This is a genomic window from Mycobacterium sp. NGS66 (assembly GCF_059812225.1).
Genome location: NZ_JCALCG010000001.1, coordinates 1 through 56757, shown reverse-complemented (window position 1 = coordinate 56757; position 56757 = coordinate 1). Strand labels below are relative to the sequence as shown.

Below are 56757 nucleotides of genomic sequence, written 5' to 3'. Positions count from 1 at the left end.
GGTGGACCCGTCGGTCACCCGCAACTTCACCGCGGAGGTGTAGTTCCCCCGCGAGCAGACGCAAAATCCCCAATTTCCTCGGCGTGTCGGGGGATTTTGCGTCTGTTCGCCAAGCTTTGGCTACCCGCCGCACTCGGCGATGCGCCGCCGTAGGAAGTCGCGGCCTGGGTCAGATCCGTTGCACTGCAACGCCGCTCGATACCAGGTAAGCGCTTCGGCCCGGCGCCCAGCCCGTCGCAGCAAGTCGGCGCGCACCGACGCGACCAGATTGGAACGGGCCAGCCGGGGATCGTGCGCCACCTTGTCCAAAGCGGCCAGCCCGGCGTCGGGCCCGTCGCGCAAACCCACCGCCAGCGCGCGATTGGCCAGCACCACCGGCGAGTCGGTCAACTGCAACAGCCGGTCGTAGGCGGCGCAGATCGCGATCCAGTCCGTCTGCTCCCACGACGGCGCGGTGGCGTGCAAAGCGGCGATCACCGCCTGAGGCAGATACGGCCCGGTCGATCCCTGGGCGCGCCGCAGCCGGTCCAGGCCGCGGCTGATCCGACCGCCGTCCCACCGCCGACGGTCCTGTTCCTCGAGCGGGACCAGCGCGCCCTCGTCGTCCACCCGGGTGGCGCGCCGTGAATCATGCAGCAGCACAAGGGCCGCCAGGGCCTGTGCCTCGGGCTCCTGCGGCATCAGCGCGCACAGCTCCCCAGCCAGCCGCACACCCTCGTCGCACAATTCGTCTCGAATGGCCGACGGTCCCGCCGTCGACCAATAGCCCTCGGTGAAAACCGAGTAGATGCAGCTGAGCACGTGCGGTGTGCGCTCGGGCAGCAGTTCGGCGGGCGGCACCCGCAGCGGGATGTTGGCATGCCGAATCTTGTTCTTGGCCCGTGTGATTCGCTGACCGACGGCGCTTTCGGCCTGCAGTAGCGCGCGAGCGATCTCGGCCACGGTCAACCCGGACACCAACCGCAGCGTCAGGGCCAGTTGCGAAGGCCGGTCCAGCGCCGGGTGGGCGCAGGTGAACATCATCCGTAGTTCGTCGTCGCGTACCGGATGCGGCTCACTGTGGTCGGTACGAGCCCGGATATCGTCCAACACGGCTGCCAATTCCTTTCCCGGACGGGCAGATTCGCGGCGTAGCCGATCCCGTGCGCGATTTCGCGCGACGGTTACCAGCCATCCGCCGGGGTTGTCCGGCACGCCGTCGCGCGGCCAGGTACGAAGCGCTTCGGCGCAGGCTTCCTGGACGGCGTCTTCGGCGACGGTGAGGTCGCCCGACCAGCGGGCCAGGGCGGCCACGGCGGGACCCCACTCGCGCCGAAAGACGCCGTCCAGGTTGGTCATCCCGGTCCTACAGGTGGGAGACTCCCGCCAACTGGCGCAGCTGCACGGCCGAGGCGGGAATCATCGCGGCCAGCTTGACCGCTTCGTCACGATCGGTGGCGGTGAGCAGATAGAAGCCGGTGGCGATCTCGGCTCCTTCTACGAAGGGCCCGTCGGTCAGCAGCACCTGGCCGTCGCGGACGCGTACCGTCGTCGCGGTCGCCGGCTCGTGCAATGCGGCGCCGCCCACAATGTGATCGCCTGCGGCAGTGGCGAATTCGCCGTGCCGCGCCGCCTCCGCCTGCCACTCTGCAGTGCCCGGGGTGCGTACGGATGCGGGTGGTTCCTGTAGCAGCGCCAGCCACTGGGCACTGCCGGCGTTCGCCCATTCGGGATCGAAGACATGGTAGGTGGGCCGAACTTCGATCGTGCCGTAGCTGGCGACTGGGATATCGCGCGCCAACGCCAGCGCCTCGTCGAGGTTCTCCGCTTCGAACACGTAGTAGCCGCAGGCCACTTCGGCGGATTCGGCGAACGGGCCGTCGGTGACGAGCGGCGCCTCCGGGCCGCCCGTGATGCGCACCGCGGCCGCCGCGGGCGTCAAGGCGTCACCGGCGCGGATGGCCGATCCGGCCTTGGCATGAAAGCTGTCGAATGCCGCCATCAGGGAGTCACGCTCGTCGGGTGCGAGTTCCGGCTCCCGACTGATCAACAGGGCGAAGTACTGCATTTGTGGTCACCTCCGATAGCGAGCGGAACCCCGTGTTCCACTCTCTACCTATCCGACGAACGGCGTGCCCACAATCCGACAGGTCTCGCGAAACGACCGTCAGGCCGCAGCGGCCCCCGGCTTCAGGTACGTCACCAGGCTGCAGTCCAGCATCTCGTCGGTGAAGTAGTGCTCGCAGCCGCGCAGGTATTTCATGTACCGGTTGTAGACCTCTTCAGAGGTGACCTCGATGGCCTTCTCCCGGTTGGACTCCAGCGTGTCGCCCCAGATGCGCAACGTCTTGATGTAGTGCGGCCGCAGCGAAAGTGCTTCCGGCACAATGAAACCGGCCTTTTCGCCGTGCTCCACCATCATCTCGGTGGACGGCAGCCGGCCGCCGGGGAAGATCTCGGTGATGATGAACTTGATGAATCGCGCCGTCTCGAAACTCAGCTTTTTGCCGCGCGCGGCCATCTCGAACGGGTGATAGCTGACGCTGCTCTGGACGGTCATCCGGCCGTCCTCGGGCATGATGTTGAAGCACCGCTTGAAGAAGTCGTCATAGTTCTCGTGCCCGAAGTGCTCGAAGGCCTCGATCGACACGATCCGGTCGACCGGTTCGCCGAAGTCTTCCCAGCCCTGCAACCGCACCTCGCGGGAGCGGTTGGTGTCGATGCTGTCCAGTACCTGCTGACAGCGGGCGTGCTGGTTCTTCGACAGGGTCAGGCCGATGACGTTGACGTCGTACTTCTCGACGGCCCGTTTCATGGTGGTGCCCCAACCGCAGCCGATGTCCAGCAGCGTCATGCCCGGTTTGAGGTCCAGCTTGCTCAGGTTGAGGTCGATCTTGGCGTACTGGGCCTGTTCGAGCGAGATGTCCGGGGGCTCGAAGTAGGCGCAGCTGTAGGTCCGCGTCGGGTCCTGGAACAGCGCGAAGAAGTCGTCAGAGACGTCGTAGTGCGCCTGGATGTCTTCGGAGCGGGTCCGGATCTTCGTCGGGCCAGCCTGGTTGTCAGCCATTGTCGTTCTGTTCTCCTGAATGAATTAGCCATCTAGACGCACGCACGACGTGCAACCATACCCAACCGCGTGACTACTTCACCAAGGTGAACTGGTTGCAGTCGACATATCCCATGCGGAAGGCTTTGGCGCAGCCGGTCAGGTACTTCATGTAACGCTCGTACATCTCCTCGGACTGTAGCGCGATCGCCTCGTCCTTGCGTGCCTGCAGCGCCTCGGCCCAGAAGTCGAGCGTCTTGGGGAAGTCCGTCTGCAGCGACTGGATTTCGGTCACCGTGAAACCGACCTTCTCGCAGTGCTCCTGGACGGTCTCGATCATCGGCAGCCGGCCGCCCGGGAAGATGTCGGTGACGATGAACCGGATGAACTTGGCCATCTCCATCGTCAACGGAATGCCGCGCTCCATCACCTGCTTGACGTGCAAGCCGGTGATCGAGTGCAGCAGCATCCTGCCGTCCGCGGGCAGGGCTTCGTACACGAACTTGAAGAAGTCGTCGTAGCGGTCGTAGCCGAAGTGCTCCAGCGCCTCGATCGTGACGATGCGGTCCACCGGCTCGGTGAACTCGCACCAGTCGTTCAGCAGCACCCGGTGCGAGCGATTGGTGTCGACTCCGTCGAGCACTTGCCGGCAGTAGGCGTGCTGGTTTTTCGACACGGTCAGGCCGACGACGTTGACGTCGTACTTCTCCAGGGCCCGTTTCATGACGGAGCCCCAGCCGCAGCCGACGTCGAGCAGGGTCATTCCCGGCTCCAGCGCCAGCTTGTCCAAAGTCAGGTCGATCTTGGCGAGCTGCGCCTCTTCCAGGGTCATGCCCTCGCGCGGAAAATACGCGCAGCTGTAGGTCCGAGTCGGATCCACGAACAGCGCGAAGAATTCGTCGGAAAGGTCGTAGTGTGCCTGGACATTTTCGTCGTTCGGCCGGGTATTCATAGAGGTATTGACAGAGCCCCTTGGGTTCTCAGGCATAAGTGCTCCCTAGTGCTCCCACTATTGACGGGCACCTTCGCGAGGTAGCCATCCCCGCGACCCTACACGCGACGGGTCCCCGAGCCGGCATTTGAGGTCGCGTGACCCCGGTTTTCTCGATCGAGGTCGCTCAGATGTCCGCCCGACTGGCGCAATCACTATTTCTCCAAGGTGAATTGGTTGACGTCGATGTAGCCCACCCGGAATCCATCTGCGCAACCGGTCAGGTACTTCATGTACCGCTCGTACACCTCTTCGGACTGGATCTCGATGGCCTCGTCCTTATGCGCCTCGAGTGCCGCTGCCCACAGATCGAGCGTCCTGGCGTAATGCGGCTGCAGCGACTGGCGACGAGTCAGCTTGAATCCCGCTTTCGACGAGTGCTCCTCGACCATCTCGATCGACGGCAACCGGCCGCCCGGGAAGATCTCGGTGACGATGAACTTGATGAAGCGCGCCATTTCGAAGGTCAGCGGGATGCCACGTTCAATGCACTGCGGGCCGGTCAAACCGGTGATGGTGTGCAGCAGCATCACGCCGTCTTCGGGCAGCACGCGAGAGGCCATCGCGAAGAAGTCGTCGTAGCGGTCGTGACCGAAGTGCTCGAACGCGCCGATCGACACGATGCGGTCGACGGGCTCGTCGAACTGTTCCCAGCCGTTTAGCAGGACTCGCTTGCTGCGCGGACTGTCCATTTCCTCGAACGACTTCTGCACGTGCGCAGCCTGGTTCTTGGACAACGTCAGCCCGATGACGTTGACGTCGTACTTCTCGATGGCCCGCCGCATCGTGGCACCCCAGCCGCAGCCGACGTCGAGCAGGGTCATTCCCGGCCGCAGGCCCAATTTGCCCAGTGCCAGGTCGATTTTGGCGAGTTGCGCTTCCTCCAGCGTCATGTCATCGCGCTCGAAATAGGCGCAGCTGTAGGTCTGGGTGGGGTCGAGGAACAGCCGGAAGAAGTCGTCGGACAGGTCGTAATGCGCCTGCACATCGGCGAAGTGCGGCGTCAGCTTCTGGGCCATGATTTATATGCCTTCCTGAAGCACACCGATCCCCGGCGCTACTGCTGGCGAAATGTTATCCGACTTGGGGCTGCAGCACGAAACCGGGCGCGCGTTTCCCCAGCTCAGACGGTGTGCCGCTATTTCGTAAGGGTGAACTGGGCGACGTTGATGAGTCGCCTGCGGAAGCGGTCTGCGCAGCCGGTCAGATAGTGCATGAAGTTGTTGTACGTCTCTTCCGATTGCAGCTCGATGGCCCGTTCCCGGTTGGCTTCCAGGTTGGCCGCCCACATGTCCAGCGTCCGCGCATAATGTTGCTGCATCAGTTGGGTGTCTTCCAAGAAAAACCCTGCGGCCTTGGCATTTTCGACGATGTCGTCTTCCGACGGCAGTTCGCCGCCCGGAAATATCGACTCCCGCAAGAACTTCAGGAAACGAAGGTCTTTCATCAGCAGCGGAATGCCCTGCTCGTGCAGCCACCTGCGGTCGTAGGTGAACAAGCTGTGCAACAACATTCGGCCGTCGTCGGGAAGGATCTCATAGGCGCGCTCGAAAAACGCCGGATAGCGCTCCTTCTTGAAGGCGTCGAAGGCCTCGATGGTGATGATGCGGTCGACCTTCTCGTCGAATTCCTCCCACCCCTGCAAACGCGCCTCGGCGTGGCGCTGCGTGGGGATCGCGGCGAGCCTGGCTTTGCTGCGCTCACAGTGGTTGCGGCTCAACGTGATTCCGATGACATTCACGTCGTACTTCTCCACCGCACGGACCAGCGCTCCACCCCACCCGCATCCGACGTCGAGCAATGTCATCCCCGGCTCGAGGTTCAGCTTGTCCAGTGCCAGGTCCAGCTTGGCCAGCTGCGCTTCTTCCAGGGTCATGTCGTCACGCTCGAAGTAAGCGCAGGTGTACACCCAGGTGGGGTCGAGGAATAGCGCGAAGAAGTCGTCAGAAATGTCGTACGCCGACTGCGACTCTTCGTAATAAGGTGTCAATTTGGACATCTTGCGACAACCTCCCGCCTGATAACCGTACAGCCCTGCGAGGCACGTCTGTCGTACCCACGAGGAGAAGTGTTAAGCATGCTGCTCCGCTTCAGCCGGCCGCGGCGAAGTTACTCCGCAGCTCGCTGATGACCTGATCCCACAGCTGCTGCGGCAAATCATGGCCCATTCCGTCGAATAACACCAATCGTGCTCCTTTGATAGCGCGCGCAACCGCACGGCCTCCCAGTGGCCGCATCAGCTTGTCTGCCCGGCCATGGATCACCACGGTCGGTGCGGCGATGCGCCGGTCGTAACGCAGCAGGCTGCCGCTGCCGAGGACCGCGCTGAAGTGTCGCGCAACCCCCCAGGGATAGTAGCTGCGGTCGTAGCTCTCGGCGGCCTCGGCTCGGACCTGTTCCACCGGCGCGCGGTAGGCCGGACTGCCGATGATCTCGGTGACCCGCACCGCATTCTCGACGATGACATCGCGGGGCGAGTCCGGCGGCGGCCCTTTGAGCAGCGCCAGCAGCGCCCGCGGGGCGGGTGGTGGCAGGAATCGCCGATTGTTGCTGGAAAAGATCACCGCCAGGCTCTTGGTTCGTTCGGCGAAACGGGCGGCGAAGATCTGCGCGATCATGCCGCCCATCGAGGCGCCGACGATGTGGGCCCGTTCGATGCCGAGGTGGTCCAGGATGGCCGCGGCGTCGTCGGCCATGTCCTCCAGGGTGTACGCGGAGCGCGCGGGCAGGCCGACCCAGAAGCGCAACATCCGGGCCGGCAGCGATTGACCGCTGCGGTGTCGTTCGGTCTTGTCCGAAAGGCCGACGTCGCGGTTGTCGTATCGGATGACCCGCAGCCCGTTGCCGACGAGTTGCTCGCAAAAGGCGGTGCGCCACAGCAGCAGCTGAGCGCCCAGGCCCATGATCAGCAGCACCGGCGGATGGTCGATGTCGCCCATGTCCTCGTAGTAGAGCTTCAGCTCGCCGTCCGGGCCGGCCGCTGCGCTCGAACTCGCATAGCCGCTGCGAATCTCCACTCGTGCCGCCTCCTCAGGCTTCGACGTCGGGTTGATGCTCACGGCTGACCTCGACCATGAAGTTGGCGAAGTATCCGGTCAGTTGGGGGTCCGACATCATCTGCCATTTCGGCGCCAGCAGCTTCATGTACCGCTCGACGTACAGGAACTGCTTGCCGATCAGCACCAGCTCGCGCGGCAGCTTGACGTCGTACGCGTCAGCAAGCGCCGACAGCTGCCGCCCGATGTCGGCGTAGGACATCTCGCCCAGCGTCGTCATGGTCAGTGGGGTGGCGAAGCTGGCCAGGTCCTTGGCGGCCTGCTCTTCGGGCTTCATGGTGCCCACGGCGCCCATCAGCACGACGATCTTGCCGGCGGCGGCGTGGTCCTTCTTCACCAGCAGCGCGTACACCAGTTCGCGCAGCAGCCAGCGAGTCCGGGGATCGATGCGGCCCATGATCCCGAAGTCGAAGAACACGATGCGGCCCTGCTCATCGACGTAGAGGTTGCCGGCGTGCAGGTCGCCGTGGAACAGGCCGTGCCGCAGACCGCCCTCGAACACCGAGAACAGCAACGCCTTGACCAGCTCGGTGCCGTCGAACCCGGCCTTGCGGATGGCGGCGACGTTGTCGATGCGGATGCCGTGCACGCGCTCCATGGTCAGCACCCGTTCGCTGGTGAACTCCCAGTGCACTTTCGGCACCCGGATGTTCTTGCCCAACGGTGACGCGTGCAGGTGGGACACCCAGGCCTCCATGGACTGCGCCTCGAGGCGAAAGTCCAGCTCTTCGGCCAGGTTGTCGGAGAAGTCGGCGACGACGTCCTGCGCGGACAGCCGTCGCCCCAGCTTGGCCAGCTCGACGGCCTGGGCGAACCGCTTGAGGATCTGCAGGTCGGCGGCGACGCGCCGGCGAATTCCCGGCCGCTGAATCTTGACGACTACCTCTTCGCCGGTTTTGAGCGTCGCGTAGTGCACCTGAGCGATCGACGCCGAGGCAAACGGCTCTTCTTCGAAGCTGGCGAACAATTCCGCCGGGTCGCCGCCGAGCTCCTCGGCTAACAGCTTGTGCACCTCTTGGGTGTCGGCCGGTGGTACCCGATCAAGCAGTCCGCGGAACTCGCGGGACAGCGTCTCGCCGAAAGCCCCCGGGCTGGAGGCGATGATCTGCCCGAACTTCACATAGGTCGGCCCCAAGTCGGCGAAGGTGTGTGGGATCTCCCTGATCACCTTCTGCTGCCACGGCCCCTTGGCCGGCAGCTTGGTGACGACCCGGGCGGCGGCCCGGGTGACCTGCCAACCGGTGGCAGCGACCCGGGCAGCTTCAACCGGCAACGGCACCCGGTCGAGCTGGACCACCTCGCGGTGTTTAGTGGAGCTCATTTCAGCAGTGTGCCAAATTCCGGTAGTCAACTCCCAATTTGCGTGAGCCCGCTCACGTGCCCGGTTATGGCCGCCGAACGTGTTATGAGTGCGAAAATCCGGCCGTCTTTTCGCAGTGATTACACGCTCGGCGAAAATATCCGTCAGCCGCGAGACCACGGCTTGACCCAGCCTTCGATCTCCCAGCCCTCGCGAGCGGCGATCAACTCGTACATGGTGGCGCCGTCGATGCTTTCCCGGATGATGTCCGCATGCCCGGCGTGCCGGGCCAGCTCGTTGATCACATGCAGGATCACCCAGCGCACCGACCAGGCCTGCAGGTTCTTCGGGAACCAGGGGATGTCGCGCGGAACCGGCACCGCGGCGTCCAGGTCAGCGGTTTCGGCCAGCAGTAACGACTGCTCGTTCTGCGCTTCGAACGCTCGCAGCAGCCCGTCCAGCGTCTCGTCGGGGCGCATCACATGCTGGTCGCCGAATTCCTTGGCGATCACGTCGAAGGGCCTGGTGTCTTTGGGTGGCAACTCCGGGGCCGCGGCCACGCGTGCCATCCAGGTGCGCTGCATGCCGGTTGCGTGCTTGACGAGTCCGCCGATCGACAGCGCGCTCACCGACGGTGTGGAGCGGGCCTGTTCGTCGGTCAGCCCGTAGGACACCGCAAAGTAGGCGCTTTGGTGGTAGGCCAGGTACTCACGCAGGGCGCTGCGTTCGTCGGACACGGCTGGGGCGAGGGCGGGCATTCTCAATCCTTTCCGGCGGTTGGGTCAGGCGGGTAAAGCGCTCGGCGACAACCGATTTCGGTTAGTGGTTGAATCGCTTGCCGATAGACGTCCAGGAACTCGTCGGCCGGTAGCTCGGTCAGGTCCGCCATGACGGCGAGCATTCCATGACAGGGTGACAAGTATGGCCGTATCGTGCGGTCATGCAGGTGGTTTCGGCGGAGACGACCGAACTGTTCGTCGGGCCGCCGGATGCGCCGCTGCAGCTAGCGCGGGTCGCCATCAGCGGGTGCGCCGAGCCGACGCCCATCCGAATCGACGGCGACGGGCTGAGGGGCGACGCGATCGCCGCGCCCGGCGACGAGGCCGTCGAGGTTCCGGTCCAGGTCGAGCATCCGATGGTCGGTCAACGCCGGGCCGCGCGGGTGGAAGCCGGCGGGTCTAGCCGAGCCTTCGAGTTCACGATCGCCGAGCCCGGCTGGACCATGTACATGGTCAGCCACTTCCACTACGACCCGGTGTGGTGGAACACCCAGGGCGGCTACACCAGCCAGTGGTGCGAAGACCCGCCCGGCCGGGCACGTCAGGCCAACGGCTTCGAACTGGTACACGCGCACCTCGAAATGGCTCGCCGCGAGCCGGAGTACAAGTTCGTGCTGGCCGAGGTGGACTACCTCAAGCCGTACTGGGACACCCACCCCGAGGATCGTGCCGACCTGCGCCGCTTCCTCGCCGAAGGCCGCGTCGAGGTGATGGGCGGCACCTACAACGAACCCAACACCAACCTCACCAGCCCCGAGACGACCATCCGAAACCTGGTGCACGGCATCGGTTTTCAACGCGACGTGCTGGGCGCCGACCCGGCCACCGCCTGGCAGCTGGACGTATTCGGCCACGACCCGCAATTCCCCGGCATGGCCGCCGACGCCGGGCTGACGTCCAGTTCGTGGGCCCGCGGGCCACATCACCAATGGGGTCCCGCCCAAGGTGGTGACGTGGACCGCATGCAGTTCTGCAGCGAGTTCGAGTGGATTTCGCCGTCCGGCCGGGGCCTGCTCACCCACTACATGCCGGCGCACTATTCGGCGGGCTGGTGGATGGACTCGTCGACCTCGCTGGCCGAGGCCGAGGACGCCACCTACGCGCTGTTCGACCAGCTCAAAAAGGTGGCGCTGACCCGCAACGTGCTGCTGCCGGTCGGCACCGACTACACCCCACCGAACAAGTGGGTCACCGCCATCCACCGCGACTGGGCCGCTCGCTACACCTGGCCGCGATTCGTGTGCGGCCTGCCGCGGGAGTTCTTTGCTGCCGTGCGCGCCGAGCTGGCGGACCGCGGGCAGGTGCCGTCGCCGCAGACCCGGGACATGAACCCGATCTACACCGGCAAGGACGTGTCCTACATCGACACCAAGCAAGCCAACCGGGCCGCGGAGAATGCCGTCCTGGACGGCGAACGGTTCGCGGTGTTCGCCGGGCTGCTCGGCGGAGCCGAGTATCCCCAGGCGGCGCTGGCCAAGGCGTGGGTGCAGCTGGCCTACGGTGCCCACCACGACGCGATCACCGGCTCGGAATCCGACCAGGTCTACCTGGATCTGCTGACCGGCTGGCGCGACGCATGGGAGCTGGGCCGCGCGGTCCGGGACAACTCGTTGGCGTTGTTGTCCGGCGCGGTGGATGTCCCCGACAACACCCTGCTGGTCTGGAACCCGCTGACCCACGCGCGCACCGACGTGGTGACCGCCCGCCTCGACGCGCCACTGCACTCGGGGGTGCGGGTGCTCGACGCCGACGGCCGCGAGGTGCCCGTCCACGTCGAGCACGGCGGATGCTCGGTCAGTTGGCTGGCGCGCGACGTCCCGTCACTGGGGTGGCGCGCCTATCGGCTGGTCCCCGGCCGCAGCACGCAAGGCTGGCAGCCGGTATCGGGTAACGAAATAGCCAACGAGCACTACCGGCTGGCGGTCGACCCGGCGCGGGGCGGGGCGGTCTGGTCGCTTGTTCACCTATCCGGAAAAGGGCGCCAACTCATCGCCGACGGCAAGGTCGGCAACGAGCTGGCGGTGTACGAGGAGTACTCCTCCCACCCGACCCAGGGGGAGGGCCCCTGGCACCTGCTGCCCAAGGGGCCGGTGGTCGGCTCGTCGGAATCGGCCGCCGAGGTGCGGGCATACCACGGCCCGCTGGGTCAGCGGATCGTCGTGCACGGCCGGATCGGCACGCTACTGCGCTACACCCAGACGCTGACCTTGTGGTGGGAGGTGGCGCGGGTGGACTGCCGCACCACCATCGACGAGTTCACCGGAGTCGACCGCCTACTCCGGCTGCGCTGGCCATGCCCGGTGCCGGGGGCCATGCCGGTCAGTGAGGTCGGCGACGCGGTCGTCGGGCGTGGCTTCGCGCTGCTGCATGACGGGCCGCAATCGGTGGACACCGCGCAGCAGCTGTGGACGCTGGACAACCCCGCCTACGGCTGGTTCGGGCTCTCGTCGGCGATACGCATCCGTCTAGGTCGCGACGCGGTGCGGGCCGTCTCGGTGGCCGAGGTGGTGACGCCCTCGGAGACGACGTCGGGGCCGCTGGCGCGCGAGCTGATGGTCGCCCTGGTCCGCGCCGGCGTGACGGCCACCTGCAGCGGCGCCGACAAACCGCGCTACGGCCATCTCGACGTCGACTCCAACCTCCCGGACACCCGCATCGCCCTGGGCGGCCCCAACCGCAACGCGTTCACCAAAGTGTTACTGGCCGAAGCCGATCCGGCCTATACGGCCGAACTCGAGCGGCAACTGGCCGAGTCCGGGCGCGCCCGGGTGTGGGTGCCGGCCGCGACCCCCCTGGCCGCGGTGTGGGTGCCCGGCGCCGACCTGCGCGCGCCGCGCACCCTGCCGGTGCTGGTGATCGACGGCCGCGACGACAAGAGCCTGCGCGCGGCCATCGCCACGCTGACCGAAGACCTCGCCGACGCCGAGATTCTGGTGACCCAGCAGGCCCCGTCGGTAGCCGAGCCGTTCGAAGACCGCACCGTCGCGCTGCTCAACCGCGGCGTGCCCAGCTTCGCCGTCGACTCCGACGGCACCCTGCATACCGCGTTGCTGCGGTCCTGTACCGGCTGGCCATCGGGCGTGTGGATCGACGAGCCGCGCCGCACCGCGCCGGACGGCTCCAATTTCCAGCTCCAGCACTGGACGCACGATTTCGACTACGCGCTGGTTTGCGACGACGGTGACTGGCGACGCGCCGGAATCCCCGCCCGCAGCGCACAGTTCTCGCATCCGCTGCGGGCGGTCATCCCGCACAAGCGGGGCGGGAGGTTGGCGCCGGCCGGCTCGCTGCTGCGCGTCGACTCGCCGGGCAAGGTGCACTTGGGTGCCCTCAAAGCCGCCGGCAACCCGCTGGCGGGGGGCAGTGCCCAGTCCGTCGATCCGGGCGTGGTGGCCCTGCGGCTGGTGGAGACCACCGGTACCGGTGCCCGGGTCGGCATCGACTCGCCGCTGGGCAAGGTGCGCGCCCTGCGACTGGCCGACCTGCTGGAAAACCCGCAGCGCCGGAAACGGTCGATCGACCTGCACGGCTATCAGGTCGCCACCGTGCTGGCCCGCATCGACGTGCCCAAGGTGCTTGCCGGTACCAGCGAGCTCGCTCCGCACGCGGAGGCGGCCCAGCCGCTGTTCGCGCGTTACTGGCTGCACAACCGCGGCCCGGCACCGGTCGGCGGGTTGCCGGCCGTCGCTCACCTGCACCCGGCGTCGGTGACCGCCGCGCCGGGAGACGAGCTGGTGTTGCGTCTGACCGCGGCCAGCGACAGCAGCGATTTGACCCTGAGCGGTGAGGTGGAAGTGGTGTGCCCAGGCTTGTCGGTTGTACCCGCGTTGCTGCCGTTGACGTTGTGCGCCGGCGCGCACCTGGAGGCCGACGTTGCGCTGACGATTCCGGCCCACACCGAGCCGGGGCTATACCCGGTCCGTGCTCAGTTGTGTCTCACCGGCGAGCAGGTCCCGGCCGCGTGGCGACAAGTGGTCGAGGACGTGTGCGTGGTAACCGTGGGCGCTCCCGAACACTCCGAGCTGGTCTTCTTGGTCGACGGTCCGGCCGGGATCGAGCTGAAGGCCGGCGACTCGGGCCGCTTGGTCGTCACGGTCGGCAGTCACGCCCGCGCCGAGCTGGCGCTGGAGGCGCATCTGATCAGCCCCTGGGGCACCTGGGAGTGGATCGGCCCGGCCGCGCTCGGCGCGACCTTGCCGGCCGAGGGAACGGCCGAGCTCGGTTTCGACGTCATGCCGCCGGCCTGGCAGCAGCCCGGCCAGTGGTGGGCCCTGGTCCGGGTTGGCTGCGCGGGCCGGCTGCTGTACTCGCCGGCGGTCCAGGTGACGGTGACATGAGCGACGGCCGTGTTGCCCTGGTGGCCGGCACTCCGGTTTTCGTCGACGAGGTCGACGAGCGGGAGACGCGACTGCGTAGCGGTCCGAGCGCGGCCGCGCTGCCGTCGAGCGGCACCAGCGAGGGCCGGCAACTGCGGCGGTGGTTGACCCAGCTGATCGTGACCGAGCGGCTGGTCGCGGCCGAGGCGGCCGCGCGCGGGCTGGACGTGCGCGGCGCCCCCGCCGAGGCCGAGCTGCTGCCCGACGCGACGGCCCGCCTGGAAATCGGCAGTGTGGCGGCGGCGGCCTTGGCCGACCCGCGCGCCCGGGCGTTGTTCGCCGACGTCACCGCGGACATCGAGGTGGCCGACGCCGACGTCGTCGACTACCACGCTCGCAACCCGCTGCGGTTCGCGTCGCCGCGCCCCGCCGGACACGGCTGGCGCACCCCGTCGGACATCGCCCCGCCGCTGCACGAGGTGCGGCCGGCGATCATCGAGCAGCTACGCGGCGCCGCCCGCCGGCGTGCCTTTCGGACGTGGCTGGACGCGCGCCGAGCCGCCCTAGTCCAGTTGGCCCCCGGCTACGAGCATCCCGGCGACCCGCGCCAGCCCGACAACACCCACCGGCATTGATGCTCACTCTGTGCCTGGACATCGGCGGCACCAAGATCGCCGCGGGGCTGGCCGAGCCGACCGGTGCGCTGGTGTACACCGCTACCCGGTTGACGCCGGTCGATGCCGGCGCCGACGCGGTTTGGGCCACGGTCGCTGCGATGATCACCGATGCGTTGCATGCGGCCGGGGGGACGGTAAACGGCGTCGGTATCGCATCGGCGGGACCCGTCGACCTGGACCGCGGAACCGTAAGCCCGATCAACATCGCCTGTTGGCAAGGCTTCCCGCTCCGCGAACGGGTGGCGTCGGTTGTCCCCGGTGTCCCGGTGCGGCTGGGCGGCGACGGCGTGTGCATGGCGCTGGGCGAGCACTGGCTGGGGGCCGGTCGGCGGGCGCGGTTCATGCTGGGCATGGTGGTGTCGACCGGGGTGGGCGGTGGATTGGTGCTCGACGGCGCCCCGTACCACGGCCGCACCGGGAACGCCGGTCACGTCGGCCACGTGGTGATCGAACCGGACGGCCGGCCATGCGCATGCGGTGGCCGCGGCTGTGTCGAGACCGTCGCTTCTGGCCCGTCGATGGCGCGCTGGGCCCGTGCCCACGGCTGGTCCGCGCCGCCGGGCGCGGGCGCCAAGGAGCTTGCCGACGCCGCGGTGCGCGGAGATGCGTTGGCACTGGCGGCTTTTCGCCGAGCCGCCACCGGGCTGGCGGCGATGATCGCCTCGGTGGCGGCGGTATGCGACCTGGACCTCGTCGTCATCGGTGGCGGCGTGGCCAAATCCGGCGAGCTGCTCTTCGGCCCGTTGCGGGCGGCGTTGCCCGCCTACGCCGGGCTGAGCTTCGTCTCCCCGGTCCGGGTGGTGCCGGCCGAGCTGGGCGGTGAGGCCGGGCTGGTCGGCGCCGCGCGGCTGGCGACCATTCCGCGAGTGTGAATCCCGCGACTCGACACGCCGTGTGGGCGTCGTCGGATTCACACTCGGCGACCGGCGGCAACCGTTTTGAACTGATCGCATCGGCCGCGCTATTGTGGTTGCCGATCCACCGAAGACCGTCGGTCACCGAGAAATCGGTTGAAGGTCCGGGAGCATCCCGGCGGCCCACGCAGGAGGACGAGGCAGTATCGCCGGCGCGCGCCGGCGCATCTCAACGCCCCGGCCACTTCTGCGCTGGGGCGTACTTCGTTTCCCGGCATTTCCCGGCGTTCTCTGGTGGTTACCGACGACAGAGCGTTAGGAGGCATGCATGGCCAGGGCTGACAAGGCCACCGCCGTCGCGGAGATCGCAGAGCAGTTCAGGGCCTCGAGCGCCAGCCTGATCACCGAATACCGCGGTCTGACGGTGGCGAACCTCGCCGAGCTGCGCAGGTCGCTGGGCGAATCGGCCACCTACGCCGTCGCCAAGAACACGCTGATCAAACGCGCGGCGTCGGAGGCCGGCATCGACGGCCTCGATGAGCTGTTCGCCGGTCCCACCGCCATCGCCTTCGTCACCGGTGAAGCGGTTGACGCGGCCAAGGCCATCAAGACCTTCGCCAAGGAGCACAAGGCGCTGGTCATCAAGGGCGGCTACATGGACGGCCACCCGCTGACCGTCGCCGAAGTCGAGCGCATCGCCGATCTGGAGTCGCGCGAGGTGCTGCTGGCCAAACTCGCCGGCGCGATGAAGGGCAACCTCGCCAAGGCGGCCGGCCTGTTCAACGCGCCGGCGTCGCAGATGGCTCGGCTGCTGGCCGCACTGCAGGAAAAGAAGCCTGCCGATGCTCCGGCCTCGCCGGCCGCCGCCGAGGCACCGGCTGAAACTCCCGCCCCCGAACCAGCTGCGGCGGAATAACCCCCAAACCCCCATCAGGAAGGACCGGCATCATGGCAAAGCTCTCCAGCGACGAACTGCTCGACGCTTTCAAGGAAATGACCCTGTTGGAGCTCTCGGACTTCGTCAAGAAGTTCGAGGAGACCTTCGAGGTCACCGCGGCCGCTCCGGTCGCCGTGGCCGCGGCGGGCTCCGCAGCGGGCGGTGCCCCGGCCGAGGCCGCCGAGGAGCAGTCCGAGTTCGACGTCATCCTCGAGGCCGCCGGCGACAAGAAGATCGGCGTCATCAAGGTCGTCCGCGAGATTGTCTCCGGGTTGGGCCTCAAGGAGGCCAAGGACCTGGTCGACGGCGCGCCCAAGCCGCTGTTGGAGAAGGTCGCCAAGGAAGCCGCCGACGAGGCCAAGGCCAAGCTCGAGGCGGCCGGCGCCAGCGTCACCGTCAAGTAGTCCGCTGGGCTCACCCGGCCATGGCGGACTGCGCGGACCGTCGCACCAGCTCCGGCGAATCCCCCAGCGCCACCAGCAGATTCATGGTCATCGAGCCGAGCACCCGCGCGACGGCCGCGCCGTCGTCGCCGTAATACCCGGCCAGCTCGAGCAGCACGAATCCGTGTATCAATGCCCAGAATTGGGCGGCTGTGGCGACCACGTCGGCGGGATCGATGCTGATCCGGCCCGCCGTCATCGCACGGTGCACCACGCGCACCACGTGCGCGAAGCTGGGATGAAGCTGCTCGGCTTCGGCCACCGACAGTGACAGCACGTTGCCCGCCGGGGCGTTGATGCCGTGCGCGCTGGTGCTGCCGAACATCAACCGATACATGTGCGGCCGTTCAATGGCGTAGCGCCGGTATGCGGCGCCGATGAGCAGCAAGTCGGCGACCGGGTCCGCGGTCTGCGGCACGCTCAGCGCGGCGTCGAATTGTCGCAGGCCCTCCTCGGCGACCGCGGCGATCAGCCCGCGCATCCCGCCGAAGTGGGTATACACCGCCATCGTCGAGGTCCCGGCGGCACTGGCGACCTTGCGGGTCTGCAGCGCATCGGGTCCGTGGTCGTTCAGCAGGCCGACGGCCGCACGCAGCATGTCGTCGCGAACACTGCGAACACCGGACTGGCTCTCCGAAGTCATCCTTGTCATCTTCGCACCAGGGGCGTACGGTTCCGATAACGCTGAAATAACAATGTTATACGGACGCAGCAGGGGAGCGAGACGATGACGACCGTGCAAACCGCCGAATCCCGCAACCGTTATCTCGAAGGCTTCCTCGCGCCGGTTTCCGAGGAAGTCACCGCGACCGACCTGCCGGTGACCGGTCACATCCCCGAACACCTCGACGGGCGCTATCTGCGCAACGGCCCGAATCCGGTGGCTGAGGTGGACCCCGCCATCTACCACTGGTTCACCGGCGACGGCATGGTGCACGGCGTCAAACTGAAGGACGGCAAGGCTTGCTGGTACCGCAACCGCTGGGTGCGCAGCCCGGCGGTGCGCGCCGCGCTGGGAGAGCCACCCGCGAATGTCCGCAACCCGCGTGCCGGACTGCAGTCGCTGGGGGCCAACACCAGCGTCCTCAGCCACGCCGGACGCACGCTGGCGCTGGTCGAAGGCGGCGTCGCCAACTACGAACTCACCGAGGAACTCGACACAGTCGGCCCCTGCGACTTCGACGGCACCCTGGCCGGCGGCTACACCGCCCACCCGCATCGCGACCCGCGCACCGGCGAGCTGCACGCGGTGTCTTATTCGTTCGCCCGCGGCCGGACCGTGCAATATTCGGTGATCGACACCAACGGCAGGGCCCGTCGCACCGTCGACATCGAGGTCTCGGGATCGCCGATGATGCATGACTTTTCGCTCACGGACAAGTATGTGGTGATCTACGACCTGCCGGTGACCTTCGACCCGGTGCAGGTGTTGCCGATGACCATGCCGCGCTGGCTGCAATTGCCCGCCCGGCTGGTGCTGCAGTCGGTGATCGGGCGCGTCCGGATACCGGGGCCCATCACCGCGATGGCCAACCGCGACGAGCGTCCGTCCAACCGGCTCCCATACGCCTGGAACCCGAACTACCCGGCGCGCATCGGGGTCATGCCCCGCCAAGGGACCAATCGTGACGTGCGCTGGTTCGACATCGAACCCTGCTACGTCTACCACCCGCTCAACGCCTATTCAGAGATGCGCGACGAGGCCGAGGTCCTCGTACTGGACGTGGTGCGGTACTCGCGAATGTTCGACCGCGACCGGCGCGGCCCCTTCGAGAACACGCCCATGCTGGACCGCTGGACCATCAACCTGACGACGGGTGCGGTGACCACCGAACGCCGGGACGACCGGGCCCAGGAGTTTCCCCGGATCAACGACACTTTGCTGGGCGGGCGGCACCGGTTCGGCTACACCGTCGGCGTCCAGGGCGAGTTCGGCGACTCGAGCCGGGGAAACCCGCTGGAAACCGCGCTGTACAAGCACGACTACGCGACCGGGTCGAGTTCGGTAGCGCCCCTCGACCCGGACCTATGGATCGGCGAGATGGCCTTCGTCCCGAATCCGGCTCAGAAAGCCGAAGACGACGGCATCCTGATGGGTTACGGCTATCACCGCGGCCGCGACGAGGGCCAACTGCTGTTGGTCGACGCCCAAACCTTGGATTCGGTCGCCACCGTGCACCTGCCGCAGCGGGTGCCTGCGGGTTTCCACGGAAACTGGGCGCCCACCGCTTGACGCGCGCCGTCCATCGGTAACGGCCATAATGGATGTCACGAACGATCTGGTGGAGATTGTTATCCGGCAACTATCAATGCAACCCTGATGTGCTGCTGCGGGGGTACGCTACAGTGACTCAAGCCACACAAAGGGGCAGGTGGGGCCACGCGCGTCGACGGAAGGATTCCCCATGGGCGTCAGCATCGAGGTCAACGGCCTGACGAAGTCGTTCGGTTCCTCGAGGATTTGGGAAGACGTTACGCTTACCATCCCCGCGGGGGAGGTCAGTGTGTTGCTGGGCCCGTCGGGTACCGGCAAGTCCGTCTTCCTGAAGTCACTCATCGGTCTGCTGCGACCGGAACGCGGCTCGATCATCATCGACGGCACCGACATCATCGAGTGCTCGGCCAAGGAGCTCTACGAGATCCGCACCCTGTTCGGCGTGCTGTTCCAGGACGGCGCGCTGTTCGGCTCGATGAACCTCTACGACAACACCGCGTTCCCGTTGCGCGAGCACACCAAGAAAAAAGAAAGCGAGATCCGTGACATCGTCATGGAGAAGCTGCAGTTGGTCGGCCTCGGTGGGGACGAGAAGAAGTTCCCCGGCGAGATCTCCGGTGGTATGCGCAAGCGTGCCGGCCTGGCTCGGGCGCTGGTGCTGGACCCGCAGATCATCCTCTGCGACGAGCCGGACTCCGGTTTGGACCCCGTCCGTACCGCCTACCTGAGCCAGCTGATCATGGACATCAACGCCCAGATCGACGCGACCATCCTGATCGTGACGCACAACATCAACATCGCCCGAACGGTGCCGGACAACATGGGCATGCTGTTCCGTAAGCACCTGGTCATGTTCGGCCCGCGCGAAGTGTTGCTGACCAGCGACGAGCCCGTGGTGCGGCAGTTCCTCAACGGCCGTCGGATCGGGCCGATCGGCATGTCGGAGGAGAAGGACGAGGCCACCATGGCCGAAGAGCAGGCCATGGTCGACGCCGGCCAGCACGCCGGTGGTGTGGAGGACATCGAGGGAGTGCCGCCGCAGATCCAAGCGACGCCCGGCATGCCGGAGCGCAAGGCGGTGGCTCGCCGCCAGGCCCGGGTGCGCGAGATGCTGCACACCCTGCCCAAGAGCGCCCAGGCGGCCATCCTCGACGACCTCGAGGGCACCCACAAGTTCCACGCGAGCCAGTTCGGCGGCTGACATCCAACGAAAGCCACGGCCGGGGATCACCACGTCCCCGGCCGTGGCTTTTGACTCAGCGTGGCCATATTGCTGCAGCCGCGCGCCGCGGCTGTGGGTAGCCGTTCACCGGCGACTTCACGCCAAGTTGGCGCAACTTGCCGCCCCCGCCCCCTTGACGACGGAGCCTAAACGGGTCAATCTGTTGGGCAGCATGTGTCACGGGATTCGAGATGCCAGCCAGCGCTAGATGCCCCGGGGCCTTTTGACGTGGGTAGTTGAGGAATGCGCGGTCCTGCGCTATTGTTGGACGTTGCGCTGGCTACCTCCTGCCCACCTCACCCGCCACTTGGCCGCGAAAGACACTGTGGTCCTAGCTTGAGCCCCCTTCTGGCCCAGCTAGTTAGTTGCGCGCGTGAGATCCGGACAGTTCGTTCGCCAGCCTGATTAACACAATTGTCGCGGCGAACAGGCCCGGTGGGCATCCGCTCTCTGGGGATCTCGTGAGTCGCACGAGGTGCTGGAAGGATGCATCTTGGCAGATTTCCGCCAGAGCAAGACAGACCAGAGTTCTCACAGCGGAAGTTCCTCAAACAGCTCCGTGCCCGGAGCGCCCGACCGGATTTCCTTCGCCAAGCTCCGCGAACCGCTTGAAGTTCCGGGGCTTCTCGACGTTCAGACCGACTCGTTCGAGTGGCTGATCGGCTCAGAGCGTTGGCGCGAATCCGCCGCAGCCCGCGGTGAGGTCAACGCGATGGGCGGCCTGGAAGAGGTGCTCTACGAGCTGTCGCCGATCGAGGACTTCTCCGGTTCGATGTCGCTGTCGTTCTCCGATCCCCGGTTCGACGAAGTCAAGGCACCGGTCGACGAGTGCAAGGACAAGGACATCACCTACGCGGCTCCGCTGTTCGTGACGGCCGAGTTCATCAACAACAACACCGGCGAGATCAAGAGCCAGACGGTGTTCATGGGTGACTTCCCGATGATGACCGAGAAGGGCACCTTCATCATCAACGGCACCGAGCGGGTCGTCGTCAGCCAGCTGGTGCGCTCGCCCGGCGTGTACTTCGACGAGACCATCGACAAGTCCACCGAGAAGACGCTGCACAGCGTCAAGGTGATCCCCAGCCGCGGCGCCTGGCTGGAGTTCGACGTCGACAAGCGCGACACCGTCGGTGTGCGCATCGACCGCAAGCGCCGCCAGCCGGTCACCGTGCTGCTCAAGGCGCTGGGCTGGACCAACGAGCAGATCCACGAGCGGTTCGGCTTCTCCGAGATCATGATGTCGACGCTGGAGAAGGACAACACCGTCGGCACCGACGAGGCGCTGCTGGACATCTACCGCAAGCTGCGCCCGGGCGAGCCGCCGACCAAGGAGTCGGCGCAGACCCTGCTGGAGAACCTCTTCTTCAAGGAGAAGCGCTACGACCTGGCCCGGGTGGGCCGCTACAAGGTCAACAAGAAGCTCGGGCTGCACGCCGGTGAGCCGATCACCAGCTCGACGCTGACCGAAGAGGACGTCGTCGCCACCATCGAGTACCTGGTCCGCCTGCACGAGGGGCAGACCACCATGACCGTCCCGGGCGGTGTGGAGGTGCCGGTCGAGACCGACGACATCGACCACTTCGGCAACCGCCGGCTGCGTACCGTCGGCGAGCTGATCCAGAACCAGATCCGGGTCGGCATGTCGCGGATGGAGCGGGTGGTCCGGGAGCGGATGACCACGCAGGACGTCGAGGCGATCACGCCGCAGACGCTGATCAACATCCGCCCGGTGGTCGCCGCGATCAAGGAGTTCTTCGGCACCAGCCAGCTGTCGCAGTTCATGGACCAGAACAACCCGCTGTCGGGTCTCACCCACAAGCGCCGGCTTTCGGCGCTGGGCCCGGGCGGTCTGTCCCGTGAGCGCGCCGGCCTGGAGGTCCGCGACGTGCACCCGTCGCACTACGGCCGGATGTGCCCGATCGAGACCCCGGAGGGTCCCAACATCGGTCTGATCGGCTCGCTGTCGGTGTACGCGCGGGTCAACCCGTTCGGCTTCATCGAGACGCCTTATCGGAAGGTGGTCGACGGTGTGGTTTCGGACGAGATCCACTACCTGACCGCCGACGAGGAGGACCGCCACGTCGTGGCGCAGGCCAACTCGCCGATCGACGCCCAGGGCCGGTTCCTCGAGCCGCGCGTGCTGGTGCGACGCAAGGCCGGCGAGGTGGAGTACGTGCCGTCCTCCGAGGTGGACTACATGGACGTCTCGCCGCGCCAGATGGTGTCGGTCGCGACGGCGATGATCCCGTTCCTTGAGCACGACGACGCCAACCGGGCCCTGATGGGCGCCAACATGCAGCGCCAGGCGGTTCCGCTGGTGCGCAGCGAGGCGCCGCTGGTGGGTACCGGCATGGAGTTGCGTGCGGCGATCGACGCCGGCGACGTCGTCGTCGCCGAGGAGAGCGGCGTCATCGAGGAGGTGTCGGCCGACTACATCACGGTCATGCACGACAACGGCACCCGGCGCACCTACCGGATGCGCAAGTTCGCCCGCTCCAACCACGGCACGTGCGCCAACCAGTGCCCGATCGTGGACGCCGGTGACCGGGTCGAGGCCGGTCAGGTCATCGCCGACGGTCCCTGCACCGACAACGGCGAGATGGCGCTGGGCAAGAACCTGCTGGTGGCGATCATGCCGTGGGAGGGTCACAACTACGAGGACGCGATCATCCTCTCCAACCGCCTGGTCGAAGAGGACGTGCTCACCTCGATCCACATCGAAGAGCACGAAATCGATGCCCGTGACACGAAATTGGGCGCCGAGGAGATCACCCGGGACATCCCCAACGTCTCCGACGAGGTGCTGGCCGACCTGGACGAGCGCGGCATCGTGCGCATCGGCGCCGAGGTCCGCGACGGCGACATCCTGGTCGGCAAGGTCACCCCGAAGGGGGAGACGGAGCTGACCCCGGAGGAGCGGCTGCTGCGGGCGATCTTCGGCGAGAAGGCGCGCGAGGTCCGCGACACCTCACTGAAGGTGCCGCACGGTGAGTCCGGCAAGGTGATCGGCATCCGGGTGTTCTCGCGGGAGGACGACGACGAACTGTCGGCCGGTGTCAACGAGCTCGTCCGGGTGTATGTGGCCCAGAAGCGCAAGATCTCCGACGGCGACAAGCTGGCCGGACGGCACGGCAACAAGGGCGTCATCGGCAAGATCCTGCCGGTCGAGGACATGCCGTTCCTCCCGGACGGCACCCCGGTGGACATCATCCTGAACACCCACGGTGTGCCGCGACGGATGAACATCGGCCAGATCCTGGAAACCCACCTGGGTTGGTGCGCGCACAGCGGCTGGAACGTCGATGTTGCCGAAGGCGTGCCGTCTTGGGCCGCCAGCCTGCCCGAGGAGCTGCTGAGCGCCGAGCCGAACCAGATCGTGTCGACTCCGGTGTTCGACGGCGCCAAGGAGGAGGAGCTGCAGGGCCTGCTGTCGGCCACGCTGCCCAACCGCGACGGCGATGTGCTGGTGGACGGCGACGGCAAGGCCGTGCTGTTCGACGGGCGCAGCGGCGAGCCGTTCCCGTACCCGGTGACGGTTGGCTACATGTACATCATGAAGCTGCACCACTTGGTGGATGACAAGATCCACGCCCGCTCCACCGGCCCGTACTCGATGATCACCCAGCAGCCGCTGGGTGGTAAGGCGCAGTTCGGTGGCCAGCGGTTCGGTGAGATGGAGTGCTGGGCCATGCAGGCCTACGGTGCGGCGTACACGCTGCAGGAACTGCTGACCATCAAGTCCGACGACACCGTCGGCCGGGTCAAGGTCTACGAGGCGATCGTCAAGGGCGAGAACATTCCGGAGCCCGGTATCCCCGAGTCGTTCAAGGTGTTGCTCAAGGAGCTGCAGTCGCTGTGCCTCAACGTCGAGGTGCTGTCGAGCGACGGTGCGGCCATCGAGCTGCGCGAGGGTGAGGACGAGGATCTGGAGCGTGCTGCGGCCAACCTCGGAATCAACTTGTCGCGCAACGAATCTGCGTCAGTCGAAGACCTGGCTTAAATCGCGGCACAGCCGCGCTGCTTAACGGTTACTAACCCGCAAGGGGAAAGGGAGTTACGTGTTAGACGTCAACTTCTTCGATGAACTCCGCATTGGCCTGGCCACCGCGGAGGACATCCGGCAATGGTCTTATGGCGAGGTCAAGAAGCCCGAGACCATCAACTACCGCACGCTGAAGCCGGAGAAGGACGGCCTGTTCTGCGAGAAGATCTTCGGACCGACTCGCGACTGGGAGTGCTACTGCGGCAAGTACAAGCGCGTCCGGTTCAAGGGCATCATCTGTGAGCGCTGCGGCGTCGAGGTCACCCGCGCCAAGGTGCGCCGCGAGCGGATGGGCCACATCGAGCTGGCCGCGCCCGTCACGCACATCTGGTATTTCAAGGGTGTGCCCTCGCGGCTGGGCTACCTGCTGGACCTGGCGCCGAAGGATCTCGAGAAGATCATCTACTTCGCCGCCTACGTCATCACCTCGGTCGACGAGGAGATGCGGCACAACGAGCTCTCGACGCTCGAGGCCGAAATGGTGGTGGAGCGCAAGGCCGTTGAGGATCAGCGCGACGCCGAGCTGGAGGCGCGTGCGCAGAAGCTGGAGGCCGACCTGGCCGAGCTGGAGGCCGAAGGCGCCAAGGCCGACGCCAAGCGCAAGGTTCGCGACAGCGGCGAGCGCGAGATGCGCCAGCTGCGCGACCGCGCCCAGCGTGAGCTGGACCGGCTGGAGGACATCTGGAACACCTTCACCAAGCTGGCTCCCAAGCAGCTGATCGTCGACGAGAACTTGTACCGCGAGCTGGTCGACCGCTACGGCGAGTACTTCACCGGCGCCATGGGCGCGGAGTCGATCCAGAAGCTGATCGAGAACTTCGACATCGACGCCGAGGCCGATGCGCTGCGTGAGGTGATCCGAAACGGTAAGGGGCAGAAGAAGCTTCGTGCACTCAAGCGGCTGAAGGTGGTTGCCGCCTTCCAGCAGTCCGGCAACTCGCCGATGGGCATGGTGCTCGACGCCGTCCCGGTGATCCCGCCGGAGTTGCGTCCGATGGTGCAGCTCGACGGTGGCCGGTTCGCCACCAGCGACCTCAACGACCTGTACCGCCGGGTGATCAACCGCAATAACCGCCTCAAGAGGCTGATCGACCTCGGCGCGCCCGAGATCATCGTCAACAACGAGAAGCGGATGCTGCAGGAATCCGTGGATGCGTTGTTCGACAACGGCCGTCGCGGCCGGCCCGTCACCGGGCCGGGCAACCGCCCGCTGAAGTCGCTCTCCGATCTGCTCAAGGGCAAGCAGGGCCGGTTCCGTCAGAACCTGCTCGGTAAGCGTGTCGACTACTCGGGCCGTTCGGTCATCGTGGTCGGCCCGCAGCTCAAGCTGCACCAGTGCGGTCTGCCCAAGCTGATGGCGCTCGAGCTGTTCAAGCCGTTCGTGATGAAGCGGCTGGTGGATCTCAACCATGCGCAGAACATCAAGAGCGCCAAGCGAATGGTGGAGCGCCAGCGCCCGCAGGTGTGGGACGTGCTCGAAGAGGTCATCGCCGAGCATCCGGTGCTGCTGAACCGGGCACCCACCCTGCACCGGTTGGGCATCCAGGCCTTCGAGCCAATGCTGGTGGAGGGCAAGGCGATTCAGCTGCACCCGCTGGTCTGTGAGGCATTCAACGCCGACTTCGACGGTGACCAGATGGCGGTGCACTTGCCTTTGAGCGCCGAGGCGCAGGCCGAGGCGCGCATCCTGATGCTGTCCAGTAACAACATCCTGTCGCCGGCGTCGGGCCGCCCGCTGGCCATGCCCCGGCTGGACATGGTCACCGGCCTGTACTACCTGACCACCGAGGTCGAAGGTGACAAGGGTGAGTACCGGCCCGCCGGGAAGGACACGCCCGAGTCGGGGGTGTACTCCTCGCCGGCCGAGGCGATCATGGCGGCCGACCGCGGAGTGCTGTCGGTGCGCGCCAAGATCAAGGTGCGGCTGACCCAGCTGCGTCCGCCGGCCGAGCTGGAGGCCGAGCTGTTCGGCCAGAACGGCTGGCAGCCGGGCGACGCGTGGACGGCCGAGACCACGCTGGGCCGGGTGATGTTCAACGAGCTGCTGCCGCTGGGGTATCCGTTCGTGAACAAGCAGATGCACAAGAAGGTGCAGGCTGCCATCATCAACGACCTGGCCGAGCGCTACCCGATGATCGTGGTGGCGCAGACCGTCGACAAGCTCAAGGACGCCGGTTTCTACTGGGCGACCCGAAGCGGCGTGACGGTTTCCATGGCCGACGTGTTGGTCCCGCCGCGCAAGAAGGAGATCCTCGACCACTACGAGGAGCGGGCCGACAAGGTCGAAAAGCAGTTCCAGCGTGGGGCTTTGAACCACGACGAGCGCAACGAGGCGCTGGTGGAGATCTGGAAGGAAGCCACCGACGAGGTCGGTCAGGCGCTGCGCGACCACTACCCGGTGGACAATCCGATCATCACCATCGTCGACTCCGGGGCCACGGGTAACTTCACCCAGACCCGGACGCTGGCCGGCATGAAGGGGCTGGTGACCAACCCGAAGGGTGAGTTCATCCCGCGTCCGGTCAAGTCCTCGTTCCGTGAGGGCCTGACGGTGCTGGAGTACTTCATCAACACCCACGGCGCCCGAAAGGGCTTGGCGGACACCGCATTGCGTACCGCGGACTCGGGGTATCTGACCCGTCGTCTGGTGGACGTGTCGCAGGACGTCATCGTGCGCGAGCACGACTGCGAGACCGAGCGCGGCATCGTCGTCGAGCTGGCCGAGCGTCAGCCGGACGGTACCCTCATCCGTGATCCGTACATCGAAACCTCGGCGTACGCAAGGACTTTGGGCACCGACGCGGTCGACGAGGCCGGTAACGTCGTCGTCCCGCGCGGCGAGGACCTGGGTGACCCGGAGATCGACGCCCTGCTGGCCGCGGGCATCACGTCGGTCAAGGTGCGTTCGGTGCTGACCTGCACCACCGGCACCGGCGTCTGCGCGACCTGTTACGGGCGGTCCATGGCGACCGGCAAGCTGGTCGACATTGGCGAGGCCGTGGGTATTGTTGCGGCGCAATCGATTGGTGAGCCCGGCACACAGCTGACCATGCGTACGTTCCACCAGGGTGGTGTCGGTGAGGACATCACCGGCGGTCTCCCACGGGTGCAGGAGCTGTTCGAGGCCCGGGTGCCGCGCGGTAAGGCGCCGATCGCCGACGTCACCGGTCGCGTCCGTCTCGAGGACGGTGAGCGCTTCTACAAGATCACCATCGTTCCCGACGACGGCGGCGAGGAAGTCGTCTACGACAAGCTGTCCAAGCGGCAGCGGCTGCGCGTGTTCAAGCACGAGGACGGTTCCGAGCGGGTGCTCTCCGACGGTGACCACGTTGAGGTGGGTCAGCAGCTGATGGAAGGTTCGGCCGACCCGCACGAGGTGCTGCGCGTGCAGGGCCCGCGGGAGGTGCAGATCCACTTGGTCCGCGAGGTCCAGGAGGTCTACCGGGCTCAGGGTGTGTCGATCCACGACAAGCACATCGAGGTGATCGTGCGCCAGATGCTGCGCCGGGTCACCATCATCGACTCGGGCTCGACGGAGTTCCTGCCCGGTTCGCTGATCGACCGCGCGGAGTTCGAGGCGGAGAACCGCCGGGTGGTGGCCGAGGGCGGCGAGCCCGCCGCCGGCCGTCCGGTGCTGATGGGTATCACCAAGGCGTCGCTGGCCACCGACTCGTGGTTGAGTGCGGCGTCGTTCCAGGAGACCACGCGAGTGCTGACCGACGCGGCGATCAACTGCCGCAGCGACAAGCTCAACGGTCTGAAGGAGAACGTGATCATCGGAAAGCTGATCCCGGCCGGTACCGGTATCAACCGCTACCGCAACATCCAGGTGCAGCCGACCGAGGAGGCCCGGGCCGCCGCGTACACGATCCCGTCGTACGAGGACCAGTACTACAGCCCGGACTTCGGTCAGGCCACTGGTGCCGCGGTTCCGCTGGACGACTACGGGTATTCCGACTACCGCTAGTACCGCGAGCAGACGTAAAATCCCCCGAAAACCGTTGTTTTCGGGGGATTTTACGTCTGCTCGCGCAAGCCCTGGCCGTATATTCTCAGCCGGTGGGTCGCGATCAAATCCATGCCGATATCGCGCAGGAGCGTCGTCGCATCGCGGACCTGATCGACGATCTTGACGAGGCGCAGTTAGCGACGCCCAGTCTGTGTGCGGGCTGGGACGTGAAGACCGTCGGCGCTCACCTGGTGAGCTACTGCAGGCAGGAACCGCCAGGGTTTCCTGGCTCGGCGCACGCCGGGGCGGCATGGATCGGGCGATCGACGAGTTGGCCCGCCGGAGCGCGCAGTCGCCGGCTGCTGAAATTGCGGCACAATTGCGCGAGCTCGCCGATGGCCGATATTGGCGACCCCCGCCCCAAGCACCGGGTCTGCTGGCCGAGGTCCTGGCCCACAGCGGCGACATCAGAATCCCGCTTGGACTGCCCTTCGAACCTGACCCGCAACTGACACTGACGGCGCTAAACTTCTTGGCCGGCCCGCTGCCCATCGGTCTGGTGCCGCTGCGATGGCTGCGCGGAATTCGCTTGCATGCCAACGATATTGATCGAGCTTGGGGTAACGGACAGGAAATCCGCGGACGGGCGGCCGATCTGCTGATGGCTGCGGTCGGGCGCACCGCCGTGCTAGAGGCGCTAGACGGGCCAGGATTGGCGTTGCTGCGCCAGTGCACATCTGAATGACGGCCACCGGTCCTGCGCCCGGCTGGTGTATTCAGAGCCACGCATTCGTCCACAAGACGCCTTGCCAGGCCTACTTTCGTCGCCAGCCACGCAGCATCATGGCCACGGTGGATATCGAAAGGGCTCTGCTGGCCAATGGCGGACTGGCGACCACTGGCGAGCTGCTGACCATCCTGAGCCGCAAACGCCTGGCCGGACTTGTTACGGCAGGCAGGCTAATTCGTGTCTGCCACGGCGTCTACGCGTCGAGCCAACCGGACTTGCTGGTCAAGCTGGCCGCACTGGATCGCCTTGCCGCGCAACCGATCGTCGCCTGCATGGGCACTGCCGCGGCGTTGTACGGCTTCGACACCGAAAACACGTCACGCCTGCACATCCTGGATCCCGGCGTGCGTATGCGACCGTCAACGAATCTGATGGTGCATCAACGAATTGGCGCTCCGCTGCGACGCGTCGAGGGCCGGCTGGCGACGGCACCGTCCTGGACGGCGGTCGAGGTCGCGCGAATGTTGCGACGGCCACGCGCGCTCGCGACTCTGGATGCGGCATTGCGTATAAGCGCCTGCACGACAGGCGAATTGCACGCTGCGATCCGTGAGCAGAAGGGTCGTCGCGGCATCGTCAAGGTCCGCGAGTTGATCAGTCACGCCGACGGTCGTGCCGAGTCGCCGATGGAGAGCGAAGCGCGGCTGGTGTTCATCGACCACCGGCTGCCGATGCCGGAACTGCAGTACGAAATCGTGGACCACTACGGCAAACTCTGGCGCGTCGACTTCGCGTGGCCGGACGCGATGCTCGTCGCCGAATACGACAGCGTCGAGTGGCACGTCGGCCCAGATGCCCTGCTGCACGACCGTCAAAAAATCGCCCGGCTGCAGGATTGCGGTTGGGCGATCATCCCGATGACCGTCGACGACATTCGACATGATCCCGTCGGCCTGGTGGACCGCATCAACGCCCAGCTGGCGAGCAGACGCAAAGTCCCCCAAGATCGGCCTCAATTGGGGGATTTTGCGTCTGCTCGCCATGGGTAGACTGGCCGACGTGCTTATCGGTTCGCATGTGCACCAAGACGATCCGCTGGCCGCAGCGCAGGCAGACGGCGCCGATGCGGTGCAGTTTTTCCTCGGCAACCCGCAGAGCTGGAAGAAGCCAAAGCCGCGTGACGACGCCGACAAGCTGAAAGCGTCCAGCATTCCGCTGTACGTCCACGCGCCGTATCTGATCAACGTCGCGTCGGCCAACAACCGGATCCGGATCCCGTCGCGCAAGATCCTGCAGGACACCTGCGATGCGGCCGCGGAAATCAACGCGACGGCGGTGATTGTGCACGGCGGCCACGCCGACGACAACGACATGGAAGCCGGCTTCGAGCGGTGGGTCAAGGCGCTCAAATACCTCGAGACCGATGTGCAGATTTATCTGGAAAACACCGCCGGCGGAGACCATGCGATGGCCCGCCATTTCGACACAATCGGGCGGCTGTGGGAACAGATCGGCGACAGCGGCATCGGCTTCTGCCTGGACACCTGCCACGCCTGGGCCGCGGGGGAGAAGCTCATCGACGCTGTCGACCGGATCAAGGCGCTGACCGGCCGCATCGACCTCGTCCATTGCAACGACTCGCGCGACGCGGCCGGCTCGGGCGCGGACCGGCATGCCAACTTCGGCACCGGTCAGATCGACCCTGACCTGCTGGTTGCCGTCGTGCAGGCGGCCGATGCGCCGGTGATCTGCGAAACCGCCGACGAGGGCCGCAAGGACGACATCGCATTCCTGCGCGAGCACGTTGTGGGCTGACCCGCGGGCCGATTGTGCCCGGCGAGCGTTACACCTCTTGTGCGGTTGTCCAGAAAATGTAATATCGACACCATGCCAGACACCCATGTCGTCACCAACCAGGTTCCGCCCCTGGAGAACCACAACTCCGCTTCTTCGCCGGTCCTCATCGAAGCCCTGATCCGGGAGGGCGGCCAGTGGGGCCTCGACGAGGTCAACGAGCTCGGGGCGATCAACGGCACTCGGCAAGCCCAGCGGTGGGGCGAACTCGCGGACCGCAATCGGCCCATCCTGCACACCCACGACCAATACGGCCACCGGGTCGACGAGGTGGAGTACGACCCCGCGTACCACGAGCTGATGCGCGTCGCGATCAGCCACGGTCTGCATGCCGCGCCGTGGGCCGACGAGCGGCCGGGTTCGCATGTGGTGCGGGCCGCCAAGACCTCGGTCTGGACGGTAGAACCGGGGCACATCTGTCCGATCTCCATGACGTATGCCGTGGTGCCTGCGCTGCGCTACAACCTGGAGCTGGCAGCCGTCTACGAGCCGTTGTTGACCAGCCGCGAATACGACCCCGAGCTGAGGCCGCCCACCACCAAACCTGGGATCACCGCCGGCATGTCGATGACCGAGAAACAGGGCGGCTCGGACGTGCGGGCCGGCACCACCCAGGCGACGCAGAACAGCGACGGCACCTACCGCCTCACCGGACACAAGTGGTTTACCTCGGCGCCGATGTGCGACATCTTCCTGGTGCTCGCGCAAACTCCAAAAGGGTTGTCGTGCTTCATGTTGCCGCGGATCCTGCCCGACGGCACCCGCAACCGGATGTTCCTGCAGCGGCTCAAGGACAAGCTCGGCAACCACGCCAACGCGTCCAGCGAAGTCGAATACGACGGCGCCACCGCATGGTTGGTGGGCGAGGAGGGCCGCGGCGTCCCGACCATCATCGAGATGGTCAACCTCACCCGGCTGGACTGCACCCTGGGCAGCGCCACCAGCATGCGCACCGGCCTGACCCGCGCGATTCACCACGCCCAGCACCGAAAGGCGTTCGGCGCGTATCTGATTGACCAGCCGCTGATGCGAAATGTGCTGGCCGACTTGGCCGTCGAGGCCGAGGCCGCCACCATCGTGGCGATGCGGATGGCTGGCGCCACCGACAAGGCGGTGCGCGGCGACCAACGAGAAGCACTGCTGCGTCGTATTGGCTTGGCGGCCAGCAAGTACTGGGTATGTAAGCGCTCCACGCCGCACGCCGCCGAAGCGCTGGAATGCCTGGGTGGCAACGGCTACGTCGAGGACTCCGGCATGCCGCGGCTGTACCGTGAGGCGCCGCTGATGGGCATCTGGGAGGGCTCGGGAAACGTCAGCGCGCTGGATACCTTGCGCGCCATGGCAACTCGACCCGAATGCATCGAGGTGCTGTTCGACGAACTGGCCACCAGCGCGGGCCAGGACGCCCGGCTGGACAGCCACGTCGAAAAGCTGCGCCCGCAATTGGACGATGTGGAGACCATCCAATACCGCGCCCGCAAGGTCGCCGAAGACATCTGCCTGGCGTTGCAGGGGTCCCTGCTGGTGCGCCACGGGCATCCCGCCGTCGCCGAGGCGTTCCTGGCCACCCGGCTCGGTGGCCAGTGGGGCGGAGCGTTCGGCACCATGCCGGCCGGCCTGGATCTCGCGCCGATCCTCGAGCGCGCGATGGTCAAAGGCTAAGCCGCACAATGACGCACGCGATCAGGCCGGTCGACTTCGACAATCTGAAAACGATGACCTACGAGGTCACCGATCGGGTTGCGCGGATCACCTTCAACCGGCCGGAGAAGGGCAACGCGATCATTGCCGATACTCCGCTGGAGCTGTCGGCGTTGGTGGAGCGCGCCGACCTGGACCCCAACGTGCACGTCATCCTGGTGTCCGGACGGGGCGAGGGGTTCTGCGCCGGCTTCGACCTGAGCGCATACGCCGACGGCACCGGATCGGCCGGCGGCACCGGGGCGTACCAGGGCACAGTGCTCGACGGAAAGACGCAGGCCGTCAACCACCTGCCGGATCAGCCCTGGGACCCGATGATCGACTACCAGATGATGAGCCGCTTCGTGCGTGGGTTCTCCAGCCTGATGCATGCCGACAAGCCGACGGTGGTCAAGATTCACGGCTACTGCGTGGCCGGCGGTACCGACATCGCGCTGCACGCCGACCAGGTGATCGCCGCCGCCGATGCCAAGATCGGCTACCCCCCGACGCGAGTCTGGGGGGTTCCCGCGGCCGGTCTGTGGGCACACCGGCTGGGCGACCAGCGGGCCAAGCGCCTGCTGCTCACCGGTGATTGCATCACCGGCGCCCAGGCCGCCGAGTGGGGCCTGGCCGTCGAGGCGCCCGCCCCCGAAGACCTCGACGAGCGCACCGAGCGGCTGGTGCAGCGCATCGCGGCGGTGCCCGTCAACCAGCTGATCATGGTCAAACTCGCGCTCAATACCGCACTGCTGCAACAAGGTATCGCCACCAGCAGAATGGTCAGCACGGTGTTCGACGGCGTCGCCCGGCACACGCCCGAGGGCCACGCCTTCGTCGCCGACGCGGTCGAACACGGCTTCCGGGAAGCGGTGAAACACCGGGACGAGCCGTTCGGCGACTACGGTCGCAGAGCATCCCAGGTCTAAGCCGATGCCCGCCATGACAGCCCGCTCGGTAGTGCTCAGCGTGCTGCTCGGCGCCCATCCCGCGCGTGCCAGCGCCGGCGAATTGATCAGGCTCACAGCCGATTTCGGTATCAAGGAAACGACATTGCGGGTCGCGCTGACGCGCATGGTGAGCGCCGGCGACCTGATCCGGTCCGCCGACGGCTACCAACTCTCGGATCGGCTGCTGGCCCGCCAGCGCCGCCAGGACGAAGCCATGCGCCCGCAGGTGCGGCCGTGGCACGGCGACTGGGTCATGGTGATCGTCACCAGCGTGGGCACCGATGCCCGCGCCCGTGCTGTACTCCGAAACACCATGTACCACAAGCGCTTCGGTGAACTTCGCGAAGGCGTGTGGCTGCGACCCGACAACCTCGAATGCGAGTTGGACGCCGACGTGCGGTGCAGGGTACGGGTGCTGAAAGCGCGCGACGACAGTCCCGGTCAGCTGGCCGGGAAACTGTGGGACCTGTCCGGGTGGGCGAAGACCGGCGACCGGCTGCTGTCCGAGATGGACCAGGCCGCAGACGTTCCCGGACGGTTCGTGGTGGCCGCGGCAATGGTGCGCCACCTGCTCACCGACCCGATGCTGCCCGAGGAATTGCTGCCCCCGCAATGGCCCGGCGACCGACTGCGCGCTGCCTATCATGACTTCGCCACCGAACTGGCGGCGCGGCGCGATGTAGAAAAACAACTCGTGGAGGTGACATGACCGATCCCGTGCGAGTAGAGCGCAACGGCCCGGTGACCACGGTGATCATCAACCGGCCGGAAGCACGCAACGCCGTCAACGGCCCGACGGCCGCGGCGTTGTACGCAGCGTTCGACGAATTCGACCGTGACGACAGCGCATCGGTCGCGGTGTTGTGGGGTGAGGGTGGAACCTTTTGCGCCGGAGCCGATTTGAAGGCATTCGGGACACCGGAAGCCAACGCGGTGCATCGGGAGGGGCCCGGCCCGATGGGGCCGTCGCGGATGGTGCTGTCCAAGCCGGTGATCGCCGCTGTCAGCGGCTACGCCGTCGCGGGGGGTCTGGAACTGGCGGTGTGGTGCGATCTGCGGGTCGCCGAGGAAGACGCCGTGTTCGGGGTGTTCTGCCGACGCTGGGGCGTGCCGCTGATCGACGGCGGCACGGTGCGGTTACCGCGGCTGATCGGCCAGAGCCGCGCGATGGACATGATCCTCACCGGTCGCGGGGTGCAGGCCGACGAGGCGCTGGCGATGGGGTTGGCCAACCGGGTGGTGCCCAAGGGACAGGCGCGGCAGGCGGCCGAGGAGCTGGCGGCCCAACTGGCCGCGCTGCCGCAGCAGTGCATGCGCTCGGATCGGCTCTCGGCACTGCAACAGTGGGGATTGCCGGAACGCCAAGCGCTCGACGCCGAATTCGCCAGCATCGCTCGCGTCGGCGCCGAGGCAATGGCCGGGGCCGGACGGTTCGCCGCGGGCGCCGGCCGTCACGGCGCCCCGGCGAGCTAGCTGGGTCCGTTGATGGTGTTGCTCGAGCCGAGCTTGTCCACCTTAGGCTTGCCGTCTTTGTAGGTGATCGTGTTGTTCGTCCCGATCACCCGTAGCTTGTTGTCGATCTTGTCGAGGGTGATGTTGTTGCCCGTGCCGCCGATCGTCACCTCCGCACAATGGCCGGTGACGGTCAGAGTGTTGTTGCTGCCGGCGACGTTCAGGTTCTTGCCGTCTTTGCAGTCGATGCTGGCGGTGGTCCCCATCGATCCGTAGTTGATCGTGTTGCCCGTCTCGAAGGTCACGGTCGTCGTTGCGCTGCCGGACGAGGTCGTCGACTCCGAGGTTCCGCTGCTTGCCGTCGTCGTCCCGGACGCGGAGGTCGTGCTCGCGCCGCTTGTCCCGGAGGTGGCTGCGGGGGGATTGGCCGTCTTACCGCAGCCGGCCAGACCGACGGCAGCCACGACGGCCGCCGATGCGGCGATCAGCCCGGCGAACCTGAGTGTGTCAGCAGTTCCATGGACGCGCATAGTGCCTCGATTCCTCGGTAGGGGGTTGGGTTCTTACGAGGTATTGACGACTGGATTGCGTTCCGTCAGGGGCCCACCCGTTGCAGCCGGTTGACCATCCCTAGTTCGCGGCCGCGGTCCCAGAGGATCGGGTCGCCGCCGTGGAAGAACACGGTTTCGTCGTAGCCGTAGACGGTGATGTCGTGCGTGACGCTGTCCGCGATGACGGTGTTGGACGAGCCCATGACGGTCACCGCCCAGCAGTTTCCCTTCGCCGTGACGTTGTTGAACGAGCCATTGACGATCAGCGTCGCGTCACCGCAGTCCACGACCTGCTCGAGGCCTTCGCCGACCACATGTGTATCGCCGTTCTTGGCGTGAGCCGCAGGTGGCGGAGCAGCCGCCGCCGCGGCAATCGCGAGGGCACAGGCGCCCACCGGCCCGACGAGGGTTGTCCACTTCATCGGCCGGCCTCCTTTGCCTGCGCGCGTTCCGCTCGACTGAGCCTAGTTGCATTTGTCTGCTCGACAACACACTTCAGTCCATTTACTGGGTCACCTATCAAATGACTAGCGGCGAGCGTCCGCATATGTACAGCGAAACGGCCCTTTGGGCGGCATTTTGCGGACCCTCGGCAGGGTGACTCAACACTGGTCTGTGTTGCTCGCTGACTGAAGCGCCGACGTGCGGCGTCTACATCGGTGTTTTTACACTGTGTCGCATGCATCGGCTTGAGGTCACCGCTGGCGGGCTCGGCACGCTGGCCACACACTGCCAGGAAACGGCGACTCGGCTGGTGGCGACGATCCCGGCGCCGCGTGGTGGACCACTTGTTCAAGCGACCTCGGCAGCGGTTAGTAGCGCCTATGCCGGGCTGGGCACCGCGGCAGCTGTCCTGGCTGGGCGGGTCGAGGTGACCGGGGCGAAACTAATTGTGGCGGGCACCGTCTTCGACAGCCAAGACGACACCGCCACACAGCATCTGGCTGCTGTGGGCAGTCGGGTCTAGGTCGAGATGTGGTAGTCGCGCCCGGCGTCGCGGAGGTGCCGAGCCTGTCGCAGATTGCCGCCTGGGACATTGAGCACCTCGAGGGCGCAGCCCAAGATTGGACCGCGGCCGCCCAGCATTGGGAGGACGCGTTCACCTCGGTGCACCGGGAAACACTGTCACCTGGGGGCTCGGTGTGGGTAGGCGATGCCGCCGAGGCCGCCCAAGAACGCACCTTCGCTGATCTGGTCAAGGTGCGCGGTTGGGCCGACATCTTGCATCGGGCGGCAGAGGTGGCCCGGCGCGGGGCTAGCAGGCTGCATTACTCGCAGCGCAGCGTGCTTAACGCTGTCCATGAAGCAGAAACCGCCGGATTCATCGTGCGGGAGGATCTTTCGGTCGTCAGCCAGCTCGCCGGCGGCTCACCGGTTCAGCAGGTAGCGCGTCAAGTTCAGGCCCAGCAATACGCTGCCGACATTCAGCTCCGGGCTGCCCAGCTCGCCGCCGACGACAGGGCCATCGCGGCCAGGATCACCACCATCACTGACCCCTTGCACACAGTCACCTTTCGCGAGACACCCACCTTCGCGACCCCACCGCATTCGCCACCCCAGCGCCACACCAATGGCGGTCGCGTCCAGGCCGTCGACCACACTTGGAAACAAGCGCCTGACCCTCCGGGCCCTCCAAACGGGCCAAGTGCCGAAGATATTCGCCGGGTGCTCAGCAAACTCCCGCAAGGCAGCGATCCTCGGATCAGAGAGGTCCGCTCCCAACAGGAACTCGAACGGCTTTGGAAATGGCTTGAGCAGGGCGGCGTGGAACGCCCGGGCGCCTACGGGCCAGACCCTTCAAAAGGGGTGTGGAAGGATTTGCCGAACGGCGGTGGCGCCGGGCAGCGGAACATTGCCAAGTCCACCGAAGGCCCTGCGATAGATATCAAAATTCCCGGAGAGAATGGCAACTGGAAGGTCCATATCAACCCTCAACGAGGAGGAGTACCGGAGATCCCAAGCGGACCGGCACCTGCCGAGCCCCCGCCAGTTCGCCCAACAGGCCCAGCGGAAGGTCCACACGCCGAACCGCCCCACGCTGAACCACCGGCACGTCCACCGGTAGAAGCTCCGCCGCCGCCTGCACCAGCACCCGTGAAATCGCCTCCACCAGCACCCGTTAGGCCTTCAGCTCCACCACCTGCGCCTCCCAGAGGCGGCTTCGGTGGAGGAGGATTTGGCGGTGGCGGTGGCGGTCTGCCCGGACACCATGGCCCATTCTGGGAACCAGAATAGATACATCCAGGTGTGATGTATGAGGCGGTTGTTCGCACCGCGGATTAGTCTGCGGTCTTCTGTTCCAGCTCTCTAGCGACACGCTCGCCAACATCGGTAAGACCAAGCCAGATCGAAAACCCCCACATCGCTGTGTCGTCATAGTGGCCGATGAAACGGTCGGATATACGCGCCAGCGCCGCATCCAGCGGAACGTCCCAGGGGATAATCCTGCTGCCTTGGCTAGGCAGGTCCCCGATTTCCATCAGCCCGTCTTCCACGAGCGATCGGATGGTCTCTAAAGCCAAATTCTGTCGGGTTGAAAGGGTTTGAGCGAGGTGGTTATCGATGATTATCGAATCGACCTCCGCGAGAGGTACCCAGTCGTGGAGCCCATTGGTGAGCAGCTCCGCGCGCAGCCGGTCTTGTGCAGTCATAGCCGTCCTCATCGGGATGCCGTGGCTTCCAGTTCCGTCGCGATGCGCTTACCGGGCTCGGTGAGTTTGAGCCAGACAGAGAAAGCCCACGCTCCAGGATCGGCGTAGTGACCTATGAACAGGTCGTGCACCCGTGCCATTGCCTTCTCGAGCGGGACGTCGTCCCACCCTTCAAACTTCATAAGCCCGTCTGCAACAAGCGACCGCACAGTCGATAGGGCCAACTCATGCTGCTCGGCCGTGGTTTCGGCCAGATGCTCACCGGTAACTAGCGATTCCACTTCCGCCAGCGGTACCAGGTCATAGAGTCCGCTGGTCAGCAGCTTCGCACGCAGCCGGTCGCGTGCGATCAAATCGCTCTGACGCTGGTCCATGGCCGAGAGCTTATCGCCTGGCGGCTGCCGGACGTGTCGAGCGGCAAATGTGGCCCGTGGTGGGCACCCGCACTGCTAGCGCCCGGCCAAAGGGTGGGGCGGCGGCATTTTGATCACCGTCGAGCGTCCGCATATGTACAGCGAAACGGCCCTTTGCGCGGCATTTTGCGGACCCTCGGCAGCCAGTACGACGGTGACGGCGTCGGGCAGGCGAGTACTGGCGCCGCGTCAACTAGAGTCATTAGTTGATTTGAACGTGCCAGGAATCGAAGGGCGATCGTATGGCAGCTCAGCCGGAACCGCCGTCGGCGGCCGGGCGCCAGCGTGCGGGCAAGGCGGCCGCGCGGCCGGCAAAGCTGAGCCGCGACGGCATCGTCGACGGCGCGCTGACCTTCCTGGACCGTGAAGGCTGGGATTCGTTGACCATCAATGCGTTGGCGACGCAGCTCGGGACCAAGGGACCTTCGCTGTACAACCACGTCGACAGCCTGGAAGACCTGCGCCGGGCGGTGCGCGTTCGAGTGATCGACGACATTATCAGGATGCTGAACAGGGTCGGCGAGGGCCGCGAGCGCGACGACGCGGTGCTGGTGATGGCCGGCGCCTACCGCAGCTATGCCCACCACCACCCAGGTCGGTACTCGGCGTTCACCCGGATGCCGCTGGGCGGCGATGACCCGGAGTACACCGCCGCGACCAGGAGTGCGGCCGCACCGGTGATCGCGGTGCTGTCCTCCTACGGACTCGACGGCGAGGAGGCCTTCCACGCCGCGCTCGAATTCTGGTCGGCCCTGCACGGGTTCGTTTTGCTGGAGATGACCGGGGTGATGGACGGCATCGACACCGATGCGGTGTTCTCCGACATGGTGCTGCGCCTGGCCGCCGGCATGGAGCGGCGCACCGCGGCCGGCGGCTCGCGGCCTTCATGAACCGGCCCGGCACCGCTTTGACCTGCCAGACCGCCGACGGGTATTGTGGTAGCTCGTGCCTGGCGGCTTGCGGCGCCTGACGTAAGGCGTGAATGCCGGGCCAATTCGCATGTCCAGGATGCATCGAAAATTTTCCGGGGCAAGCGCATGCGAGACACCCGAGAACAGAACGTAGAGCGAAACACAGAAAGCCGGTAGATGCCAACCATTCAGCAGCTGGTCCGCAAGGGTCGTCGGGACAAGATCGGCAAGGTCAAGACCGCGGCTCTGAAGGGCAGCCCGCAGCGCCGTGGTGTATGCACCCGCGTGTACACCACCACCCCGAAGAAGCCGAACTCGGCGCTTCGGAAGGTTGCGCGGGTGAAGCTGACGAGCCAGGTCGAGGTCACGGCCTACATCCCCGGCGAAGGCCACAACCTGCAGGAGCACTCGATGGTGCTGGTGCGTGGTGGCCGGGTGAAGGACCTGCCCGGTGTGCGGTACAAGATCATCCGCGGTTCCCTCGACACCCAGGGCGTCAAGAACCGCAAGCAGGCTCGTAGCCGTTACGGCGCCAAGAAGGAGAAGAGCTGATGCCGCGCAAGGGGCCCGCGCCGAAGCGTCCGCTGGTCAACGACCCGGTGTACGGGTCGCAATTAGTCACTCAATTGGTGAACAAAGTTCTGCTGAAGGGGAAGAAATCGCTGGCTGAGCGCATTGTTTATGGAGCGCTCGAGCATGCCCGCGAAAAGACCGGCACCGACCCCGTCATCACCCTCAAGCGAGCTCTCGACAACGTCAAGCCGGCTCTCGAGGTGCGCAGCCGTCGCGTCGGCGGTGCGACCTACCAGGTGCCGGTCGAGGTGCGTCCGGATCGGTCCACCACGCTGGCGCTGCGCTGGCTCGTCGGCTTCTCGCGGCAACGGCGAGAGAAGACCATGATCGAGCGGCTGGCTAACGAAATCCTGGACGCCAGCAACGGCCTGGGGGCCTCCGTCAAGCGACGCGAGGACACCCACAAGATGGCCGAGGCAAACCGCGCCTTCGCGCACTATCGCTGGTGATTAGCCACCGGTGATCCGGGGGCGCAACCGACAGCGAACTACCAAGCAACGATGAGAGTGGGAAGACTTCTGTGGCACAGAAGGACGTGCTGACCGACCTGAGTAAGGTCCGCAATTTCGGCATCATGGCGCACATCGATGCCGGCAAAACCACAACTACCGAGCGCATCCTCTACTACACCGGCATCAACTACAAGATCGGTGAGGTCCATGACGGCGCCGCCACCATGGACTGGATGGAGCAGGAGCAGGAGCGCGGGATCACCATCACTTCCGCGGCTACCACGACGTTCTGGAAAGACAACCAGCTCAACATCATCGACACCCCGGGACACGTGGACTTCACCGTCGAGGTGGAGCGCAACCTGCGGGTGCTCGACGGGGCCGTCGCCGTGTTCGACGGCAAGGAAGGCGTGGAGCCGCAGTCCGAGCAGGTCTGGCGCCAGGCCGACAAGTACGACGTGCCGCGCATCTGCTTCGTCAACAAGATGGACAAGATCGGCGCCGACTTCTACTTCTCGGTGCGCACGATGGAAGAGCGGCTCGGCGCGAACGCCGTGCCGATCCAGCTGCCCATCGGTGCCGAGGGTGACTTCGAGGGCGTCGTCGACCTGGTCGAGATGAACGCCAAGGTCTGGCGCGGTGAGACCAAGCTGGGCGAAACCTACGACACCATCGAGATCCCGGCGGAATTGGCCGAGCAGGCCGAGGAATACCGCACCAAGCTGCTCGAGGTCGTCGCCGAGTCCGACGAGGAGTTGCTGGAGAAGTACCTCGGCGGGGAAGAGCTCACGGTCGACGAGATCAAGGGCGCGATCCGCAAGCTGACCATCGCCAGCGAGATCTACCCGGTGCTGTGTGGCAGCGCGTTCAAGAATAAGGGCGTGCAGCCGATGCTCGACGCCGTCGTCGACTACCTGCCGTCGCCGCTGGACGTTCCGCCGGCGATCGGGCACCCGCCCGGCAAGGAGGACGAGGAGGTCGTCCGCAACGCGACCACCGCCGAGCCGTTCGCGGCGCTGGCGTTCAAGATCGCCACGCACCCGTTCTTCGGCAAGCTGACCTACATCCGGGTGTACTCCGGCAAGGTCGACTCCGGTGCGCAGGTCATCAACGCCACCAAGGGCAAGAAGGAGCGTCTGGGCAAGCTGTTCCAGATGCACTCCAACAAGGAGAACCCGGTGGACACCGCTTCGGCGGGTCACATCTACGCGGTGATCGGGCTCAAGGACACCACCACCGGTGACACCCTGAGCGACCCGAACAACCAGATCGTGCTCGAGTCGATGACGTTCCCCGACCCGGTCATCGAGGTGGCCATCGAGCCGAAGACCAAGAGCGACCAGGAGAAGCTGAGCCTGTCGATCCAGAAGCTCGCCGAAGAGGATCCGACCTTCAAGGTGCACCTGGACCAAGAGACCGGCCAGACCGTGATCGGCGGGATGGGCGAGCTGCACCTGGACATCCTGGTGGACCGCATGCGGCGCGAGTTCAAGGTCGAGGCCAACGTCGGCAAGCCGCAGGTCGCGTACAAGGAGACCATCCGCCGCGGGGTGGACAACGTCGAGTACACCCACAAGAAGCAGACCGGCGGTTCGGGCCAGTTCGCCAAGGTGCTCATCAAGCTCGAGCCGTTCACCAGCGAGGACGGCGCCACCTACGAGTTCGAGAGCAAGGTCACCGGTGGACGCATCCCGCGCGAGTACATCCCGTCGGTGGACGCCGGCGCCCAGGACGCGATGCAGTACGGCGTGCTGGCCGGCTATCCGCTGGTGAACCTGAAGGTGACCCTGCTCGACGGCGCCTACCACGACGTCGACTCTTCGGAGATGGCGTTCAAGATCGCCGGGTCGCAGGTGCTGAAAAAGGCTGCGGCACAAGCACAACCGGTCATCCTCGAACCGATCATGGCCGTCGAGGTCACCACGCCCGAGGATTACATGGGCGATGTGATCGGCGACCTGAACTCCCGCCGTGGCCAGATCCAGGCCATGGAGGAGCGGGCCGGTGCGCGCGTCGTCAAGGCGCACGTGCCGCTGTCGGAGATGTTCGGCTACGTCGGCGACCTGAGGTCCAAGACGCAAGGCCGGGCGAACTACTCCATGGTGTTCGACTCCTACGCCGAAGTGCCGGCGAACGTGTCGAAGGAGATCATCGCCAAGGCGACGGGGGAGTAGCGCGACGGCACGAGTAAGCTGACCCGGTTACCACCGCGGCAAAACTGCAAAAAATCAACACTGCTTAACAGCACCAACAAGTCCAGGAGGACACAGAAGTGGCGAAGGCGAAGTTCCAGCGGACCAAGCCCCACGTCAACATCGGGACCATCGGTCACGTTGACCACGGCAAGACCACACTGACCGCGGCTATCACCAAGGTCCTGCACGACAAGTTTCCGGACCTGAACGAGTCGAAGGCGTTCGACCAGATCGACAACGCGCCCGAGGAGCGTCAGCGAGGTATCACGATCAACATCGCGCACGTGGAGTACCAGACCGACAAGCGTCACTACGCCCACGTCGATGCCCCGGGTCACGCCGACTACATCAAGAACATGATCACCGGCGCCGCCCAGATGGACGGTGCGATCCTGGTGGTCGCCGCCACCGACGGCCCGATGCCGCAGACCCGTGAGCACGTGCTGCTGGCCCGCCAGGTCGGTGTGCCCTACATCCTGGTCGCACTCAACAAGGCCGACGCGGTGGACGACGAGGAGCTGCTGGAGCTCGTCGAGCTGGAGGTCCGCGAGTTGCTGGCCGCCCAGGAGTTCGACGAGGAGGCCCCGGTGGTCCGGGTCTCGGCGCTCAAGGCGCTCGAGGGCGACGCCAAGTGGGTCGCGTCCGTCGAGGAGCTGATGAATGCCGTCGACGAGTCGATCCCGGACCCGGTCCGTGACACCGACAAGCCGTTCCTGATGCCTGTCGAGGACGTCTTCACCATCACCGGCCGTGGCACCGTGGTGACCGGTCGTGTCGAGCGCGGCGTCATCAACGTCAACGAGGAAGTCGAGATCGTCGGCATCCGGCCCACCAGCACCAAGACCACCGTCACCGGTGTGGAGATGTTCCGCAAGCTGCTCGACCAGGGTCAGGCCGGCGACAACGTCGGGCTGCTGCTGCGTGGTGTCAAGCGTGAGGATGTCGAGCGCGGCCAGGTGGTCACGAAGCCCGGCACCACCACGCCGCACACCGAGTTCGAGGGCCAGGTCTACATCCTGTCCAAGGACGAGGGCGGCCGGCACACGCCGTTCTTCAACAACTACCGCCCGCAGTTCTACTTCCGCACCACCGACGTGACCGGTGTGGTGACGCTGCCGGAGGGCACCGAGATGGTGATGCCCGGTGACAACACCAACATCTCGGTGAAGCTGATCCAGCCCGTCGCCATGGACGAGGGTCTACGGTTCGCGATCCGCGAGGGTGGCCGTACCGTCGGCGCCGGCCGGGTCACCAAGATCATCAAGTAACTACTGCGCGAACAGACGCAAAATCCCCCGAAACCTTGGTGTTTCGGGGGATTTTGCGTCTGCTCGTCCGTAGGAGCCCTCGGCCGAATTATGTGATCGGTAGCGCCAATAGGGCGTTACTCTGACTTCACCTATCGGGCAAGGCGAGGAGCAGGCATATGTTGGGGCGCTATCTGAAATTGCAGTTGTGGATTCTGTTGTGCGGCGGGGTCGGGCCGGCATTTTTGATCTTTTATTTTGTGCTCGGTCGGCCCAGCGATGCGGCGTGGATGTTGTATTGCGGCATGGGTATCACCCTCATCGACTTCTTGATCCCACCTGCGCTGATCTTCTACGCCAAGAAATCGGCGGCCAGCAGGGCCGCCTTCGAACAGAGCGGGGTGCTGGGCCTGGCTGAAATCACCGGCATCAACGAGACCGGGACTACCATCAACGATCAACCTTTGGTCAAGTTGCAGCTGCACATCTCCGGATCGGGCTTTGAGCCCTTCGACACCCAAGACAAAGTCCTCGCCGGTGTCGCACGTCTGCCAAACATCACCGCGCGCAAACTGGTGGTCTTCGTTGACCCCTCCACCCAGAAACACAAAATCGACTGGGAGCGAAGCGGTTGGGTCAATGGACTGGTACCGGCGAAGTTCACCGTGGCCGAAGACAACAAGGAGTATGACCTCACCGGTCAGTTCGGCCCGCTGATGGAGATCCTGCAGATCCTCAAGGCCAACAACGTTCAGCTCAACGATATTCGGTCGAATCCCACAGCGCGGCAACAGGTCCTGGCAGTGCTGCGCAGGTTCGAGGAGAAGCGGGCAGCCGCGGCCGTGCCGGCCGCGCCGCAAGCGTCGACCGCCGAGCGTCTGCAGAACCTCGAGACGCTACGCAACAGTGGCGCGGTGACCGAGCAGGAATACAACACCCAACGGGCCCAGATCATCTCTCAGATCTGAGTCAAAGTTTCGGGAGCATCTTGGTGGCCAGGTCTTTCTCCGCCTGAAGTTGCCTGTCGTCTTGCGTGCTGGAATCCCCTGACGTCAGCACGACCTTGATCTCCATACCGTGCTTGCCCTTGCGCACTTTCAGGCCGCTGAAGGAGCTATAGGCTGCGTCGCCCAGGCCCGACACCGACTGTTCTTTCGGCTCGCTGACGAGGTGGATCACCGACCATTCGCCCACCAGGGCGTCGATCCACCCATCCGAACCCTTGTACTGGCAGTGGGTTTCGCGCGGATTGGGTTGCGCCTCAATGGACTTGGTCGCGTTGTCACCTATCACCGGCTTCACCAGATCGAGCGTCAGCACTTGACACGCGTGGGGGGCGTCGGTGCCTTTGCCGAGGCCCATGCTCGGGCACCCGGCGGTGGTCGCGACGATAGCGGCCGCGATGAACACCAAAGTCGGTGCCCTGAAAAGCACTTCAGAGCTCCGCGATGATCTTTTCACGCTTGGCGCCGTATTCCGCCTCAGTGATCGCCCCGCTAGCGCGCAGCGTCTCCAGCTCCTGCAACCGCTGCGAGGCGGATTGTTGCGGCGGCGTCATCGCCGGCGCTGCGGGCGCGGGCGGGAAGTCCCCGGCAGCTGCCGGCGCTGGGACCTGCTGCTCGGCGGCCCGGCGCACTATGGCCATGATCTGTTGGCGGATGTGTGGATAATTGCGGAGATCCGTTGTGCCACCGAACGGTAGGTTGTTCGCCTTGTAGATCTGCAGGATCTCCAACAGCGGGCCGGCCTGCCCGCTCAGGTCGTAGGTCCTGTTGTCCTCGGTGCTGGTGAACTGGGCGGGTACCACCCCGGCGATCAATCCGCTAGCCTGCCAATCGATCTCATACTCACGCGTGTTCGGGTCCACCAGCACGACAACCTTGCGGGATGTGACGACGGCCTGCTTGGTGATGTCGACAATTACGCGTTTCTCGCTGTCGAACTCGAACCCCGGGCCGGCGATGCGCAAGTTCAACTTGACTACCGGGCGTTCGTTGATACGCATTCCCGTTTCAGTGAGGCCGATGACCTGAGCCACCGCCAGCACGCCGGTCTGTCGGAGAGCCGCGGACTTAGCCGATGTGCGGGCGCCCCGGTTGGCCAGCCACAGCGCAATTACTACATCCGCGATCGTAATTAAAACTCCGACAATCAACATCCACCCGATGTTGTCCCGCACAAGTGAGCCCATCGAGTCCGTATCAATTCCGTTGCCGGAGAACTGAGAACCGATTATCGAGGGGAGGAAGAAGTAAGTGCCGATGAAGATCGGCCCGACTATCCCTCCGCAGATCAGGACAAACAGCTGGGCCTTTAGATAGCGCTGTAGCATTGCCGGCTCCTGTCGTTGCGGGGCAGATCAGCAGTTTAATGCTTCCGCGGGTCAAATGTGCTGCACCGGCGAAACATAATATGGCGGGAGACCCAAAGTGGTCGCGGTAGCAAAGGAAATCCAGCATGAGCGCCAGCCACCCGCTAAGACGCGGGGCCGTCAGGTTAGCAACGGCCGTATTGCTATCCGGCAGTTTGGGTCTGGCCTGTCTGGGGCCGGGCTCGGGTGCCGCCGCGGCGATACCGTCGAGTCCGACCGGTCCGGCGCCGACAAAGTTTGGGATATGAGTATCTGCCACGAGATACGGCACCGTCAGTGGCAATGTTTTCGATGACGACAATCCACCGCCCGAGGCGATCAAAGACTGCGGCTACGACTTGATCGGTATACCGATCGGTTGTTAATGGCATCGGGCGTATCCGGCCCCAACTAGAACACGTTTCAGTTTCGCTGTTAGCCTGTCGGGATGACTGGATCGCTGCACGGCCGGGTTGCCTTCATCACCGGCGCTGCCCGCGCCCAGGGGCGGTCGCACGCGGTGCGGCTGGCCCGCGAAGGCGCCGACATCATCGCGCTGGATATCTGCGCCCCGGTGTCTGACACCCTGACCTACCCGCCGGCCACACCGGAGGACCTCAACGAAACCGTCCGCTTGGTGGAGGCCGAGGGCCGCAAGATCCTGGCCCGCGAGGCGGACATCCGCGACGACGCGGCTCTGCGGCAGCTGGTTGCCGACGGTGTCGAACAATTCGGGCGGCTGGACATCCTGGTGGCCAACGCCGGGGTCCTGGGCTGGGGTCGGCTGTGGGAACTCACCGACGAGCAGTGGGACACCGTCATCGGGGTCAACCTCACCGGCACCTGGCGCACCCTGCGCGCGGCGATACCCGCGATGATCGAGGCCGGCAACGGCGGTTCGATCGTGGTGGTCAGCTCGTCGGCGGGGCTCAAGGCGACGCCGGGCAACGGGCATTACTCGGCCAGCAAGCACGGGCTCACCGCGCTGACCAACACCCTGGCGATCGAGCTCGGTGAATACGGCATCCGGGTCAACTCCATCCACCCCTATTCGGTCGACACCCCGATGATCGAGCCGCAGGCCATGATGGAGATCTTCGCCAAGCATCCCCGTTTCGTGCACAGCTTCCCGCCAATGCCGGTGCAGTACAAGGGATTCATGACGTCCGACGAGGTGTCCGACGTCGTGGTCTGGCTGGCGGGTGACGGTTCCGGCACTCTGTCCGGCACGCAGATCCCGGTGGACAAGGGCGCACTGAAGTACTAAGCCGACAGGCGTGCTATTAACTCCTCGTGACCAGTAGCGCAAAGACCAACGGGATTGTGATCGTCGGCGGCGGACTCGGTGCCGCCCGCACGGCCGAGCAACTGCGCCGGGCCGACTACACCGGTCCCATCACGATCGTCAGCGACGAGGTACATCTGCCCTACGACCGGCCACCGCTGTCCAAGGAAGTGCTGCGCAGCGAGGTCGATGACGTCGCACTCAAGCCGCGCGAATGGTACGACGAGAAAGACGTCACCCTGCGGTTGGGGTCGGCGGCCGTCGGCCTGGACACCAAGGCGCAGACGGTGACGCTGGCGGACGGATCGGTGCTCGGCTACCAGGAACTCGTGATTGCCACCGGTTTGGTGCCGCGGCGTATTCCGTCGTTTCCCGATCTCGAGGGCATTCGGGTGCTGCGGTCATTCGACGAGAGCATGGCGTTGCGCACCCACGCCTCGGCGGCCAAGCGGGTCGTGATCGTCGGCGCCGGCTTCATCGGGTGTGAGGTCGCGGCCAGTCTGCGCAGCCTGGGCGTGGACGTCGCATTGGTGGAGCCGCAGCCCACTCCGCTGGCGGCCGTCCTCGGCGAGCAGATCGGTGCGCTGGTGACGCGGCTGCATCGTGCCGAAGGAGTCGACGTGCGCACCGGGGTAGGGGTTTCCGAAGTGCGCGGCACGGACCACGTCGACACCGTCGTGCTCAGCGACGGGACCGAGCTGGCAGCGGATCTGGTGGTCGTCGGGATCGGGTCCCGCCCGGCAACCGAATGGCTGCAAGGCAGCGGCATCGAGGTCGATAACGGTGTCATCTGCGACGAGGCCGGACGCACCAGCGCGCCCAACGTGTGGGCGCTGGGCGACGTCGCTTCCTGGCGTGACCCCACCGGACATCAAGCCCGCGTGGAACATTGGAGCAACGTCGCTGACCAGGCCCGGGTCGTCGTGCCGGCGATGCTGGGCCAAGAAGCACCGTCGGCCGTGGTCGTCCCGTACTTCTGGAGCGACCAATACGACGTGAAAATCCAATGTTTGGGCAAGCCGGAAGCCACCGACATCGTGCATCTGGTCGAGGATGACGGTCGCAAGTTTCTGGCCTACTACGAGCGCGACGGCGTGCTGGTCGGCGTGGTCGGCGGTGGGATGCCGGGCAAGGTGATGAAGGTCCGCGCCAAAATCGCTGCCGCCGTGCCCATTTCGGAAGTGCTGGGCTGACATGAGTGGCCCGCGGTTGTATCGGCCGCGGCCGCCGCTTGCCGGTCATATCGAATACTTCGGCTATTGGGAGCGCGGCAGCACGGTCGACGTACACACCAGCCGGGCGCTGCCGCGCGGCGCCGCCACGGTGATCATCGAAGTCGGCGACGGCGACGAACCCGGCTTCTATGCCGCCGACGGCGCCACCCGGCTACCGGTTCCGCCGGCTTTCCTCGTTGGCCCGGGGGTGGCTTCTTACGTCACCAGAGTTCAAGCCACTCAGACCGTCATGACGATCCACTTCCGTCCCGGCGGGGCGCAGCCGTTCGTCGGGTGTCCGCTGGGCGAGCTGGAAGATGCCTGCGTGGGCCTGAGGGACCTGTGGGGATCGAGCGCCGAATCGCTACTGGACCAACTGACCGAAAGTGGCGCGGCGCGGCAGCGGGTGGCCCTGCTCGAAAGTTTCCTCGCCGACCGCATGGCGTCCCGTCCAGATTCGGTTGTGGCTTCGGTAATCGTTGCAGCAGAACAGGATCCGTCGATGCGGGTGTCGGCGGCCCGCGATCTGACCGGCCTGTCGGCCAAGCGGTTCAACGCACTGTTCCGCTCCCGAGTCGGGTTGTCGCCCAAGGCCTATCTTCGGGTGCGTCGATTGCAGGCGGCGCTGCGTGCGCTCGACAACGCGGCGCCGGGCGCGCGGGTCGCCGCCGATCTCGGGTATTTCGATCAGGCACATTTTGTGCGGGACTTTCAGTCGTTCGCGGCGATAACGCCCACCCAGTACGCGCAGCGACGGTCGTCGATGCCCGGACATGTCGAGATCGATCGAGCGCCGAGGCCGAAATATACAAGCCACGCCACGTAGTGGCAGCGATGATGAGCCCATGGATACCCATCACCGAGCGGTGGCCGACACGGCATTGCTGGTCGCCGCGATCCGCGCCCGAGAATCGACCCGTGCGGACGGCCTGTTCCGCGACCCCTTCGCCGAGCGGTTGGCGGGTGAGCGCGGCCGGGAACTGCTTTCCGCAGCGCTGAAGTCATCAGGCGAACAGCCCACCGCGCAGATCGTGGTGCGGACCCGCTACTGGGATGAAGCCTTGCTCCAGGCCGTGCGGGAAGGCGGACAGGTCGTCATCCTGGCGGCGGGCATGGATGCGCGGGCCTACCGCCTGCCCTGGCCCAACGGCACCGTCGTGTTCGAACTTGATCAGCCACAGGTGATCTCGGCCAAGTCCGAGCTGCTCGCCGGCGAGGAACCGCGGTGCCGGCGCGTCCCGGTCGCCGTCGATCTGGCCGACGACTGGCCGGCCGCCATCCAAGCTGCCGGTCTTGACGCAGGCGCGCCCACTGTGTGGCTGCTCGAAGGCCTACTGCAGTATCTCGACGAGAGCGCGGTCGACGCGTTGTTCGATCGCGTCGACGCGCTGTCGGCACCCGGCTCTGTGCTGCTGTATGACGTAGTCGGCAAGACGCTGCTCGAATCTCCTTCCATGGCACCGGTTTTGGAGTCCATGGCGAAGAACGGCGCCCCGTGGCTGTTCGGCACCGACGAACCCGAACAGCTAGCCGGACGCCGCGGATGGTCGGCGACCGTGATCGACGTCGCCGAAGTCGGCAACCGCTACGACCGCTGGTTCGCGCCGGCGGTCCCGATGGATGTCCAGGGCGTACCGCGCGGCTACTTCGTCAAGGCGACGAAATAGGTCTCCGCCAATGCACCGGCGGGCCGTGCGGATGGCATTCACCCAGCACCTGAAGTTCGCCACCCGGCCAGCGCCGGGCGCGTACCAGAAACTTCAGCTCCCCGCCGGGACCGGCACGCGCGGGCTCCAAGGTCAGGTGCGCAAACGGCGAGCGGTTGTCGGCTTGACCGGCCAGTGCGTCGACCCCCTCGCGCACCGATGCCTGTTCGTCGGCGGACAGGTACTGCCAGGTGATCGAATGCCACAGCACGGTCACCGCGCCGTCGCTCAGGGTCAGGCCGGCCACGGCGTCGCCGGCGGTCTTGCGCACCAGCAGCGCGGGGACTTCGCGGGCGACCGCGATGGCGCCGCGCAACCTATCCAGGCGGGCTCGCTGATCGGGCCAGACGTAGCTCAGCAAGGTCATCTCCCCGTCGGCGCCGGAGACGTCGATCGGCGCAATGTCGTATCCGTGTCGTTCGACGATTCGCACCTCACCCGGCGGCGGTAATACGCCGTGCCAAGCGTCGTCGATGACCACCGGCGAGTCCGACGGTCCCCACTGACCACCGGCATAGCGGTAGTGGTAGCGGTCGGCCCGCAGGTTCAGCCCGGCGCTGGCACCGATCTCGAAAAGCCTTACCGGCCAGCCGAATCCGTGATTCATCCGCAGCAGTGCACCGATGAGCACGGCCGAGCGGCCCACTTCGTTGGTCTGCGGTGGCTGGTCGAGAGCCGCACGCAACACGCCGACGTTCGCCGCCGCCACCCGCAGGATGTCCGGCCACGCGGCTCGAGCGTCCCAGGTTCCGCCGGTGCTGGGATACCACCGCCGCAGCGTCGGGGCCCGATCGTCGAGCACCATCCGGTGCAGGCCGCCGAGCAGGCGCAGCGGCACCGCGTCACGCGACGGCGCCTCTTCCCGGCCGGCGAGAATGGTCGCGAACACACCGCCGGCTTCCACGTCGTGGGCCACCCGCTCGAACAGCTCGTCGTACATCGAGGAACCGGAGGCGCCGCAGAACCATCCCTGGGACCGCAGCGTGTGCACCAGGTGCCCGGCGTTCATCCGTCGAGCCCGTTCAGCCCGGCGCCCACGACGTCGAACGCGTTCCCAAGGGCGGTGGGCAACGGGACGGATTCGTCGCTCAGCCAGTGCTCGTAGGCGCTCAGCGCAACCCCCAGCAGCGTCCAGGCCACCGTTTGGGGTACCAGATCGGTGGTCTTGACGCCTAGCCGGGCGGCGATGAATCCCGCGATCACCTCCCGCCATCCGGCATACATCGTCATCGAATAGGCCTGCAGCTCTTCGGTTTTCAGAATCACTCGCATACGCTGACGGTGCCGGGCGGTTTCCGACTCGTCAAAGGTGTTGAACGCCAACAGCGCAACCCGCAACGCCTCGCCCAGCGGAATCCGTTCGTCGACGGCCTCGAGCAGGTCGCGGAGGTGCGCCAGGTGAGTGTCGAAGTCGCCCCAGGGGATTGCGTTCTTGGAGGCGTAGTAACGGAAAAGCGTGCGCCGCGAGATGCCGGCGGCCCGTGCCACGTCGTCGACGCTCACCTCGGCGAAACCATGCTCGGCGAACAGGTCGAGGGCGACGTCAGTGATGTGATGCGGCGTCGTCGAGCGGCGACGGCCCACCCGCGACTGCGGCAACATCGGAAACTCGCCCTTCCATTTCGGCACTCGATGCCATATCCTGACGACGATTGTGACCAGCTCGACCCTTCGTTGTCGAGACCTTACGAGAGGCAATTCACATGGACCACGAGACCGAGACGGACACCGAGCTCGTCGCCGAGACCCTGGTGGAAGAGGTGTCCATCGACGGAATGTGCGGCGTTTACTGAGTCCGCGTGTTCGACCCTGATCACGGCTGGCGGTTGCACCCACAGGTGGCCGTTCGGCCGGAACCGTTCGGCGCTCTGCTCTACCACTTCGGTACGCGCAAGCTGTCGTTTTTGAAAAATCGCACCATCCTCACCGTGGTGCAGTCGCTGGCCGAGCATCCGGACCTCCGGTCCGCCTGCCGCGCCGCGGGAGTCGACGACGCCAGCCAGGGTCCCTACCTGCATGCGCTGGCGGTGCTGGCCGACTCCAACATGCTGGTGGCCCAGGAGGATCCGAAATGAGCGCCCCAACAGCGCGTGTACCGCGGCTCATCGAACAGTTCGAGCGCGGCCTGGACGCACCCATCTGCCTCACTTGGGAGCTCACCTACGCGTGCAATCTCGCTTGCGTGCACTGCCTTTCGTCGTCGGGCAAGCGCGATCCACGCGAGCTGTCCACCCGCCAATGCAAGGACATCATCGACGAGCTGGAACGCATGCAGGTGTTCTACGTCAACATCGGCGGCGGAGAACCCACGGTACGGCCGGACTTCTGGGAGCTGGTCGACTACGCGACCGCACACCACGTCGGGGTGAAGTTCTCCACCAACGGGGTGCGGATCACGCCTGGAATCGCGGCGCGGCTGGCCGCCAGTGACTACGTGGATGTCCAGATCTCGCTCGACGGCGCCACCGCCGAGGTCAACGACGCCGTGCGCGGGGCCGGGTCGTTCGACATGGCGGTACGGGCGCTGGAAAACCTTGCCGCGGCGGGTTTCCGCGATGCCAAGATCTCCGTGGTCGTCACCCGCCACAACGTCGGCCAGCTCGACGAATTCGCCGCGCTGGCAAGCCGTTACGGCGCCACCCTGCGGATCACCCGGCTGCGGCCGTCCGGACGCGGCGCCGACGTCTGGGAGGAGCTGCACCCCACCGCCGAGCAACAGGTCGCGCTGTACGACTGGCTGGTGGCCAAGGGAGAGCGGGTGCTCACCGGCGACTCCTTCTTCCATCTGTCGCCGCTCGGCGAAACCGGAGCGCTGGCCGGGCTGAACATGTGCGGTGCCGGGCGGGTGGTGTGCCTGATCGACCCGGTGGGCGACGTGTACGCCTGCCCGTTTGCCATCCACGACCGCTTCCTGGCCGGAAATGTGTTGTCGGACGGCGGGTTTGACAACGTCTGGAAGAACGCGCCGCTGTTCCGCGAACTGCGTGAGCCCCAGTCCGCGGGTGCGTGCGGCAGCTGCGGTCACTACGACAGCTGCCGGGGCGGCTGCATGGCGGCGAAGTTCTTCACCGGCCTGCCGCTGGACGGGCCCGATCCAGAATGCGTGCAAGGCCACGGCGCGCCGGCGCTGGCCCGGGAGCGTCACACCCCGCGGCCCCGGGTCGACCACTCCCGCGGACAGCGAGTCCGCGAACCCGTGCCCCTGACGCTCTCGATGCGGCCGCCGGCACGTCTCTGCAACGAAAGTCCGCTGTAATGCCCACTCAATGGTTTGAAACAGTCGCCATCGCTCAGCAGCGCGCTAAAAAGCGGTTGCCGAAATCGGTTTATTCGTCGTTGATTTCGGCCAGCGAAAAAGGAATTACGGTCGCCGACAACGTGGAAGCGTTCAGTGAACTCGGTTTCGCCCCGCACGTCGTCGGCGTCGCCGAAAAACGCGACCTGTCGACCACCGTTATGGGTCAAGAGATTTCGCTTCCGGTAATCATTTCGCCCACCGGTGTGCAGGCGGTGGACCCGGATGGTGAAGTCGCGGTGGCGCGGGCGGCGGCTGCGCGTGGGACAGCGATGGGATTGTCCTCGTTCGCCAGCAAGCCGATCGAGGAGGTCATCGCCGCCAACCCCAAACTGTTTTTTCAGGTGTACTGGCTGGGCGGCCGGGACGCGATCGCCGAGCGGGTGGAACGGGCGCGGCAGGCCGGCGCGGCCGGACTCATCGTTACCACCGACTGGACGTTCTCGCACGGGCGCGACTGGGGCAGCCCTCAGATCCCCGAACAGATGAACCTGCGGACCATGCTGCGCATGTCGCCGGAGGCGATCACCAAGCCGCGGTGGCTGTGGAAGTTCGGCAAGACGTTGCGGCCGCCGGACTTGCGGGTGCCCAATCAGGGCCGCCGCGGCGAACCGGGTCCACCGTTCTTCGCCGCCTACGGCGAATGGATGGGCACCCCGCCGCCGACCTGGGACGACATCGCCTGGCTACGCGAGTTGTGGGGCGGACCGTTCATGCTCAAGGGCGTCATGCGCGTCGATGACGCCAAAAGGGCAGTGGACGCCGGTGTTTCGGCGATCTCGGTGTCCAATCACGGCGGCAACAACCTGGACGGCACACCCGCCTCGATCCGTGCCCTGCCCGCCGTGGCCGACGCTGTCGGCGACCAGGTCGAGGTCTTGCTGGACGGCGGCATCCGGCGGGGCAGCGACGTCGTCAAGGCGGTGGCATTGGGCGCGCGGGCGGTCATGATCGGACGCGCGTATCTGTGGGGCCTGGCCGCGGCGGGCCAAGCCGGCGTGGAGAACGTCCTCGACATTCTGCGCGGCGGCATCGACTCGGCTCTGATGGGCCTCGGGCATGCCTCGGTCCACGATCTGAGCCCGGACGACATCCTGGTTCCGGCGGGGTTTGCCCGCGCGCTCGGTGTGCCCGCCTCGGACGCCTAGCCGGCACGGCCCGCAATTACGATTCCCGACAATTCTGATACGGGCGTGACAGTGGTGGCGGACGAGTAAGAAATTTCAATTGATGCTGGAACAATTGGTGCACGAGAGGTGAATTCGTCCTACCATCGGCAAGTGCCCGTACGCGGCGAACTGGGAAGTATGACGTCGAGCCAGTTGCCAAGCATCTCGCCGTCGCTACTGATCCCGTTGGGGTCCACCGAACAGCACGGCCCGCACTTGCCGCTGGACACCGACACCCGCATTGCTACCGCGGTTGCCAAAGCCGCCGCGCCGCTCGTCGAGGATGGCCGAGAGTGGCTGGTCGCCCCGGCCATCGCCTACGGTGCCAGCGGCGAGCATCAGAGTTTCACCGGGACGATCTCGATCGGCACCGAGGCCCTGACCACTCTGCTGGTGGAGTACGGCAGGTCGGCCGCGTGCTGGGCCCAGCGCCTGGTCTTCGTCAATGGCCACGGCGGCAATATCGCCGCATTGGGTCGTGCGGTGAGCACGCTGCGCAACGAGAGCCGCGACGTCGCGTGGTTCGCGTGCACCGTCGCCGACGGCGATGCCCACGCCGGGCACACCGAAACGTCTGTGCTGCTGCATATTTCGCCGGACGACGTGCTGACCGAACGGCGGCTGGCGGGCAACGGCGCACCTTTGGCCGAGCTGTTGCCGGCGATGCGGCGAGGGGGGGTCGCAGCGGTCAGCGGGACCGGAGTATTGGGTGACCCGACAACCGCGACCGCGGCGGAAGGGAGGCGCATCTTCGGCGAGATGGTGGACGAATGCGCGCGCCGGGTCGCCCGGTGGTCGCCGGAGCCGCACGGAATGCTGACGTGACCACCACGCGGCTCCCGGACGGGTTCGCCGTTCAGGTTGACCGCCGCGTGCGGGTGCTCGGTGACGGTTCGGCCCTGCTGGGTGGGTCACCAACCCGCCTGCTGAAGCTGGCGCCTGCCGCCCAAGACATGCTGTCCGACGGCCGGCTCAAGGTGCGCGACGATGTCAGTGCCCAGCTAGCCCGCACCCTGCTGGACGCCACGGTAGCCCACCCTCGCCCCGCCGGTGGCCCGTCGCACCGCGACGTCACCGTGGTTATTCCAGTGCGAGACAACACTTCTGGCGTACGACGCCTGGTGTCGTGCCTACGGGGACTGCGGGTCATCGTGGTGGACGACGGTTCGCAGTGCCCGATCACGGCAGACGACTTCCTGGGCGCCCACTGTGACGTCGAGGTGCTCCGGCACGACCGCAGCAAGGGGCCGGCGGCGGCCCGCAACACGGGCTTGGCCGCATGCACCACCGACTATGTGGCATTCATGGATTCCGATGTGTCGCCGCGGCGTGGCTGGCTGGAGGCGCTGCTCGGGCATTTCTGCGACCCCACCGTCGCGCTGGTCGCGCCTCGCATCATCGGCCTGGCGCAAAGCGAGAATCTGGTTGCCCGGTATGAGGCGGTGCGCTCGTCACTGGACCTCGGCCAGCGCGAGGCGCCGGTGCTGCCGCACAGCACGGTGTCCTACGTTCCCAGCGCGGCGATCATTTGCCGCAGTAGCGCCATTCGCGAAGTCGGCGGGTTCGACGAGACCCTGCGGTCCGGCGAGGACGTCGACCTGTGTTGGCGACTCATCGAGGCGGGCGCCCGGCTGCGCTACGAGCCGATCGCGCTGGTTGCCCATGATCACCGCACGGAATTGAAGGATTGGCTTGCCCGCAAGGCGTTTTACGGCGGCTCCGCGGCTCCTTTGTCGGTGCGGCATCCGGACAAGACGGCCCCGCTGGTGATCTCCGGCGGCGCATTGATGGTGTGGATCCTGATGGCCTTGGGGACCAGCATCGCTCAGCTGGCGTCGCTGGTGGTTGCCGTCTTGACGGGCCGCCGGATAGCCAAGGCGATGAGCAAAGCCGACACGTCGCTGCAGGATGTGCTGGTGATCGCCACCCGTGGTCTGTGGTCGGCGGCGCTGCAACTGGCATCGGCCATTTGCCGGCATTATTGGCCGTTGGCATTGCTCGCGGCGATATTGTCGCGACGGTGCCGGCGGGTCGTGCTGATCGCGGCCATCATGGACGGCGTGGTGGACTGGCTGCGCCGCCGGGATGCCGTCGACGACGATGCCGAACCGATCGGTGTCTTCACCTACCTGTTGCTCAAACGCATCGACGATCTGGCGTACGGCATCGGGTTGTGGACCGGGGTGGTGCGCGAACGAAATATGGGCGCGCTCAAACCGAAGATCCGGACCTGACCGGTTGACCGCGAGCAGACGCAAAATCCCCCGCCA

General features: G+C 66.0%; 52 protein-coding genes and 1 pseudogene (1 of these 53 only partly in view). 34 read left to right on the top strand and 19 right to left on the bottom strand.

Translation table 11 applies throughout. The annotated features are described in order from the left end of the window. Positions 1–43 carry the 3' end of a 50S ribosomal protein L1 gene (rplA, locus tag AC5Y2L_RS00265; RefSeq protein WP_499938400.1) on the top strand. Its footprint begins 668 nt before the window's first position, so the window shows 43 of its 711 coding nt (coding positions 669–711); the start codon falls outside the window, past its left edge; it ends in the stop codon at positions 41–43. 77 nt (positions 44–120) lie between these two features. Here the strand turns inward: rplA and AC5Y2L_RS00260 are convergent, their stop codons facing one another. The 9 genes from AC5Y2L_RS00260 to AC5Y2L_RS00220 form a co-directional block, all read right to left on the bottom strand. After that, a complete protein-coding gene (locus AC5Y2L_RS00260) occupies positions 121–1338 on the bottom strand; it encodes an RNA polymerase sigma factor (protein WP_499938398.1) in 1218 nt (405 codons plus the stop codon). A gap of 7 nt (positions 1339–1345) precedes the next feature. Continuing rightward, entirely contained in the window at positions 1346–2047 is a 702-nt protein-coding gene (locus AC5Y2L_RS00255; RefSeq protein ID WP_499938397.1) for a YciI family protein, read from the bottom strand. Positions 2048–2146: 99 nt separating this feature from the next. Next, positions 2147–3046, bottom strand: coding sequence for a hydroxymycolate synthase MmaA4 (mmaA4, locus tag AC5Y2L_RS00250; protein ID WP_499938395.1), 900 nt, complete (start codon positions 3044–3046; stop codon positions 2147–2149). Positions 3047–3119: 73 nt separating this feature from the next. Then, positions 3120–3977: a methoxy mycolic acid synthase MmaA3 gene (gene mmaA3, locus AC5Y2L_RS00245; RefSeq protein ID WP_499938393.1), complete on the bottom strand. Its 858-nt coding sequence runs from the start codon at positions 3975–3977 to the stop codon at positions 3120–3122. 194 nt (positions 3978–4171) lie between these two features. Continuing rightward, a complete protein-coding gene (gene mmaA2 / locus AC5Y2L_RS00240; RefSeq protein ID WP_499938392.1) occupies positions 4172–5035 on the bottom strand; it encodes a cyclopropane mycolic acid synthase MmaA2 in 864 nt (287 codons plus the stop codon). A gap of 119 nt (positions 5036–5154) precedes the next feature. Beyond that, the gene (mmaA1, locus tag AC5Y2L_RS00235) at positions 5155–6015 is read right to left on the bottom strand and encodes a mycolic acid methyltransferase MmaA1 (protein ID WP_499938390.1); all 861 of its coding nucleotides are present in this window, start codon (positions 6013–6015) and stop codon (positions 5155–5157) included. 91 nt (positions 6016–6106) lie between these two features. Then, the gene (locus AC5Y2L_RS00230; protein ID WP_499938613.1) at positions 6107–7033 is read right to left on the bottom strand and encodes an alpha/beta fold hydrolase; all 927 of its coding nucleotides are present in this window, start codon (positions 7031–7033) and stop codon (positions 6107–6109) included. A 13-nt stretch (positions 7034–7046) separates the two neighbouring features. Continuing rightward, positions 7047–8393: an ABC1 kinase family protein gene (locus AC5Y2L_RS00225; protein ID WP_499938388.1), complete on the bottom strand. Its 1347-nt coding sequence runs from the start codon at positions 8391–8393 to the stop codon at positions 7047–7049. Between the two features lie 143 nt (positions 8394–8536). Further along, positions 8537–9109 (bottom strand): DinB family protein, encoded by a 573-nt coding sequence (locus AC5Y2L_RS00220; protein ID WP_499938611.1) that lies wholly within the window; start codon positions 9107–9109, stop codon positions 8537–8539. A 203-nt stretch (positions 9110–9312) separates the two neighbouring features. On the opposite strand from AC5Y2L_RS00220, the gene AC5Y2L_RS00215 reads away from it, so the two are divergent. From AC5Y2L_RS00215 to rplL, 5 genes are all read left to right on the top strand, one after another. Continuing rightward, positions 9313–13488 carry a glycoside hydrolase family 38 N-terminal domain-containing protein gene (locus AC5Y2L_RS00215; protein WP_499938386.1) on the top strand — a complete coding sequence of 1392 codons (4176 nt, stop codon included), beginning with the start codon at positions 9313–9315 and terminating at the stop codon, positions 13486–13488. Next, entirely contained in the window at positions 13485–14102 is a 618-nt protein-coding gene (locus AC5Y2L_RS00210; RefSeq protein ID WP_499938384.1) for a DUF7158 domain-containing protein, read from the top strand. The genes AC5Y2L_RS00215 and AC5Y2L_RS00210 overlap by 4 nt, the downstream gene beginning before the upstream one ends. Beyond that, positions 14102–15016 carry an ROK family protein gene (locus AC5Y2L_RS00205; RefSeq protein WP_499938383.1) on the top strand — a complete coding sequence of 305 codons (915 nt, stop codon included), beginning with the start codon at positions 14102–14104 and terminating at the stop codon, positions 15014–15016. Before AC5Y2L_RS00210 ends, AC5Y2L_RS00205 begins: the two co-directional genes overlap by 1 nt. A gap of 310 nt (positions 15017–15326) precedes the next feature. After that, positions 15327–15914, top strand: a complete 588-nt coding sequence (gene rplJ / locus AC5Y2L_RS00200) for a 50S ribosomal protein L10 (RefSeq protein WP_499938382.1) — start codon at positions 15327–15329, stop codon at positions 15912–15914. Positions 15915–15946: 32 nt separating this feature from the next. Next, a complete protein-coding gene (rplL, locus tag AC5Y2L_RS00195) occupies positions 15947–16339 on the top strand; it encodes a 50S ribosomal protein L7/L12 (protein WP_499938380.1) in 393 nt (130 codons plus the stop codon). Between the two features lie 10 nt (positions 16340–16349). Here the strand turns inward: rplL and AC5Y2L_RS00190 are convergent, their stop codons facing one another. Then, on the bottom strand, positions 16350–17021 hold the full coding sequence (locus AC5Y2L_RS00190; RefSeq protein ID WP_499938379.1) for a TetR/AcrR family transcriptional regulator: 672 nt from the start codon (positions 17019–17021) through the stop codon (positions 16350–16352). A gap of 84 nt (positions 17022–17105) precedes the next feature. Here AC5Y2L_RS00190 and AC5Y2L_RS00185 point away from each other — a divergent pair, with 84 nt between their 5' ends. The 11 genes and pseudogenes from AC5Y2L_RS00185 (at position 17106) to AC5Y2L_RS00135 (ending at position 34496) form a co-directional block, all read left to right on the top strand. After that, a complete protein-coding gene (locus tag AC5Y2L_RS00185; protein ID WP_499938377.1) occupies positions 17106–18611 on the top strand; it encodes a carotenoid oxygenase family protein in 1506 nt (501 codons plus the stop codon). A 172-nt stretch (positions 18612–18783) separates the two neighbouring features. Further along, complete coding sequence (locus AC5Y2L_RS00180; RefSeq protein WP_499938375.1) at positions 18784–19794, top strand: ABC transporter ATP-binding protein; 1011 nt, start codon at positions 18784–18786, stop codon at positions 19792–19794. A 514-nt stretch (positions 19795–20308) separates the two neighbouring features. Next, positions 20309–23818, top strand: coding sequence for a DNA-directed RNA polymerase subunit beta (gene rpoB, locus AC5Y2L_RS00175; protein ID WP_499938373.1), 3510 nt, complete (start codon positions 20309–20311; stop codon positions 23816–23818). A gap of 58 nt (positions 23819–23876) precedes the next feature. Continuing rightward, complete coding sequence (locus AC5Y2L_RS00170; protein ID WP_499943378.1) at positions 23877–27827, top strand: DNA-directed RNA polymerase subunit beta'; 3951 nt, start codon at positions 23877–23879, stop codon at positions 27825–27827. A gap of 92 nt (positions 27828–27919) precedes the next feature. Beyond that, positions 27920–28554 (top strand): annotated as a pseudogene (locus tag AC5Y2L_RS00165) (maleylpyruvate isomerase family mycothiol-dependent enzyme). Between the two features lie 98 nt (positions 28555–28652). Beyond that, a complete protein-coding gene (locus AC5Y2L_RS00160; protein WP_499933875.1) occupies positions 28653–29588 on the top strand; it encodes a type IV toxin-antitoxin system AbiEi family antitoxin in 936 nt (311 codons plus the stop codon). Positions 29589–29598: 10 nt separating this feature from the next. Next, positions 29599–30354: a deoxyribonuclease IV gene (locus AC5Y2L_RS00155; protein ID WP_499933874.1), complete on the top strand. Its 756-nt coding sequence runs from the start codon at positions 29599–29601 to the stop codon at positions 30352–30354. Between the two features lie 72 nt (positions 30355–30426). Then, entirely contained in the window at positions 30427–32055 is a 1629-nt protein-coding gene (locus AC5Y2L_RS00150) for an acyl-CoA dehydrogenase family protein (protein WP_499933872.1), read from the top strand. Between the two features lie 8 nt (positions 32056–32063). Next, a complete protein-coding gene (locus AC5Y2L_RS00145) occupies positions 32064–33002 on the top strand; it encodes a crotonase/enoyl-CoA hydratase family protein (RefSeq protein WP_499933871.1) in 939 nt (312 codons plus the stop codon). A 4-nt stretch (positions 33003–33006) separates the two neighbouring features. Beyond that, positions 33007–33732 (top strand): PaaX family transcriptional regulator C-terminal domain-containing protein, encoded by a 726-nt coding sequence (locus AC5Y2L_RS00140; RefSeq protein ID WP_499933869.1) that lies wholly within the window; start codon positions 33007–33009, stop codon positions 33730–33732. Next, positions 33729–34496, top strand: a complete 768-nt coding sequence (locus AC5Y2L_RS00135; RefSeq protein ID WP_499933868.1) for a crotonase/enoyl-CoA hydratase family protein — start codon at positions 33729–33731, stop codon at positions 34494–34496. Before AC5Y2L_RS00140 ends, AC5Y2L_RS00135 begins: the two co-directional genes overlap by 4 nt. Here AC5Y2L_RS00135 and AC5Y2L_RS00130 read toward each other — a convergent pair. Together AC5Y2L_RS00130 and AC5Y2L_RS00125 are read right to left on the bottom strand one after the other, a co-directional pair. After that, positions 34493–35005 (bottom strand): DUF3060 domain-containing protein, encoded by a 513-nt coding sequence (locus AC5Y2L_RS00130; protein ID WP_499933867.1) that lies wholly within the window; start codon positions 35003–35005, stop codon positions 34493–34495. The two genes, AC5Y2L_RS00135 and AC5Y2L_RS00130, sit on opposite strands and share 4 nt — an antisense overlap. A 65-nt stretch (positions 35006–35070) precedes the next feature. Next, positions 35071–35448, bottom strand: a complete 378-nt coding sequence (locus tag AC5Y2L_RS00125) for a DUF3060 domain-containing protein (protein WP_499933865.1) — start codon at positions 35446–35448, stop codon at positions 35071–35073. 257 nt (positions 35449–35705) lie between these two features. Here AC5Y2L_RS00125 and AC5Y2L_RS00120 point away from each other — a divergent pair, with 257 nt between their 5' ends. Further along, on the top strand, positions 35706–35993 hold the full coding sequence (locus AC5Y2L_RS00120) for a hypothetical protein (RefSeq protein WP_499933863.1): 288 nt from the start codon (positions 35706–35708) through the stop codon (positions 35991–35993). A gap of 401 nt (positions 35994–36394) precedes the next feature. Here AC5Y2L_RS00120 and AC5Y2L_RS00115 read toward each other — a convergent pair whose 3' ends face one another. The 3 genes from AC5Y2L_RS00115 to AC5Y2L_RS00105 form a co-directional block, all read right to left on the bottom strand. Next, complete coding sequence (locus tag AC5Y2L_RS00115; protein ID WP_499933862.1) at positions 36395–36529, bottom strand: hypothetical protein; 135 nt, start codon at positions 36527–36529, stop codon at positions 36395–36397. A 776-nt stretch (positions 36530–37305) separates the two neighbouring features. Further along, positions 37306–37677 carry a hypothetical protein gene (locus AC5Y2L_RS00110; RefSeq protein ID WP_499933860.1) on the bottom strand — a complete coding sequence of 124 codons (372 nt, stop codon included), beginning with the start codon at positions 37675–37677 and terminating at the stop codon, positions 37306–37308. Between the two features lie 8 nt (positions 37678–37685). Further along, positions 37686–38051 (bottom strand): hypothetical protein, encoded by a 366-nt coding sequence (locus AC5Y2L_RS00105; protein WP_499933859.1) that lies wholly within the window; start codon positions 38049–38051, stop codon positions 37686–37688. A 281-nt stretch (positions 38052–38332) separates the two neighbouring features. Between AC5Y2L_RS00105 and AC5Y2L_RS00100 the strand changes: the two genes are divergently transcribed. The 6 genes from AC5Y2L_RS00100 (at position 38333) to AC5Y2L_RS00075 (ending at position 44436) form a co-directional block, all read left to right on the top strand. Continuing rightward, on the top strand, positions 38333–38980 hold the full coding sequence (locus AC5Y2L_RS00100; protein ID WP_499933858.1) for a TetR/AcrR family transcriptional regulator: 648 nt from the start codon (positions 38333–38335) through the stop codon (positions 38978–38980). A gap of 198 nt (positions 38981–39178) precedes the next feature. Next, a complete protein-coding gene (gene rpsL / locus AC5Y2L_RS00095) occupies positions 39179–39553 on the top strand; it encodes a 30S ribosomal protein S12 (protein ID WP_003879423.1) in 375 nt (124 codons plus the stop codon). Further along, positions 39553–40023: a 30S ribosomal protein S7 gene (gene rpsG / locus AC5Y2L_RS00090; protein WP_067240665.1), complete on the top strand. Its 471-nt coding sequence runs from the start codon at positions 39553–39555 to the stop codon at positions 40021–40023. Before rpsL ends, rpsG begins: the two co-directional genes overlap by 1 nt. A gap of 71 nt (positions 40024–40094) precedes the next feature. After that, on the top strand, positions 40095–42200 hold the full coding sequence (gene fusA / locus AC5Y2L_RS00085; RefSeq protein WP_499933856.1) for an elongation factor G: 2106 nt from the start codon (positions 40095–40097) through the stop codon (positions 42198–42200). 98 nt (positions 42201–42298) lie between these two features. Further along, positions 42299–43489: an elongation factor Tu gene (tuf, locus tag AC5Y2L_RS00080; RefSeq protein WP_499933854.1), complete on the top strand. Its 1191-nt coding sequence runs from the start codon at positions 42299–42301 to the stop codon at positions 43487–43489. A gap of 158 nt (positions 43490–43647) precedes the next feature. Continuing rightward, the gene (locus AC5Y2L_RS00075) at positions 43648–44436 is read left to right on the top strand and encodes an SHOCT domain-containing protein (RefSeq protein ID WP_499933852.1); all 789 of its coding nucleotides are present in this window, start codon (positions 43648–43650) and stop codon (positions 44434–44436) included. Position 44437: 1 nt separating this feature from the next. Here AC5Y2L_RS00075 and AC5Y2L_RS00070 read toward each other — a convergent pair whose 3' ends face one another. Then, on the bottom strand, positions 44438–44881 hold the full coding sequence (locus tag AC5Y2L_RS00070) for a hypothetical protein (RefSeq protein ID WP_499933850.1): 444 nt from the start codon (positions 44879–44881) through the stop codon (positions 44438–44440). Positions 44882–44903: 22 nt separating this feature from the next. After that, positions 44904–45800 carry an SHOCT domain-containing protein gene (locus AC5Y2L_RS00065; protein WP_499933848.1) on the bottom strand — a complete coding sequence of 299 codons (897 nt, stop codon included), beginning with the start codon at positions 45798–45800 and terminating at the stop codon, positions 44904–44906. Between the two features lie 466 nt (positions 45801–46266). Here AC5Y2L_RS00065 and AC5Y2L_RS00060 point away from each other — a divergent pair, with 466 nt between their 5' ends. Genes AC5Y2L_RS00060 through AC5Y2L_RS00045 form a run of 4 tightly spaced genes read left to right on the top strand, consistent with a single transcriptional unit; the run spans position 46267 to position 49984 of the window. Further along, positions 46267–47085 carry a mycofactocin-coupled SDR family oxidoreductase gene (locus AC5Y2L_RS00060; RefSeq protein WP_499933846.1) on the top strand — a complete coding sequence of 273 codons (819 nt, stop codon included), beginning with the start codon at positions 46267–46269 and terminating at the stop codon, positions 47083–47085. Positions 47086–47111: 26 nt separating this feature from the next. Further along, positions 47112–48296, top strand: coding sequence for an NAD(P)/FAD-dependent oxidoreductase (locus tag AC5Y2L_RS00055; protein ID WP_499933844.1), 1185 nt, complete (start codon positions 47112–47114; stop codon positions 48294–48296). Position 48297: 1 nt separating this feature from the next. After that, positions 48298–49143: an AraC family transcriptional regulator gene (locus AC5Y2L_RS00050; RefSeq protein ID WP_499933843.1), complete on the top strand. Its 846-nt coding sequence runs from the start codon at positions 48298–48300 to the stop codon at positions 49141–49143. A 19-nt stretch (positions 49144–49162) separates the two neighbouring features. After that, positions 49163–49984: an SAM-dependent methyltransferase gene (locus AC5Y2L_RS00045; RefSeq protein WP_499933841.1), complete on the top strand. Its 822-nt coding sequence runs from the start codon at positions 49163–49165 to the stop codon at positions 49982–49984. On the opposite strand, the gene AC5Y2L_RS00040 is transcribed toward AC5Y2L_RS00045, so the two are convergent. Beyond that, positions 49968–51032 (bottom strand): DUF2332 domain-containing protein, encoded by a 1065-nt coding sequence (locus AC5Y2L_RS00040; protein WP_499933840.1) that lies wholly within the window; start codon positions 51030–51032, stop codon positions 49968–49970. The genes AC5Y2L_RS00045 and AC5Y2L_RS00040 overlap by 17 nt on opposite strands. Continuing rightward, the gene (gene mftR, locus AC5Y2L_RS00035; protein ID WP_499933917.1) at positions 51029–51625 is read right to left on the bottom strand and encodes a mycofactocin system transcriptional regulator MftR; all 597 of its coding nucleotides are present in this window, start codon (positions 51623–51625) and stop codon (positions 51029–51031) included. The genes AC5Y2L_RS00040 and mftR overlap by 4 nt, the downstream gene beginning before the upstream one ends. A 101-nt stretch (positions 51626–51726) precedes the next feature. Here mftR and mftA point away from each other — a divergent pair, with 101 nt between their 5' ends. The 6 genes from mftA (at position 51727) to mftF (ending at position 56721) form a co-directional block, all read left to right on the top strand. Beyond that, a complete protein-coding gene (gene mftA / locus AC5Y2L_RS00030) occupies positions 51727–51816 on the top strand; it encodes a mycofactocin precursor MftA (RefSeq protein ID WP_067378115.1) in 90 nt (29 codons plus the stop codon). A gap of 6 nt (positions 51817–51822) precedes the next feature. Beyond that, positions 51823–52098: a mycofactocin biosynthesis chaperone MftB gene (gene mftB, locus AC5Y2L_RS00025; RefSeq protein WP_499933839.1), complete on the top strand. Its 276-nt coding sequence runs from the start codon at positions 51823–51825 to the stop codon at positions 52096–52098. Beyond that, positions 52095–53279: a mycofactocin radical SAM maturase gene (mftC, locus tag AC5Y2L_RS00020; protein ID WP_499933837.1), complete on the top strand. Its 1185-nt coding sequence runs from the start codon at positions 52095–52097 to the stop codon at positions 53277–53279. The genes mftB and mftC overlap by 4 nt, the downstream gene beginning before the upstream one ends. Beyond that, positions 53279–54466 (top strand): pre-mycofactocin synthase MftD, encoded by a 1188-nt coding sequence (gene mftD / locus AC5Y2L_RS00015; protein ID WP_499933836.1) that lies wholly within the window; start codon positions 53279–53281, stop codon positions 54464–54466. Before mftC ends, mftD begins: the two co-directional genes overlap by 1 nt. A 108-nt stretch (positions 54467–54574) precedes the next feature. Next, complete coding sequence (gene mftE, locus AC5Y2L_RS00010) at positions 54575–55312, top strand: mycofactocin biosynthesis peptidyl-dipeptidase MftE (protein WP_499933834.1); 738 nt, start codon at positions 54575–54577, stop codon at positions 55310–55312. Further along, complete coding sequence (gene mftF, locus AC5Y2L_RS00005; RefSeq protein ID WP_499933832.1) at positions 55309–56721, top strand: mycofactocin biosynthesis glycosyltransferase MftF; 1413 nt, start codon at positions 55309–55311, stop codon at positions 56719–56721. The genes mftE and mftF overlap by 4 nt, the downstream gene beginning before the upstream one ends. The last annotated feature ends 36 nt before the right edge of the window (positions 56722–56757 follow it).

Excerpts from the sequence above, each read along its gene's own strand:
- AC5Y2L_RS00260 (WP_499938398.1), bottom strand. The coding sequence starts at position 1,338 with ATGACCAACCTGGACGGCGTCTTTCGGCGCGAGTGGGGTCCCGCCGTG.
- AC5Y2L_RS00255 (WP_499938397.1), bottom strand. The coding sequence starts at position 2,047 with ATGCAGTACTTCGCCCTGTTGATCAGTCGGGAGCCGGAACTCGCACCC.
- mmaA4 (WP_499938395.1), bottom strand. The coding sequence starts at position 3,046 with ATGGCTGACAACCAGGCTGGCCCGACGAAGATCCGGACCCGCTCCGAA.
- mmaA3 (WP_499938393.1), bottom strand. The coding sequence starts at position 3,977 with ATGAATACCCGGCCGAACGACGAAAATGTCCAGGCACACTACGACCTT.
- mmaA2 (WP_499938392.1), bottom strand. The coding sequence starts at position 5,035 with ATGGCCCAGAAGCTGACGCCGCACTTCGCCGATGTGCAGGCGCATTAC.
- mmaA1 (WP_499938390.1), bottom strand. The coding sequence starts at position 6,015 with ATGTCCAAATTGACACCTTATTACGAAGAGTCGCAGTCGGCGTACGAC.
- AC5Y2L_RS00225 (WP_499938388.1), bottom strand. The coding sequence starts at position 8,393 with ATGAGCTCCACTAAACACCGCGAGGTGGTCCAGCTCGACCGGGTGCCG.
- AC5Y2L_RS00215 (WP_499938386.1), top strand. The coding sequence starts at position 9,313 with ATGCAGGTGGTTTCGGCGGAGACGACCGAACTGTTCGTCGGGCCGCCG.
- AC5Y2L_RS00210 (WP_499938384.1), top strand. The coding sequence starts at position 13,485 with ATGAGCGACGGCCGTGTTGCCCTGGTGGCCGGCACTCCGGTTTTCGTC.
- AC5Y2L_RS00205 (WP_499938383.1), top strand. The coding sequence starts at position 14,102 with ATGCTCACTCTGTGCCTGGACATCGGCGGCACCAAGATCGCCGCGGGG.
- rplJ (WP_499938382.1), top strand. The coding sequence starts at position 15,327 with ATGGCCAGGGCTGACAAGGCCACCGCCGTCGCGGAGATCGCAGAGCAG.
- rplL (WP_499938380.1), top strand. The coding sequence starts at position 15,947 with ATGGCAAAGCTCTCCAGCGACGAACTGCTCGACGCTTTCAAGGAAATG.
- AC5Y2L_RS00190 (WP_499938379.1), bottom strand. The coding sequence starts at position 17,021 with ATGACTTCGGAGAGCCAGTCCGGTGTTCGCAGTGTTCGCGACGACATG.
- AC5Y2L_RS00185 (WP_499938377.1), top strand. The coding sequence starts at position 17,106 with ATGACGACCGTGCAAACCGCCGAATCCCGCAACCGTTATCTCGAAGGC.
- AC5Y2L_RS00180 (WP_499938375.1), top strand. The coding sequence starts at position 18,784 with ATGGGCGTCAGCATCGAGGTCAACGGCCTGACGAAGTCGTTCGGTTCC.
- AC5Y2L_RS00160 (WP_499933875.1), top strand. The coding sequence starts at position 28,653 with ATGGCCACGGTGGATATCGAAAGGGCTCTGCTGGCCAATGGCGGACTG.
- AC5Y2L_RS00150 (WP_499933872.1), top strand. The coding sequence starts at position 30,427 with ATGCCAGACACCCATGTCGTCACCAACCAGGTTCCGCCCCTGGAGAAC.
- AC5Y2L_RS00145 (WP_499933871.1), top strand. The coding sequence starts at position 32,064 with ATGACGCACGCGATCAGGCCGGTCGACTTCGACAATCTGAAAACGATG.
- AC5Y2L_RS00140 (WP_499933869.1), top strand. The coding sequence starts at position 33,007 with ATGCCCGCCATGACAGCCCGCTCGGTAGTGCTCAGCGTGCTGCTCGGC.
- AC5Y2L_RS00135 (WP_499933868.1), top strand. The coding sequence starts at position 33,729 with ATGACCGATCCCGTGCGAGTAGAGCGCAACGGCCCGGTGACCACGGTG.
- AC5Y2L_RS00130 (WP_499933867.1), bottom strand. The coding sequence starts at position 35,005 with ATGCGCGTCCATGGAACTGCTGACACACTCAGGTTCGCCGGGCTGATC.
- AC5Y2L_RS00125 (WP_499933865.1), bottom strand. The coding sequence starts at position 35,448 with ATGAAGTGGACAACCCTCGTCGGGCCGGTGGGCGCCTGTGCCCTCGCG.
- AC5Y2L_RS00120 (WP_499933863.1), top strand. The coding sequence starts at position 35,706 with ATGCATCGGCTTGAGGTCACCGCTGGCGGGCTCGGCACGCTGGCCACA.
- AC5Y2L_RS00110 (WP_499933860.1), bottom strand. The coding sequence starts at position 37,677 with ATGACTGCACAAGACCGGCTGCGCGCGGAGCTGCTCACCAATGGGCTC.
- AC5Y2L_RS00105 (WP_499933859.1), bottom strand. The coding sequence starts at position 38,051 with ATGGACCAGCGTCAGAGCGATTTGATCGCACGCGACCGGCTGCGTGCG.
- AC5Y2L_RS00100 (WP_499933858.1), top strand. The coding sequence starts at position 38,333 with ATGGCAGCTCAGCCGGAACCGCCGTCGGCGGCCGGGCGCCAGCGTGCG.
- rpsL (WP_003879423.1), top strand. The coding sequence starts at position 39,179 with ATGCCAACCATTCAGCAGCTGGTCCGCAAGGGTCGTCGGGACAAGATC.
- rpsG (WP_067240665.1), top strand. The coding sequence starts at position 39,553 with ATGCCGCGCAAGGGGCCCGCGCCGAAGCGTCCGCTGGTCAACGACCCG.
- AC5Y2L_RS00075 (WP_499933852.1), top strand. The coding sequence starts at position 43,648 with ATGTTGGGGCGCTATCTGAAATTGCAGTTGTGGATTCTGTTGTGCGGC.
- AC5Y2L_RS00065 (WP_499933848.1), bottom strand. The coding sequence starts at position 45,800 with ATGCTACAGCGCTATCTAAAGGCCCAGCTGTTTGTCCTGATCTGCGGA.
- AC5Y2L_RS00060 (WP_499933846.1), top strand. The coding sequence starts at position 46,267 with ATGACTGGATCGCTGCACGGCCGGGTTGCCTTCATCACCGGCGCTGCC.
- AC5Y2L_RS00050 (WP_499933843.1), top strand. The coding sequence starts at position 48,298 with ATGAGTGGCCCGCGGTTGTATCGGCCGCGGCCGCCGCTTGCCGGTCAT.
- AC5Y2L_RS00045 (WP_499933841.1), top strand. The coding sequence starts at position 49,163 with ATGGATACCCATCACCGAGCGGTGGCCGACACGGCATTGCTGGTCGCC.
- AC5Y2L_RS00040 (WP_499933840.1), bottom strand. The coding sequence starts at position 51,032 with ATGAACGCCGGGCACCTGGTGCACACGCTGCGGTCCCAGGGATGGTTC.
- mftR (WP_499933917.1), bottom strand. The coding sequence starts at position 51,625 with ATGTTGCCGCAGTCGCGGGTGGGCCGTCGCCGCTCGACGACGCCGCAT.
- mftA (WP_067378115.1), top strand. The coding sequence starts at position 51,727 with ATGGACCACGAGACCGAGACGGACACCGAGCTCGTCGCCGAGACCCTG.
- mftC (WP_499933837.1), top strand. The coding sequence starts at position 52,095 with ATGAGCGCCCCAACAGCGCGTGTACCGCGGCTCATCGAACAGTTCGAG.
- mftD (WP_499933836.1), top strand. The coding sequence starts at position 53,279 with ATGCCCACTCAATGGTTTGAAACAGTCGCCATCGCTCAGCAGCGCGCT.